Annotated in this window: 53 protein-coding genes, 2 tRNA genes, 1 pseudogene and 1 riboswitch (2 of these 57 cut by a window edge); of the genes and pseudogenes, 40 read left to right on the forward strand and 16 right to left on the reverse strand. The window is 63.9% G+C overall.

Going from position 1 to position 57671, the window contains the following annotated elements; translation table 11 throughout:
• Positions 1-327 (reverse strand): annotated as a pseudogene (locus U5S82_19650) (sodium/proton-translocating pyrophosphatase); it reaches 264 nt to the left of the window's first position.
• Between U5S82_19650 and U5S82_19655 the strand changes: the two are divergent.
• From U5S82_19655 to U5S82_19690, 8 genes are all read left to right on the forward strand, one after another.
• Positions 235-513 (forward strand): toxin, encoded by a 279-nt coding sequence (locus tag U5S82_19655; protein ID MDZ7753794.1) that lies wholly within the window; start codon positions 235-237, stop codon positions 511-513. The pseudogene U5S82_19650 and the gene U5S82_19655 sit on opposite strands and share 93 nt — an antisense overlap.
• Positions 510-824, forward strand: a complete 315-nt coding sequence (locus tag U5S82_19660) for a CopG family antitoxin (GenBank protein ID MDZ7753795.1) — start codon at positions 510-512, stop codon at positions 822-824. Before U5S82_19655 ends, U5S82_19660 begins: the two co-directional genes overlap by 4 nt.
• Positions 825-889: 65 nt before the next feature.
• Complete coding sequence (locus U5S82_19665) at positions 890-1171, forward strand: type II toxin-antitoxin system RelE/ParE family toxin (protein ID MDZ7753796.1); 282 nt, start codon at positions 890-892, stop codon at positions 1169-1171.
• A 14-nt stretch (positions 1172-1185) separates the two neighbouring features.
• Positions 1186-1500: a HigA family addiction module antitoxin gene (locus U5S82_19670; protein MDZ7753797.1), complete on the forward strand. Its 315-nt coding sequence runs from the start codon at positions 1186-1188 to the stop codon at positions 1498-1500.
• 201 nt (positions 1501-1701) lie between these two features.
• Complete coding sequence (locus tag U5S82_19675) at positions 1702-2148, forward strand: transposase (protein ID MDZ7753798.1); 447 nt, start codon at positions 1702-1704, stop codon at positions 2146-2148.
• A gap of 396 nt (positions 2149-2544) precedes the next feature.
• Complete coding sequence (tnpA, locus tag U5S82_19680) at positions 2545-2976, forward strand: IS200/IS605 family transposase (GenBank protein ID MDZ7753799.1); 432 nt, start codon at positions 2545-2547, stop codon at positions 2974-2976.
• Positions 2977-3102: 126 nt separating this feature from the next.
• The gene (locus U5S82_19685) at positions 3103-3459 is read left to right on the forward strand and encodes a hypothetical protein (protein MDZ7753800.1); all 357 of its coding nucleotides are present in this window, start codon (positions 3103-3105) and stop codon (positions 3457-3459) included.
• Between the two features lie 131 nt (positions 3460-3590).
• Positions 3591-3860 (forward strand): BrnT family toxin, encoded by a 270-nt coding sequence (locus tag U5S82_19690; GenBank protein MDZ7753801.1) that lies wholly within the window; start codon positions 3591-3593, stop codon positions 3858-3860.
• A 392-nt stretch (positions 3861-4252) separates the two neighbouring features.
• Here U5S82_19690 and U5S82_19695 read toward each other — a convergent pair whose 3' ends face one another.
• Positions 4253-5461 (reverse strand): ISKra4 family transposase, encoded by a 1209-nt coding sequence (locus U5S82_19695; protein MDZ7753802.1) that lies wholly within the window; start codon positions 5459-5461, stop codon positions 4253-4255.
• A gap of 338 nt (positions 5462-5799) precedes the next feature.
• On the opposite strand from U5S82_19695, the gene U5S82_19700 reads away from it, so the two are divergent.
• Complete coding sequence (locus U5S82_19700) at positions 5800-5958, forward strand: addiction module protein (protein MDZ7753803.1); 159 nt, start codon at positions 5800-5802, stop codon at positions 5956-5958.
• Between the two features lie 156 nt (positions 5959-6114).
• Positions 6115-8481: a carbamoyltransferase HypF gene (gene hypF, locus U5S82_19705; protein ID MDZ7753804.1), complete on the forward strand. Its 2367-nt coding sequence runs from the start codon at positions 6115-6117 to the stop codon at positions 8479-8481.
• An 8-nt stretch (positions 8482-8489) separates the two neighbouring features.
• Here the strand turns inward: hypF and asd are convergent, their stop codons facing one another.
• The 4 genes from asd to U5S82_19725 form a co-directional block, all read right to left on the reverse strand.
• On the reverse strand, positions 8490-9383 hold the full coding sequence (asd, locus tag U5S82_19710) for an archaetidylserine decarboxylase (GenBank protein ID MDZ7753805.1): 894 nt from the start codon (positions 9381-9383) through the stop codon (positions 8490-8492).
• The gene (locus tag U5S82_19715; GenBank protein ID MDZ7753806.1) at positions 9383-10045 is read right to left on the reverse strand and encodes an SCO family protein; all 663 of its coding nucleotides are present in this window, start codon (positions 10043-10045) and stop codon (positions 9383-9385) included. Before U5S82_19715 ends, asd begins: the two co-directional genes overlap by 1 nt.
• A 71-nt stretch (positions 10046-10116) precedes the next feature.
• On the reverse strand, positions 10117-10341 hold the full coding sequence (locus tag U5S82_19720) for a hypothetical protein (protein MDZ7753807.1): 225 nt from the start codon (positions 10339-10341) through the stop codon (positions 10117-10119).
• Positions 10342-10410: 69 nt separating this feature from the next.
• A tRNA-Arg gene (locus tag U5S82_19725) sits at positions 10411-10487 on the reverse strand.
• Positions 10488-10753: 266 nt separating this feature from the next.
• On the opposite strand from U5S82_19725, the gene csrA (U5S82_19730) reads away from it, so the two are divergent.
• On the forward strand, positions 10754-10939 hold the full coding sequence (gene csrA, locus U5S82_19730; GenBank protein MDZ7753808.1) for a carbon storage regulator CsrA: 186 nt from the start codon (positions 10754-10756) through the stop codon (positions 10937-10939).
• 120 nt (positions 10940-11059) lie between these two features.
• Here the strand turns inward: csrA (U5S82_19730) and U5S82_19735 are convergent, their stop codons facing one another.
• Complete coding sequence (locus tag U5S82_19735) at positions 11060-11878, reverse strand: alpha/beta hydrolase (GenBank protein MDZ7753809.1); 819 nt, start codon at positions 11876-11878, stop codon at positions 11060-11062.
• Positions 11879-12176: 298 nt separating this feature from the next.
• Between U5S82_19735 and U5S82_19740 the strand changes: the two genes are divergently transcribed.
• Complete coding sequence (locus U5S82_19740) at positions 12177-12710, forward strand: hypothetical protein (protein ID MDZ7753810.1); 534 nt, start codon at positions 12177-12179, stop codon at positions 12708-12710.
• Positions 12711-12882: 172 nt separating this feature from the next.
• Positions 12883-13266 carry a 4a-hydroxytetrahydrobiopterin dehydratase gene (locus tag U5S82_19745; protein ID MDZ7753811.1) on the forward strand — a complete coding sequence of 128 codons (384 nt, stop codon included), beginning with the start codon at positions 12883-12885 and terminating at the stop codon, positions 13264-13266.
• A 21-nt stretch (positions 13267-13287) separates the two neighbouring features.
• On the opposite strand, the gene U5S82_19750 is transcribed toward U5S82_19745, so the two are convergent.
• Positions 13288-13509, reverse strand: coding sequence for a hypothetical protein (locus U5S82_19750; GenBank protein ID MDZ7753812.1), 222 nt, complete (start codon positions 13507-13509; stop codon positions 13288-13290).
• A 144-nt stretch (positions 13510-13653) separates the two neighbouring features.
• Complete coding sequence (locus U5S82_19755) at positions 13654-15828, reverse strand: M1 family aminopeptidase (GenBank protein ID MDZ7753813.1); 2175 nt, start codon at positions 15826-15828, stop codon at positions 13654-13656.
• Here U5S82_19755 and U5S82_19760 point away from each other — a divergent pair.
• From U5S82_19760 to U5S82_19775, 4 genes are all read left to right on the forward strand, one after another.
• Entirely contained in the window at positions 15827-16984 is a 1158-nt protein-coding gene (locus tag U5S82_19760) for a ChaN family lipoprotein (GenBank protein MDZ7753814.1), read from the forward strand. The two genes, U5S82_19755 and U5S82_19760, sit on opposite strands and share 2 nt — an antisense overlap.
• A 12-nt stretch (positions 16985-16996) precedes the next feature.
• Positions 16997-18892 (forward strand): ATP-binding cassette domain-containing protein, encoded by a 1896-nt coding sequence (locus U5S82_19765; GenBank protein MDZ7753815.1) that lies wholly within the window; start codon positions 16997-16999, stop codon positions 18890-18892.
• 297 nt (positions 18893-19189) lie between these two features.
• Positions 19190-19792, forward strand: coding sequence for an FHA domain-containing protein (locus U5S82_19770; protein MDZ7753816.1), 603 nt, complete (start codon positions 19190-19192; stop codon positions 19790-19792).
• Positions 19793-19944: 152 nt separating this feature from the next.
• The gene (locus tag U5S82_19775) at positions 19945-20334 is read left to right on the forward strand and encodes an antitoxin Xre/MbcA/ParS toxin-binding domain-containing protein (GenBank protein MDZ7753817.1); all 390 of its coding nucleotides are present in this window, start codon (positions 19945-19947) and stop codon (positions 20332-20334) included.
• Between the two features lie 99 nt (positions 20335-20433).
• Here U5S82_19775 and U5S82_19780 read toward each other — a convergent pair whose 3' ends face one another.
• Both U5S82_19780 and U5S82_19785 read right to left on the reverse strand, forming a co-directional pair.
• Entirely contained in the window at positions 20434-22446 is a 2013-nt protein-coding gene (locus U5S82_19780; protein MDZ7753818.1) for a transglutaminase-like domain-containing protein, read from the reverse strand.
• Positions 22443-23816, reverse strand: coding sequence for a DUF58 domain-containing protein (locus U5S82_19785; protein MDZ7753819.1), 1374 nt, complete (start codon positions 23814-23816; stop codon positions 22443-22445). The genes U5S82_19780 and U5S82_19785 overlap by 4 nt, the downstream gene beginning before the upstream one ends.
• A gap of 200 nt (positions 23817-24016) precedes the next feature.
• Between U5S82_19785 and U5S82_19790 the strand changes: the two genes are divergently transcribed.
• The 6 genes from U5S82_19790 to U5S82_19815 are packed head-to-tail and all read left to right on the forward strand — an operon-like array spanning position 24017 to position 29910.
• The gene (locus U5S82_19790; protein MDZ7753820.1) at positions 24017-24337 is read left to right on the forward strand and encodes a chaperone NapD; all 321 of its coding nucleotides are present in this window, start codon (positions 24017-24019) and stop codon (positions 24335-24337) included.
• A gap of 54 nt (positions 24338-24391) precedes the next feature.
• Positions 24392-27115: a nitrate reductase catalytic subunit NapA gene (napA, locus tag U5S82_19795; protein MDZ7753821.1), complete on the forward strand. Its 2724-nt coding sequence runs from the start codon at positions 24392-24394 to the stop codon at positions 27113-27115.
• Between the two features lie 55 nt (positions 27116-27170).
• Complete coding sequence (napG, locus tag U5S82_19800) at positions 27171-27923, forward strand: ferredoxin-type protein NapG (GenBank protein MDZ7753822.1); 753 nt, start codon at positions 27171-27173, stop codon at positions 27921-27923.
• Positions 27920-28849, forward strand: a complete 930-nt coding sequence (gene napH, locus U5S82_19805; GenBank protein ID MDZ7753823.1) for a quinol dehydrogenase ferredoxin subunit NapH — start codon at positions 27920-27922, stop codon at positions 28847-28849. Before napG ends, napH begins: the two co-directional genes overlap by 4 nt.
• 15 nt (positions 28850-28864) lie before the next feature.
• Entirely contained in the window at positions 28865-29326 is a 462-nt protein-coding gene (locus U5S82_19810; protein ID MDZ7753824.1) for a nitrate reductase cytochrome c-type subunit, read from the forward strand.
• Positions 29327-29367: 41 nt separating this feature from the next.
• Complete coding sequence (locus U5S82_19815; protein ID MDZ7753825.1) at positions 29368-29910, forward strand: 4Fe-4S dicluster domain-containing protein; 543 nt, start codon at positions 29368-29370, stop codon at positions 29908-29910.
• Between the two features lie 154 nt (positions 29911-30064).
• On the opposite strand, the gene pntB is transcribed toward U5S82_19815, so the two are convergent.
• The 3 genes from pntB to U5S82_19830 all read right to left on the reverse strand — a co-directional run bounded on the left by pntB (position 30065) and on the right by U5S82_19830 (position 33875).
• The gene (pntB, locus tag U5S82_19820; GenBank protein ID MDZ7753826.1) at positions 30065-31453 is read right to left on the reverse strand and encodes a Re/Si-specific NAD(P)(+) transhydrogenase subunit beta; all 1389 of its coding nucleotides are present in this window, start codon (positions 31451-31453) and stop codon (positions 30065-30067) included.
• Positions 31454-31468: 15 nt separating this feature from the next.
• Positions 31469-33031, reverse strand: a complete 1563-nt coding sequence (locus U5S82_19825; GenBank protein MDZ7753827.1) for a Re/Si-specific NAD(P)(+) transhydrogenase subunit alpha — start codon at positions 33029-33031, stop codon at positions 31469-31471.
• A 172-nt stretch (positions 33032-33203) separates the two neighbouring features.
• Positions 33204-33875, reverse strand: a complete 672-nt coding sequence (locus U5S82_19830; protein ID MDZ7753828.1) for a Bax inhibitor-1/YccA family protein — start codon at positions 33873-33875, stop codon at positions 33204-33206.
• A gap of 268 nt (positions 33876-34143) precedes the next feature.
• On the opposite strand from U5S82_19830, the gene U5S82_19835 reads away from it, so the two are divergent.
• The 12 genes from U5S82_19835 (at position 34144) to U5S82_19890 (ending at position 43720) form a co-directional block, all read left to right on the forward strand.
• Positions 34144-34231 (forward strand) — tRNA-Ser (locus U5S82_19835).
• A 236-nt stretch (positions 34232-34467) separates the two neighbouring features.
• A complete protein-coding gene (locus U5S82_19840) occupies positions 34468-35022 on the forward strand; it encodes a hypothetical protein (GenBank protein MDZ7753829.1) in 555 nt (184 codons plus the stop codon).
• A 111-nt stretch (positions 35023-35133) separates the two neighbouring features.
• A complete protein-coding gene (locus U5S82_19845) occupies positions 35134-35361 on the forward strand; it encodes an AlpA family phage regulatory protein (protein MDZ7753830.1) in 228 nt (75 codons plus the stop codon).
• Positions 35362-35614: 253 nt separating this feature from the next.
• Positions 35615-39106 (forward strand): hypothetical protein, encoded by a 3492-nt coding sequence (locus U5S82_19850; protein ID MDZ7753831.1) that lies wholly within the window; start codon positions 35615-35617, stop codon positions 39104-39106.
• 88 nt (positions 39107-39194) lie between these two features.
• The gene (locus U5S82_19855) at positions 39195-39602 is read left to right on the forward strand and encodes a DUF5681 domain-containing protein (protein ID MDZ7753832.1); all 408 of its coding nucleotides are present in this window, start codon (positions 39195-39197) and stop codon (positions 39600-39602) included.
• Positions 39580-39801: a hypothetical protein gene (locus U5S82_19860; GenBank protein ID MDZ7753833.1), complete on the forward strand. Its 222-nt coding sequence runs from the start codon at positions 39580-39582 to the stop codon at positions 39799-39801. Before U5S82_19855 ends, U5S82_19860 begins: the two co-directional genes overlap by 23 nt.
• 151 nt (positions 39802-39952) lie before the next feature.
• Entirely contained in the window at positions 39953-40201 is a 249-nt protein-coding gene (locus U5S82_19865) for a hypothetical protein (GenBank protein ID MDZ7753834.1), read from the forward strand.
• 155 nt (positions 40202-40356) lie between these two features.
• Positions 40357-40743 carry a thermonuclease family protein gene (locus U5S82_19870; protein ID MDZ7753835.1) on the forward strand — a complete coding sequence of 129 codons (387 nt, stop codon included), beginning with the start codon at positions 40357-40359 and terminating at the stop codon, positions 40741-40743.
• 43 nt (positions 40744-40786) lie between these two features.
• The gene (gene csrA, locus U5S82_19875) at positions 40787-40996 is read left to right on the forward strand and encodes a carbon storage regulator CsrA (GenBank protein MDZ7753836.1); all 210 of its coding nucleotides are present in this window, start codon (positions 40787-40789) and stop codon (positions 40994-40996) included.
• A 306-nt stretch (positions 40997-41302) separates the two neighbouring features.
• Positions 41303-41752 carry a hypothetical protein gene (locus U5S82_19880; protein ID MDZ7753837.1) on the forward strand — a complete coding sequence of 150 codons (450 nt, stop codon included), beginning with the start codon at positions 41303-41305 and terminating at the stop codon, positions 41750-41752.
• A gap of 98 nt (positions 41753-41850) precedes the next feature.
• Positions 41851-42417 carry a LuxR C-terminal-related transcriptional regulator gene (locus U5S82_19885; protein MDZ7753838.1) on the forward strand — a complete coding sequence of 189 codons (567 nt, stop codon included), beginning with the start codon at positions 41851-41853 and terminating at the stop codon, positions 42415-42417.
• A gap of 499 nt (positions 42418-42916) precedes the next feature.
• Complete coding sequence (locus U5S82_19890; protein MDZ7753839.1) at positions 42917-43720, forward strand: PEP-CTERM sorting domain-containing protein; 804 nt, start codon at positions 42917-42919, stop codon at positions 43718-43720.
• 846 nt (positions 43721-44566) lie between these two features.
• On the opposite strand, the gene U5S82_19895 is transcribed toward U5S82_19890, so the two are convergent.
• Complete coding sequence (locus tag U5S82_19895; protein MDZ7753840.1) at positions 44567-45145, reverse strand: recombinase family protein; 579 nt, start codon at positions 45143-45145, stop codon at positions 44567-44569.
• 221 nt (positions 45146-45366) lie between these two features.
• Between U5S82_19895 and U5S82_19900 the strand changes: the two genes are divergently transcribed.
• A complete protein-coding gene (locus U5S82_19900; GenBank protein ID MDZ7753841.1) occupies positions 45367-45975 on the forward strand; it encodes a hypothetical protein in 609 nt (202 codons plus the stop codon).
• 42 nt (positions 45976-46017) lie between these two features.
• Here U5S82_19900 and U5S82_19905 read toward each other — a convergent pair whose 3' ends face one another.
• Entirely contained in the window at positions 46018-46314 is a 297-nt protein-coding gene (locus U5S82_19905) for a hypothetical protein (GenBank protein MDZ7753842.1), read from the reverse strand.
• 155 nt (positions 46315-46469) lie between these two features.
• Positions 46470-46548: riboswitch (SAM riboswitch) on the reverse strand.
• Between the two features lie 551 nt (positions 46549-47099).
• On the opposite strand from U5S82_19905, the gene U5S82_19910 reads away from it, so the two are divergent.
• The 4 genes in view from U5S82_19910 to U5S82_19925 are tightly spaced (at most 60 nt apart) and all read left to right on the forward strand, a layout consistent with a single transcriptional unit that may run on beyond the window.
• The gene (locus tag U5S82_19910) at positions 47100-49952 is read left to right on the forward strand and encodes a DEAD/DEAH box helicase (protein ID MDZ7753843.1); all 2853 of its coding nucleotides are present in this window, start codon (positions 47100-47102) and stop codon (positions 49950-49952) included.
• A complete protein-coding gene (locus tag U5S82_19915; GenBank protein ID MDZ7753844.1) occupies positions 49949-54856 on the forward strand; it encodes a hypothetical protein in 4908 nt (1635 codons plus the stop codon). Before U5S82_19910 ends, U5S82_19915 begins: the two co-directional genes overlap by 4 nt.
• 60 nt (positions 54857-54916) lie before the next feature.
• A complete protein-coding gene (locus U5S82_19920) occupies positions 54917-55330 on the forward strand; it encodes a hypothetical protein (GenBank protein MDZ7753845.1) in 414 nt (137 codons plus the stop codon).
• Positions 55327-57671, forward strand: partial view of a ParA family protein gene (locus U5S82_19925; GenBank protein MDZ7753846.1) — the 5' portion only. The gene runs 334 nt beyond the window's last position; only the first 2345 of its 2679 coding nucleotides appear in the window; it begins with the start codon at positions 55327-55329; the stop codon falls past the right edge of the window. The genes U5S82_19920 and U5S82_19925 overlap by 4 nt, the downstream gene beginning before the upstream one ends.

Below are 57671 nucleotides of genomic sequence, written 5' to 3' on the forward strand. Positions count from 1 at the left end.
CTGGGTCGAGATTGCCACGCACTGTTCATAGTTCGGATCCCCGGTGCCCCGAATGATGCCCGGAATCTCGCGGAACTGGCACCGCACTTCCTCGTTCATCCTGTAAGCCGCCGAGCCCACCGACTTCATCGTCATTGCAGAGAAGTGGGCGGGCAAGACCGTGCCGATGAACAGGGATGCGGAGAGCTGGCTGGATGATGACAAAGTGCACACATTTGTGCTACGTTTCGCTGAATGAAAATCTATAATTGGAACGCTGATAAGAATCAGGATCTTATCGTCGGGCGGGGCGTTTCTTTTGAAGAGGCGGTCTTTTACATTGAGAATGGTGGCCTATTAGATGACATTACTCATCCAAACGCCTCTGATTACCCCAACCAACGGATTTTTGTTATTTGTATTAAAGAATATGTTCACCTCATCCCGTATGTGGAAAGCGATGATGAGGTATTTCTGAAAACAATCATTCCCAGCAGAAAATTTACCAAGCTATACCTTGGAGGTGAATCATGACCAAAGGTAAGTTATCTAAAGAAGAGAGAGCTCTGCTTGATGCCGTCGAGACTGGAGAGTATGAATCAGTATTAACGGAATCCCGCAAAAAGGAATTAGAGGCAATTGCCAGCAACACATTTAAAAAAGACAAAAGGATAAATATTCGAATCTCAAACAGAGATTTAACTGCTATCCAGTCAAGAGCATCGGAAGAAGGTATTCCGTACCAAACTTTTGTGTCGAGCATTATTCACAAATACATTTCGGGCTCACTGCAAGATCTCACAGCTAACAAGCAAATGCAGCCGACGCAAAAAACGCGCGGCTGATTTGGGCGTTATGCGGTAACAAATCATCGAATGACACGCGTCACGTGACGGACTACACATGACGCATGTTCAAGACATTTTCGGATCGACGTACCCAGGAACTGTACGCCACAGGCAAGGCCAAACGGTTTCCGGCAGATGTTGCCAAACGGGCTGCGCGCAAGTTGGAGTACGTCGACTTGGCTACGCGGCTGGATGACCTGAAAGTTCCGCCTGGCAATCGCCTTCATGCACTGGAAGGTGACCGAAAGGGACAATACTCGATCTCGATCAATGACCAGTGGCGCATCTGCTTCCGGTTTGTGGACGGCGACGCCTATGATGTCGAAGTTTGTGATTACCACTGAACGAGGTGAGAAAGATGAGCATTCCGAACACAACCAGGAGCAAGCGACGGCCTACCCATCCGGGCGAGATGCTGCGTGAAGACTTTTTGCCGGATTATGGGCTGACTGTTTCCGGTTTGGCTGAAGCTGTGGGCGTCTCGCGACAGTCGATTAATGAGGTGCTGCGAGAGCGCCGGAGTGTCAGTCCGGAAATGGATCTCCGGCTGGGACGGCTGTTCGGTAATTCTCCAGAATTCTGGCTGAACGCCCAACGGGCTGTGGATCTGTGGGATGCCGCGCAGGCAATTAAGAAAGATATGGCGCGTATCAAGCCGCTAAATGCCGCATAACAAGCCCATCCAGCCGATGCCAAAAAACGGTGCGGCTGATGGGCGGCGTTGAACTAAACCGCTACGCGGTAGCTCCCCTTCGATAAACGCCGGCGGTTCTTCCGTCGCCAACACTCTCAGTTGACCCGATGTGGGTCTGACGGAGAGGAGAGACGACGATGACAGCCTTGCGTCAGCAGATGATTGATGCCATGCGCCAGCGTGGCTTTTGAGTGGGTGGTCTACACCAAACACTGTCTCGACCATACCGCCACCGTCGTCGACTACCTGGCCCGTTACACCCACCGCATCGCGATCACCCCAGCGCGGATCCTCGCGGTCGACGACGAACGGGTGACCATCCGGTACAAGGACTACCGCGACCGTGACCGACATAAGACATTGACCCTGGAGGGCGAAGAGTTCGTGCGCCGCTGCCTGATGCATGTCCTGCCGAAAGGGCTGATGCGCATTCGTCACTTCGGCTTCCTGGCCAACCGCGGCCGCCGGGAGAAGCTCGCCCGGATCCGTGAGGCACTGGCCGTCCCCGTCCCACCGGAGAAGGACGATGGCACCGCACACCACGACGGTGTCGACTATGCCTGCCCGCAGTGCCCGACCGGGCGGCTGTACGTAATCGCGCAGATTGCGCCCAGTCGAGCATCCTGAAGACCGCCCGACACGCGACACTGAGGCTGTAAAACAGGATAAAGGCCTGCGGTCTTAACCGAGGTGGGACGGCCCCGCAGCGGGGCCGCGGTTGCGCTCGTCCGGACATTGGATTTTGCCGAGAAATGGCGAGAGAATAACCACCCATCGCACATCGCAGGGACCGAAGACATGGACGAAGACGCCTCACCGGCCACGACCACCGCCCCGATCTGCGCCACCGCCGGCGCATCGCACCCACCCCGCGTAATACATTTCCCTATAGATCAGACCGCGCCGATCTGATGGGCGGTTTAGTCCAACAGACATTTATTGTCCATCAGAAGGTTAAAACCACCGGCTTTAGCCGGTCAGCTTTAGCTGAGAGAATGGGCCGCCATACGTAGAGTAGGCGGGATGGATTACAGATACGGCAGCCATACGGTTTACCAGATCGAGTACCACTTTGTGTGGGTGACGAAGTACCGCTACCACGTTCTGAGGGGGGATGTGGCGGAGCGAGTGCGAGAGCTTGTTCGTCAGACGTGTGAGGCGTTTGAGATCCGCATTGTACGGGGGGTGGTGAGCAAGGACCACGTGCACATATTGGTGAGTGCGCCGCCGAATTTGGCGCCGAGCGAGATTATGCGTCGGATCAAGGGGCGGACATCGAGCTACCTGTTTGAGGAATTCCCGCACCTCAAGAAGAGGTACTGGGGTCGGCATTTCTGGGCACGAGGGTACTTCTGCGCGACGGTTGGGCAGATGACCGAGGAGATGATCAAGGAGTATCTGGAGCATCACTTTGAGCCCAATCCAAACGATAATTTCAGAATGGAGCCGGATTAGACGCGTCGTTTAGCCGACGCGTATCCGGACTTTCAGTCCGTTACTCAAACCCACCGGCTTTAGCCGGTGGTTGTTTAGTCGCCATGCTGCGCACGGCGGATAAATGCTTATTAGTTAGCACTTCCTATGAAACCGAATAAGAACTGGATTGAAGATTGGCGTTATGGCGTAGATCCGAGACTTGAAAGGAGAGTGTCAGAGGACTTGCTTGAAATCTATAAAGACTTTTGGGTTTGGGCCGATCTCGACGCAAAAAGCAAGACTACGCAGCAACGATATTCTGCGGCGCTGCACGCGCTCGGCGGTTATATTGTCGAAAAAGCCGGTAATCAGGGCCGCGTTCCGGACACAAGTCAGGAATTCCTCCGAGAGCACATAGATTTCGGAGATGGACCCCTGATTCATCACGATAATGAAGCATGGCAGAGTGAACTCGATGCAGTGTGCCGTAAGCTCTACAAGTATATCCAGGCGCAGTGCTAACAAGGGCGATGGAGTCCGACGCGTGACTGCTCCCGCCCTTCGCTGCCGCTCCGATTGGTCGCCGTCAAGCGCGGCTCATCGCCGACGTTAGGTTGCGCTAGGCTCGTAACGGTCAGCCAACTGGGACAGCTATGGACTTTGAATGGGATTCGAACAAGGCTCGGAGGAACAAGGTCAAACACGGCGTCACCTTCGAGGAGGGTGCCGAAGTGTTTGGGGATCAGTACTCGTCAACGGTGGCCGATCCCGACCATTCTCACGATGAGGAACGATTCCTTATATTCGGGAGAACGCGGCAGGGCCGGTACGTCGTCGTTGCCTTCACAGACAGAGGTGATAGAATTCGTTTAATATCTGCGCGACAGATGGCACGCCGAGAGCGTGAAGCTTATGAGCAATAGCAAATCCGACGACTTACGCCCGGAATATCCGTCCGAACTGATCAAATCCGGGGTCCGGGGCAAGTATGCCAAGAGATACCGGGAAGAAGGAACAAACCTCGTATTAATCGACCCAGATCTCCACGAAATTTTCCCCGATTCGGAAGCCGTTAACAAAGCCCTCCGCGAATATCTTGAGAAGGGACACGGTTCCGCAACCTAACCAGGGGCTGCAGTCCGACGCTTGACAGCTTCCTCCTTTCGCTTCCGCTCCAGTCGGTCGCTGTCAAGCGCGGCTGAGCGCCAACGTTGAACTAAAGAGTTTAAGCTTGGGATTCGGTCTAAATTTTGGTTTGTTTTTCATAATGCATGCGATACTGTCGCAAGGTGTGATCTTCACCTGATACACAAATCTACGCCACGGCAGGCACTGCATATTGGCTGACCTTATCCCAGAATTGGCTCCAGCGGTTTTCGGTGAGGACCAGGGAGCGCAGGCTCAGCACGGCGCGGGCACCGCGGGTCTTCCAGCGCATGCCGGCCTGGCAGAGGCGCTGTTTGATGACGGTCTTGCAGGCCGCCTCGGTCACGCCGGAGCCGATGGACAGGTTCTCGGCCTGGTAACGGGCGTAGTCCATCTTGTCGTGGTGGTTGCGGAAGTAGGTGATGGACGATTTCAGTCCCTTTCGGGCGTCGTCGTGCAGGGGCTGGTCCGTGAGGGTCTGCAATTCGGCGAGGAGCTGTCGGGCGGCACCCTCTTCATGCTTGAGCCGATGGCATTGGGCCTCGGTCCATTCGCCGCGGCCCAGCGAGTCGGTGGGCCGGGCCGCGGCGGCGGCCTGGCCGACATAGCCGGCGGCATGGTAGAAGTCCAGGATGGTCTCGGAGACCTGCGCCTTCTCCTCCAGGAAGGACCAGTTGCCGTGGTCGCCGTCGGCGATGCCGACGTAGCGGGCCTCGGGGTAGGTTTCCCGGACGTGCGCGACCTCCCGCTCCAGGCTCCGGTAGAACGCCTCCTTGCCGTACTCCGGGGCGGCGCCCAGGTAGATGGTGTGCAGCCGCTTTCCCTGGGGGCTGTACAGGGAGACCGTGCCGGTCATGGCCTCCCGCCAGCCGTCCAGGCCCACCGCCACGTTGGCCACCGGTGCATCCAGCTCGGGGGTCTGGTAGGTCCAATCCTCCTCCTTTATCTGGGCCACCGCCGCCACCGTCTCCGCCACCCGGCTCAGGTACGAGCGGGCCACCTGGCGGCCGTGGTTGTCCGTCAAATGCGCCTGGACCTGGGCGGCCGGCCCGTTGGCGTACTTGTGGGCAATCATCCTGGCGAAGCGGGGCGTGGTGTCCCCCACCATGCGGGCATGGCCCTCCAGCGGGCAGTAAGTCTTGCCGCCGGCGGCCCGCTGGTAGACATAGCGGTCCACCGAGACCACCCCGTAGGGCGTCTGGTACTGCTTCGGTTGCTGCCCCTTGGGATACCAGCGCTCACCGCCGATCACCTGCTTGGCGCCGTCCGTATCGAACCACTCCAGCGCCGCCGTCGTCACCAGGCTACCCGCCTGGTTCAACGACTCCAGAATGGCTTCCTCCGAGGCCCGCATCGAATCGGACAGATCCACCGTCATCTCCAGGGTCCCCCCCGTGGACAGAATCACGAGAAAATTCCAACAGATTAGCGAGTTTCGATTGTCTGGTCGACGAGTGCCAGAGTATGAGCTTGATCAAATCAGGGAAGTGTTTTCCGGGCCATACCGAGCCATACAGATTCATCTATCACGTTATGGCGGAGCAAATTGATGTGGTGGCCGTGATACATGGAGCAATGAATGTGCGACAACGCGAACAAGAATAGGAAAGGCCGAACAAAGCGCTCAACTCGGACTGCCTCAGTCGCTGGCGCTCCTTCGGTATCCTGTTAGCGCTGGCGTTGGGCGTCTATTCGCAGCTGAGATATGCTTACCCCATGATTGACGCAGCACTCATCTCCAAGGTCAAGTCGCTGAGCCCGAAGGGCCGCCTGCAACTCATCGGGGCGATCTGGGAATCTCTCGACCAATCAGAGATTTCCGTCTCTGCTGCCGAGCGCGAGCTGCTTGACGCACGTCTGAAGGGTCTAGAGTAGAATCCTTCGTATGAAAGTCCCTGGCCCGAGGTCAAGGCTCGGCTGCGCAAGCTCGGCTCTTGAGCTATCGGGTCCATGTACGCCGAGCTGCAGAGCTTGACGTTGCTGAAGCCCTGGAATGGTACGAATCGCAGCAGACATTGACCTAGTATCTGGATGAAGACCTTAGAAGTGTCTCCCGTGTCTGGCCCCGGGGAGCCGGGGGGCGAGGAGATCCGGGTGCGGGGGATCGTCCAGGGGGTGGGGTTCCGGCCCACGGTGTGGCGGTTGGCCCATGAGATGGGGCTCGCGGGGGAGGTGCTGAACGATGGCGCCGGCGTGCTTATCCGCCTGTGGGGGGCGGCGGGGCGGCGGGATGCCTTCGTGGCGCGGCTGGCCGCCGAGGCGCCACCCCTGGCGCGCATCGATGCCGTGGAGCGGGCGTCGCTGGAGGGGCGCTGCGAGCATGATGACTTCCGCATCCTCGCCAGCGGCGGCGGCGCGGTGCAGACCCATGTGGCGCCGGACGCCGCCACCTGCCCGGCCTGTCGCCGCGAGACCCTGGATCCCGCCGACCGCCGTTATCGCTATCCCTTCACCAACTGCACCCACTGCGGCCCGCGACTGTCCATCGTGCGGGCCATCCCCTATGACCGCGCCAACACCAGCATGGACGCCTTCCCCCTGTGCCCCGCCTGCGGGGCGGAGTACGCCGATCCCGCGGACCGCCGTTTTCATGCCCAGCCCAACGCCTGTCCGGCATGCGGGCCGCGGGCGTGGCTCAGCGACGCCGAGGGCAAGGTGGTCACCGTGGAGGGCACGGCGGACGCGGTGGCGGGGGCGGCGCGGCTCATCGGGGAAGGACGGATCGTCGCCATCAAGGGCGTCGGCGGCTTCCATCTCGCCTGCGACGCGGCCAGCGAGGAGGCCGTCAATCTTCTGCGGGCACGCAAGCGGCGTTACGGCAAGGCCTTCGCCCTGATGGCCCGGGACGTGAGTGTGGTGCGCCGCTACGCCGTCCTCTCCGCCGTCGAGGAGGAGCTAATGGCCGGCCCGGCGGCCCCCATCGTGGTGCTGGACCAGGGCGGCGAGGCCCTGGCCACCGGCATCGCCCCGGGCCAGACGGGGCTGGGCTTCATGCTCCCCTATACGCCCCTGCACCACCTCTTCATGGCCGAGCTGGAGGCCCCCGTGGTGCTCACCTCGGGCAACCGCAGCGACGAGCCCCAGTGCACGGGCAACGCCGAGGCCCTGGAGCGCCTGGCGGGGATCGCCGACGCCTGGCTGCTCCACGATCGGGACATCGTCAACCGCCTGGATGACTCGGTGGCGCGGGTGGCGGCGGGGCGGCCCCGGCTGCTGCGCCGGGCCCGGGGCTATGTGCCGGCGCCCCTGACCCTGCCCGCCGGCCTCGCGGGCGGCCGGCCCATCCTCGCCATGGGCGGTGAGCTCAAGAACACCTTCTGTCTCAACCCCCAGGGCCGGGCGGTGGTGTCCCAGCACATGGGCGACCTGGAGGAGGCCACCACCCTGGCGGATTACCGCCGCAACCTGACTCTGTACCGGGAGCTGTTCCGCTTCACCCCGGAGGTGGTGGCGGTGGATGAGCACCCCGACTACCTGTCCACCCAGGAGGGGGTGGGGTTGGCGGCGGAGCTGGGCGCGGGTCTCACGCGGGTGCAGCACCACCACGCCCATTGCGCCGCGGTGATGGCGGAGGCGGGCCTGCCCGGGGAGGGCCCGGCGGTGCTGGGTGTAGCCCTCGACGGCCTCGGTTATGGCCGCGACGGCACCCTGTGGGGCGGGGAATTCCTGGTGTGCGACTACCGAGACTTCCGGCGCGTGGGGCGTTTCGCGCCCGTGGCCATGCCGGGGGGTACCCAGGCCATACGCGAGCCCTGGCGCAACACCTTCGCCCATCTCATGGCCGCCTTCGGGCCGCAGGCCCTGGCGGCGCGCTACGGCCATCTCGAGCCGGTGCGGGACCTCTACGCCCGCCCCGTGACCAATCTGCTGCGCATGGTGGAGCGGGGCCTCAACAGCCCGCGGGTCTCCTCGGCCGGGCGCCTGTGCGACGCCGTGGCGGCGGCCCTGGGGATCCAGCGCGAGCGGGTCCACCACGAGGGCCAGGCGGCCATGGAGCTGGAGGCCCTGGCGGCACCCCATTTCCGCCGCGAGGCCGCCATGGCCTACCCCTTCACGGCGGCACGGACGGAGGGCTTGATCACTCTCCAGTGGGCGCCTCTGTGGGAGGCCCTGCTGGGGGATCTGGAGCGAGGCGTCGCCACGGGGATCGTGGCGGCGCGGTTTCACCAGGGGATGGTGGCGGCGGTGGCCACGGTGGCGGGCGAGCTGTGTGAACACCAGGGTCTGGAGACGGTGGTGTTGGGGGGCGGTGTGTTCCAGAACCGGCTGTTGCTGGAGGGGGTGCACGGGGCCCTGGAGGCGAAGGGCCTCCGGGTGTTGTCGCCCCAGGCTCTGCCGGCCAACGACGGGGGGCTCTCCTGCGGCCAGCTCGCCGTCGCCGTGGCCCGCGGCGACTGAAACCGGCTTTATGGCTTCTCGGTTCTGGCGTTGCCCCGGGGCAGCAGGCCGAGGCCCTGGCCCATGCGTACATGGGTCTCCGGGGCGAGTCCCTCTTCCCAGTCCACGCTACCGGGCCATAGCAGGATGACCGTGGAGCCCATGTTGAAGCGGCCCATCTCGGCCCCCCGCTTGAGGGTCACCGCCTCGTCGCCGGTGTAGTCCCAGGCCTGCATCGCCTTGCCATAGAGCGGCGTCACCTTGCCGGCCCATACCGTCTCCATGCTGCCCACGAAGATGGCGCCCACCAGCACCAGGGCCATGGGGCCGTAGCGGGTGTCGAACAGGCACACCAGGCGCTCGTTGCGGGCGAACAGGCCGGGGATGTTGCGGGTGGTGGCGGCGTTGACGCTGAACAGCCTGCCGGGGATGTATACCATGCGGCGCAGGGTGCCACGCACGGGCATGTGCACGCGGTGGTAGTCGCCGGGGGACAGGTACACCGTAGCGTAGGCGCCGTTGATGTAGGGCCGGGCCGCTTCCACGTCGCCCCCCAGCAGGGCGTGGAGCGTATAGCTGTGGCCCTTGGCCTGGACCAGGCGGGCGGCATGGGCGGTGCCCAGGGCGCTCAGGGTGCCGTCCGCCGGGCACAGCAGGCGGCTGTTGTGGGCCAGGGGGCGGGCCTCGGCCTTGAGGGCGCGGGTGAAGAAGGCGTTGAAGTCCGGGTGGCGGCGGGTGTCGGGCTCCGCCGCTTCTTCCATGTCCACCTCGAACAGGCGCCGGAAGAGGTCGATCTGCAGATTCCGGATGCGCGGCTCGCGGATGGCCATGAAACGGTGCATGACCAGGGACAGACGGTGCTGCAGCAATAGGTACTGCAGCAGGGCAGCCAGGCGTTCCAGCCCGGCGACGAGGCGCTGCATCAGGATTGCTCGTCCAGAAAGCCGCGCATGGCCTCGAAGCGGGCCGTCATGTCCTCGGCCCGGTGGGGGGCGGAGAACACCCCCACCAGCCGGCCCTGGGGATCCGTGAGCAGGACGGCGGCACTGTGGTCTACCAGATAATTACCGTCCTGATCGGCCTCGTGGAGGTCATAGATGATGCCCAGTTGGCGGGTCATGCTCATGAGTTCTTCCGTGGCACCGGTGGCTCCCACGAAGTCCGGATTGAAATACTCCACGTAATTCTTCAGGTGCTCGGGGCTGTCGCGGGCCGGGTCAACGCTCACGAAAACGACCTGGGTATCCGCCCCGGTCTGGCGTTCCTCCAGCTTGTCGGCCACCCGTTTGAGGGTATCCATGGTCATGGGACAGATGTCCGGGCAGTGGGTATAGCCGAAGAACATGAAGCTCCACCGTCCCTTGAGCCGGTCCAGGTCGAAGGCCTGGCCATGGTGGTCGGTAAGCTCGAAGGGCGCCACCTGCTTGGGATTAGGCCACAGCAGGCCCTGGATGGCGGGGCCGTCGCGGTCCCGCACCAGGTCCAGAGACGTGGCCGTGGGTCTGAGGTAGAGGGCGGTGCCGGCCCCGACCACGGCGGCCATGAGGGCCACGACGAGCAGGGAGAGATGCTTTCTTGAGTTCATAGGTGTACCGAGAGGAGGCCCGCCGGCGCCTGGCGGCGGCGGGCAAGGCATGATGGGCAGGGTGTATCGCGTTATTTGCAGACGTATTCGAGGGTCAGCAGGTCCTGGCGCTCCAGATGGGCCTCGCCGCCGAAGCGACCGCAGTAGCGGTTGGCGTCCAGGGTCAGGCGCTCGATCTGACCGGGCCAGTGATAGTCGTAGATGATCCGCTCCGGCGAGCTGCGCTTGACGGATTCCGTGGGGCTGCAGGCCGTGACGGCCAGGGCGCACACGGCGATGAGAAAAGATCTGGTCATTTCATCTGTCCTCTTTTCATACGGACGGCGATGGTCGCCTGGGGCTGTGCCGCGCCTTCGATCGCGGTTTGGCGCCCTGAGCAGGATTCGAACCTGCGACCTGCCGCTTAGGAGGCGGCTGCTCTATCCTGCTGAGCTACCAGGGCCTGGATTACCCGTCTCCCGGACGGGCGTGCATTCTAACATCCCCGGCCGCTGGGGTTGCACTGGCCCCGAGCGGAGCATCTCGTCGCGGTAATCAAGGGCCCTGGCGGGGCAACTGGCGCGTGCTGATGAGGGCTACGGATGGTCAATGAGGGCCAATAATCGAGCATGTTTCGCAAATATGGAGTAACAACAGCAGATTCCGGTTTTTTGTCATGATGATTTCAATTAAAGTTAGGTAATAGACAACGTTCAGGAAGAAAAAGTCATGCTCATTCTTACCCGTCGCGTCGGCGAAACGCTGCGCATCAATGACGACATCACGGTCACCGTGCTGGGCGTCAAGGGCAACCAGGTCCGTATCGGCGTAGACGCTCCCCAGGAGGTGGCGGTGCATCGCGAGGAGATCTACGAGCGCATCCAGGCCGAGAAGAAGTCCACCTCCGCCGCTTGATCGCTTGATCGAGTACTGAGGAGGCGCTGAACCATTCAGCGTCTCCCGTGTTGCCACGGGCGGAGTTTTCCCCGTACCTCAGGCTTTGCGGTTCGAGGCACCAGCGAAAGGCCCCGGGGGTCAAGGCGGACCCGTCCCGGGGTTGGCCGTCGCGCGACCGACCAGGGAATGCAGTACGGTGGCGTAGGCCCGTGGCCTCTCCACCCATGGGAAATGCCCGCAATCGTCCAGGGTAACGTGGCGGGCCTGGGGCACCAGGCGCCGGTATTCCTCCCGGTTCTCGGGCATGAGCACATCTCCCCGACAATAGACCACGCCCGCCACCAGCGGCGCCAGGCGCGCCATGTCACCGTCCCCCAGGAGGCGGGCGCGATACTCCTCCCAGACCCGGATATTCAACCCGGCGTTCGTGTCCCCCAGGCCGAAGCCCTGGGCATAGCGCCAGCCCTTCTCACCATCCACGAAATAGCTCGCCAGTTTGCGCCGCAGGGCCAGCCTGCGCTCCCTGGCGGTGCCTATGTCCGCTAGGGCTGGATAGGCCCCCGGCAAGGCGTGGGCGTAGCGTTTGGCCTCGATGTGCTCGAGGCTGGCCAGCCCTGGATCCACCGGGTTGCTGAGCACCAGCCCCTTCACGCGCCCGGGATGGCGGTGCGCGAACAGCAGGGCCTGCAGCGCCCCCCAGGATTGTCCCCACAGCACCACCGGTTCGCGGGGGAGAATGGCCGCCATATCCTCCAGCCAGGTCTCCAGCACGCCCTCGCCGGTTGCAATGGGCAGGCCGGCATTGTCACCGACGCCGCGCATATCCCAGCGGCAGGCGCGATACCGTTGCTCCAGCATGCGCTGGACGGGTTCCAGGTTCCAGGTTGTGAAGGCGGGACCGCCGCCGATGAGAAAGGCGGGTGTGCCCTCTCCCCGGCAATGCACCTCAAGCGTCATTTCCTGCGCAGGGGTCGCGCCGGCGCTCGCCCACAACGCCGCGGCCAGAACGGTATGTCGCCTGATCGCGCCCGGGTGTAACGATGACCAAGCGTCGCGCTTGCGTTCCAGGCCCATGCCCTGCTGTGTGGCGGTGACAGGCAGTTGAAGATCCGGGGTTGAGTACCTCACACTGAGGGTGCCCGTAACCGGTTTGCCCGGGACGAGGGCACAAAGACGTTTAATGATTCCACTAGCAGAGGATGGCGATAACATGAACATGACGCGACTGAGTATTTTGTCTTGCCTGAGTATAGGCGTGTTGGTGTCTACCATGGCCGCGGCCCAACCCGGCCAAGGGGGATATGGCGGTGGTCCTTACGGTCAGGGGCCCGGCGGTTACGGTCCCGGCTATGGCGAGCCCCAGGGCTGGGGTGGTGGCCCGCCCATGAGTCAGGGTCAGGGGTGGGGCCAGCAACCCGGATACGGCGGGCCCCGGCCGGGTTATGGCCGCGCCCCCGGCCAGGGTGGCCCCGGTGGTTATCCCCCCGGCGGTTATGCCCCCGGTGGTTATCCCATGGGCCCGCAGGGTGACGGCCAGGGTCCGGGCGGTGGCAACTTCATGGACCGCATGACGCGCCCCATGCGCAACATGATGGGCGGCTCGCAGGATGATGGCCCGGGCTATGGCCCCGGTCCCGGCTATGGCCCCGGCTCCGGCGGGGGCTACGGTCCCGGTTATGGCCCGGGGGGCGGTTATGGTCCGGGCTATGGTCCCGACCAGGGTCGGGGTGGCGGCTCGCCCATGGGCGGGATGATGAACCCCATGCGCAACATGATGGGCGGTAACTGAGGGTAGTATCCCATCGGGCAGGCAGCGGCTGGTCTTGCGCTGCCTGCCCGTTCACCCGGGGCCGCAGGCCCCAGGAACAGGGTGTTTTAAAGACCGGACAGGATGACTAAGGTTGAGACAGTCCCCGCGATGGGGGCATACCTGCAACCGTCGAACGACCGGGAGGTGACCCATGAACTGGCGCCAACGTGAAACGGACGAGCCCTATACCGACGACGATATAGAGGCCCGACTGAAAGAGGAACTGCCCCACTGGTACCTGGAAAACGGCTGGATTCGGCGCAAGTACAAGACCAGCGGCTGGAAGTCCACCCTGATGGTGGTGAACACCGTGGGTCACTTGGCGGAGGCCGCCTTTCACCACCCCGACCTCACCGTGTCCTATGCCTTCGTCATCGTGAAGCTCATGAATCATGCGGCCAAGGGGGTGACGGAGAAGGACTTCGCCCTGGCGCACAAGATAGAAGAGGTGGTGACGTGGCAGCCGGGACGAGAGGAGGGGCCCCTGGACGGTACGCCTGACGACCCGCGTTTCAAGTACATCAAGTACGATTGAACGGCGAACCGCCGCAGGGATTCAGCGCGCGTCAGGGTTGATGATGAAGCGCCGCAGGTAGTCCGGCAGTTGGTCCACGTCTACTTCAGCCTCCAGATCCACCTGAATGGCCTCGGCGGTGCGTATGCGAAACATACCGGTGGTTTCGCCCTCTCGGTGAACCCGGCTGTTGCCGGAGCGCTGCGGCCTGCCGGTGGTGAGGTCGAGGGTGACGGCCTCGTTTTCCTGGCTACGGTCGATCATGGTGGTTTTCCTGTTCGCTGCTGACGCCCACCTTGGGGCCTGTATCTATTTAGAACGTTTCCCCCCGCGCCGGTGCCACCTCCCGAATGGGAAAATCGTTACTGGCGCACAGCCGTGACGGGCAGGGTTCACAGGATGCGACCATCACCGCGTGCCCGGCCCGACATAACTCGGTGCCTCCTCCTCTGGCGCGAAGGGGTTGGCCGCCAGGGGCGGCCGGTGGGGCAGTCGCAGGGGCACGGGGTCGGGTGACAGCTGGCGGGTGAAGGGCGGGTCCAGGGCCGCCATGCGCTCCTTGGCCAGGTTGGCGCCACCGCTCTCCTCGAACACCAGGCGCCCGTAGCCACCGTAGTGGGGGAGCTTGCGGGCCAGGGCGGCGATGGCCCCCGGGGACTCGGCGCCGATGAAACCCATGCGATGGCGGTGGATATCCGGTGCCAGCAGCACCACGGCCTTCGCTCCGGCCAGGTGGCGGGTATTCACCGCGCGGGCAGCATCGGGCTCCAGTCCCTGATCGGCCCCGGCGAAGGCATCGCGCCGCCCCTCGAGGGCGCGATTCTGCCATCCCAGGATCCACACCGCGGCGTCTTCCGGGGGCGCCAGGTCCCCGGCGTCGGTCTTCACCACCACGTTGCCGTAACGGCGCTGCCAGTGGGCCGCCAGGCCCTGCCAGGCCTCGCGTGTGGTGGCATCGGCGTGCTCAGGGATCACCAGCCATTGGGCGGGGGAGCCGAACAACAGCCCCAGGGACGGCGGTCTCTCCCGTGGGTCCAGCAGGCGCATGACGTCGTAGGCGGGATCCACGTCGAGCCGCGTTGGCCGTCGTTCCAGGGTCCAGGCCACGGTCGTCTCGCGGTCGGCGATGGGGACGTTGCGCAGCTCCGCGGCCCCATCGCCGTCGTAGCTCAGGGCCACGGGTAGCATGAATCCGAAGGGCGGCCCGTCCTGGGCCTGACGCACCGTGAGGGTCAACTCGAAGCCGTCCGGGGTTTCATCCAGAGTCACTTCGCCGAGGGTCAGGACGGGCGCGCCGGTGCGTGTCAGCCAGGGGGAATAATCCCGCTGGCGGCCATCGCCGGCGAGCAGGGACAAGGCTTCCTCGAAGCCCGTGGGCCGGAAGCGGCGCTCCCGCCACAGCCGCCGCAGGCCGGTGGTGAAGGCCTCGTCCCCGAGGTCCCGGCGCACCATATGGAACACCATCAGGCCCTTGCCGTAGCCCACGGCCTGGGAGGCGTCGTCGTGGCGGGAGACGAAGCGGATGAGGGGAAAATCCCGTCCCGCGGCGGCAAAGTTAGCGTAACGTTCGAGGGCGGCCAGGCGGTGGCGGGCACCCTCGCCGCGGAACTCCTTCATCAGGTGGTCGGACAGGTAGGCCGTGAGACCTTCGCTCCAGTTGCCGGCGGCGTAATCCACCCACACCCCGTTGCCCCACCAGTTATGAAGGATCTCGTGGGGCAGGGAGGTGTAGGGGATGAAGGGCAGGCGCATCACCCGCGACCCCAGCAGGGTGAAGGAGGGCATACCGAAACCGGTCTCCCAGCGGTTCTCCACCACGGCGAATTTCGGGTAAGGGTAGGGCCCGATGAGTTCACTATAGATGTCGATGTACCCACCCATCACCGCGAGATAACGGGCCGCCAGCCGCGGGTCGTCCTCCAGCAGCAGTACCTCCAGATCGATGTCGCCATGGGATTCGCGGTGGTGGTTAAAGGGACCGGCGATGAGATAGATGTCGTCCTGGGGCGTGGTGCTGTGCCACACGGAACGTCCGGCCTTGGCGTTCCGCCGGCCCTGGCTCACCGTTTGCCATCCGGCCGGCGCGTCTACCTCCAGGGTGAACGCCGTGATGGGGCCCTCGAAGCGCGGGTACCATGCCGACGAACCATCCAGATAGACCCCCTCCGGTTCCACCGTGGCTCGCGGCATGCCGCCCATGGTGCGCTCGGCGGCGACTCCGAGGCGGCCCTGGTAGCGGATCTCCACCTCGCGGGACGGCCGGTCGAAGGCGATGCGGTAATGGCGCAGCAGATCATCGCCGCTACGGCGCAGCTCGGTCACCCTGCCCCGGTTGGTGCGGGGACGGAAGGCCCGGTGCAGGGCGAAGGGCGGGGTCTTTCTGCTAAGGTTGCCGAGGGTGACCTGATCCACGACCGCGATGGAACCCGTAGCGGGATCGAGGGTCACTTGAAGGCGGTGGGCCACTTCAGGTGCGCTTTCCGCCGCCCCGACGGTGGCTGCCCACAGCAGCCAGCCTGCCAGCCACCAAACGCGGTGCGGTGTAGCCGCACCCCCCATCCCGTTGGAGTCTCTTTTCCCCATGTCCCGTCCCATCATCGTGATCCTGATGTGTGCCTTTGCCTGGAATACGGCCCTCACGGCCGCCACGGTTCAGATGGTCGATCCCCCCACGGTGGATCTCAAGGCCGCCGATTCCCTGTCTGCGGTGGTGGACTCCCTCGGCGACGACCGCGTGGTGTACGTGGGGGAGGTGCATACGGCCTATGCGGACCACCTGGTGCAGCTTGCCGTATTGCGTCGCCTCCACGACCGGGACCCGAAGCTGGCCATCGGCGTGGAATGGTTCCAGCAACCCTATCAGGAGCATCTGGATGCCTACATTCGGGGTGAAATCGGCGAGGGCGAGATGCTCGCCCGGACGGAGTACTTCTCCCGCTGGTCCTTCGACTATCGTCTTTATCGCCCCATTCTGCGCTTCGCCCGGGATCATGGCATACCGGTGGTGGCCCTCAACGCCCCGGCGGAGCTGACCCGGGCCGTGGGAGAGCTGGGACGGGCCGACGTGCCCGAGGAACTCCTGCACCACCTGCCCTCCGCCTACGGGCCCGTCGGCGCCGACTATCAGGAACGCTTGCGCGAGGTGTTCGACGCCCACCCCGAACGGGCAGATAATGGCGGTTTCGAGCGCTTCGTCGAGGTGCAGCTCACCTGGGACGAGAGCATGGCCGAGCGGGTAGCGGCCTATCTGGCCAGCCACCCCGTCCGGCGCATGGTGGTGTTCGCGGGTCGCGGCCACATCGGCCATGGCTCGGGGATCCCCAGCCGGGTGGCGCGGCGCAGCGGTATCGAGGGCAGGATCGTGCTGGTGGCCCATGGCGACGGCGAGGACCGCGAGGCGGCGGATTTCCTCGTGCTGGCGTCACCCCGGGAGTTGCCCGAGGCGGGCCTCATGGGGGTGATCCTGGATACCGATGACGAGGAGGGCGTCAGGGTCAAGGCCCTGAGTCCCGCGGGCGCCGCCGCAGGGGCAGGGGTGGAGAAGGACGACATCCTGGTGGCCATCGATGGCCGGCCGGTGCCATCCTATGCCGATGTCAAACTGGCCCTCCTGGACAAGGCGCCGGGCGAGCGCATCCGCCTGTCGGTCCGCCGCTCCGGCCTCATCACCGACCGCGAGGAGATCCTCGAACTCGAGCTCAAGGGCCGCGGCGCCATGGGCATGGCGCACCACCCCTGAGGCGGTGCGCTGATGCTGAGCTTTCGCAACGTCAATCTGCGCCGCGGTCCCCACCTGCTGTTCGAGAATGCCACCTTCACCCTCGCCGCGGGCTGGAAAGTGGGGGTGACGGGGGCCAACGGCAGCGGCAAGTCGAGTCTGTTCCAGCTGCTGCTCGGCACCCTGCACGCCGATGCCGGCGAGGTGGAGGTGCCGGCCGGAGCAGTCATTGCCCACGTGGCTCAGGAGATGCCGGCCAGCGACCGCAGTGCCCTGGACTTCATCATGGATGGCGACGGCGAGCTGCGGCGCCTGGAGCAGGGGCTGGCGGCGGCCGAGGCGGTGGATGACGGCCACGGCATCGCCGTGGCCCACGATCGTCTGGCCGCCGTCCACGGCTACGACGCCGCCCATCGCGCCGCGCGCCTGCTCCATGGCCTCGGCTTCGGCGATGACGACCACGACAGGCCTGTGGGCGAGTTCTCCGGAGGCTGGCGTATGCGCCTCAATCTGGGCCAGGCCCTGATGTGCCGCTCGGACATGCTGTTGCTGGACGAGCCCACCAATCATCTGGACCTGGACGCCGTGATCTGGCTCGAGCGCTGGCTCAGGGTCTACCCCGGCACGTTGTTGCTCATCTCCCATGACCGCGATTTCCTCGATGCCCTGGTGGACCACGTGGTCAACATCGAGCAGGGCGCGGTGCGCCTGTATACGGGCGACTATTCTCAGTTCGAGCACCAGCGGGCCGCGCGTCTGGCAGGCCAGCAGAGCGCCTACGAGAAGCAGCAGCGCGAGATGGCCCACATGCATCGCTTCGTGGAACGCTTCCGTGCCAAGGCCACCAAGGCCCGCCAGGCCCAGAGCCGCCTCAAGGCCCTGGCCCGCATGGAGACCATCGCCCCGGCCCACGTCGACGACCCCTTCAGCTTCAGCTTTCGCGCCCCCGAGCACCTGCCCCGGCCGTTGCTGGTGGCCCGGGACGTGGCCGTGGGTTACGACGGCGTGCCCCTGCTGGCGGGCATGGACTTCCAGTTGAGCAGTGGGGACAAGGTGGCCCTGGTGGGTGCCAACGGTGCCGGCAAGTCCACCCTGGTGCGTTTCATCGCCGGTGACCTGAAGGCCCTGACGGGCGAGTGTGAGCGTTCCCCGCGCCTCAACATCGGCTATTTCACCCAGCATGCCATGGAACGGTTGCGGGACGATCAGAGTCCGGCCTGGCATCTGGCGGAGCTGGAGCCGGGGTTGAGCGACCAGGAGGTGCGGAACTACCTCGGGGGCTTCGGCTTCGCCGGCGAGCGGGTGTTCGAGCCGGTGGCGGGCTTCTCCGGCGGCGAGCGGGCGCGGCTCATCCTCGCCCTCATCATCATCGGGCGTCCGAATCTGCTGCTGCTGGACGAGCCCACCAACCACCTGGACCTGGACATGCGCCACGCCCTCAACGTGGCCCTCCAGGAGTTCGAGGGCTGTGTGGTGCTGGTTTCCCATGATCGCCACCTGTTGCGCACCATGGCGGACGAACTGTGGTGGGTGAAGGATGGCCGGGTGGCGCCGTTCCAGGGGGACCTCGACGATTATCAGCGCGCCGTGCTGGCGGGCGATGGGGCGACGACCTCCGAGCCGGCGGTGGAAGAGGCGTCCCAGGGCAAGGATCGGCGCCGCCGCAAGGCGGCGCAACGGGACCGCCTGCGGCCGTTGCGGGATACCCTGACCAGGGCGGAGGCCAGGGTGAGCCGCCTCAGCGGGGAATTGACGGAACTGGAGGCGGTGCTGGGGGACGGCGGGCTCTATGAGCCGGAACGCAAGGACGAGTTGAAACGGCTGCTCGCCGAGCAGGGGCGCCTGCGGGGGGCCCTCGCCGAGGCCGAGGAGCAGTGGCTGGCGGCGGGAGAGGCCCTGGAGGGGGCCGAGGTTCATGACGACCCGTGATGGCGCTACGGGCCCGGCGTGTCCTCGCGACCCGGAGTGGTCGCTGATCCAGCCGTAAGGTTCTGAAAATACCCTTACCGCCGGCCGCCGGCCATGGTCTATACTGACACCACTCGCAAGGCCCCGCCGCCGCGCCCCGACGGAAGCCATGGTCTCGAGACACGTTGCGAAAAATCAAATGACTGAAGCATCATCGTGGAATCGAAAAGGGTGGCCCGACAAGGATGGTGCACTTGCTCTCGGTTGATGGAAATGCAGGACACAGACTCAGAAAGCAATTGGGAAAAAACGATGATCATGGCGCCGCCGGCATCCTCCTCGGATGGCGGGCCGCCCAAGGCGCGGTTGCTGTGCCTGAATGACGCCGATCTGCCCGATGCCAGTTGCCGCATCATCCCCATCGCCGGCGATGGTCTCACCATCGGTCGCGATGCGGCCAATACCTACAGCCTGCTGGCCCACGGTGTCTCCCGCAAGCATGCCAAGATATTCTCCGGTGGCGACATGTGGGGCATCAAGGACGTGGGTAGCACCAACGGCGTCATCGTCAACGGCGCGCGCATCACCGAGACCTGGCTCAGGCACGGCGATACCGTGGAGATCGGCAACATCCGCTACAAGTACCTGGACGAGGGCAAGGAGATGCCCGAACCCAAGGTAACGGCGGATGAAGGCGACGATTCCGAGAAGACCGTGATGATGCCGTCGCCGGTGGCCCCGGTCTCCCCTGGCGCCGTGACCCAGGAGATGGCCCCGTCCGCTGCCGGCCGCAAGCGCGGACCGCCGCCACGCTCCACGCGGCCGCGGGCCGCGGAGGATTCGGGGTCCAACGTCTTTCTGTGGATCCTCGGTGCTCTGGCCCTCATCCTGCTGGTGGCGGCGGCCTCTTTTTTCATCTGACAGGCCGTCGCCGGTAGCGCCACCGGCGGCACGGGCGGGGCCGTTACCCTCGGTCCCGGCGCCCCTGAACTCCCAATCCGCGGCCTTTACCGGTTGAAATCCCCCAGACTTTACGGCCTAAATAAGGTTTCAGGCCATACAGACCCATAACCATGCCCGAACGAAACCTCACCCTGGAGGATCGCGTCAATCTGTCACGCCTGCTCATGAGCGTGCTGGAGAAATGGGAAGTCGATGCCCGGCAGCAGCGCAGTCTGCTGGGTATGCCGGATTCCGCCAAGGGCTCGGACCTGCGCAAGCTGCAAGGGGGGAAACCCTTCCCCGAAGACGAACACATGCTGTCCCGCGCCGAGCATCTCCTGGCCATCGACGATTGCCTGCGTACCGCCTACCCCCGCAGTTCCCACATGGCCTCCTACTGGCTGCACCAGGCCAGCCGGCACTTCGGCCAACGCACGCCCCTGCGCGTGATGCTGGAGGGCGGTATGGACGGTCTGCGCCGGGTGCGTGGCCATCTGGACTGCACCCAGGGTTGGGTCTGAGCGCGATGGCATCGGAGGTCCGTGCGCCCGCATCAGGGGCGATGCCTCGGCCCGATCCGTCCTCGCGCTGGCCCGGCGCTGCGGTGCCCGAGTCGGGCCTCAATCGCCCGCACGCCTGGAAGATACGGTACCGAGACGGGGCGCCAGGTCCGCACAACGCCGGGCCAGGGCCTCTCGGGCCGTGGCTTCATCCCCGGTGCCGAAGCGCAACCGGTTATGCAACCGAACGACATCGCGCAACTCGCGGTAGGGCAGTGCCGTCCGCGGCTGGCGGCCCTCGGCCTGGCCCAACCACTGGATCAGGGTCTGACCCCTGGGGCGCGGTCCCAGATGCTCGGTGAGGGCGGGATACAGGGCCATCAGGGGGGTGTCGGGCAGCACGGCGGGGGCCTGTCCATGGTCGTCCCGCACCGCGGGCTCCCGGCGTACCCGGCGTTGCCTCGCCAGGCGCCACATCAGTAGGGCCACCAGGGGTGGCAGCAGCCACAATGTCCAGTTCTGGGTCCCGCTGTCCTCCCGCCACAGCCAGCGTTTGAACAGGAATTCCACCCGCGCCACGAGGTCGGCGGCCGGTTGCCACCAGGGCGCCGTTTGCGCCTCCTCCAGTTCGGGCCACACGGGGGGCGTAAAGTCCAGATCGCGCCACGCGGTCCCGTCCCATGCCTGGGCCCACGCATGGGCATGGCGGTGCCGCACCACATGATGACCCACCAGGGGGTTGAACTCCTCGACCGCGTAGCCCGTAGCATAGCGGGCCGGTATCCCCGCTGCCCGTAATAGCAGCACGGTGGCGGTGGCGAAGTATTCGCAGTGGCCGTGGCGCTCGGTGGTGAGGAATTTCACCAGGGGCGGGGCATCGGAACGCCTGCCCGACTGCCACAGGCTGTAGCTGAATCCGTCCTCGAAGAATGCCTCCAGTCGCCGGGCGGTTCGGGCCACGTCCAGGGCCCGCAGCCCGAGGTCGTCGACGATGCCCGTCATCACCGCGCCATAGGGGGTGGCCACCTGGAGATCCCCGTCCTGGGGTGGACGGTCGCGGCGCGCCTCGCCGCTGTGCAGGGCCTCGAAGAAGATGAAGCCGGGACTGCCTTCGGTCTTGACGGTGCCGAGGGCATTCTGCAGCACCTGCTCCGCCGCCAGCCCATGCAACCTGAAGGTCCCCGGCGGCAGGGCCAGCAGGGCCCGGCCCTTGCGTGGCCTCGCGCTGATGCGGGTGGAGAGGCTCTCCCCCGCGGGTCGCGCCATGAGGCGCCAATCGGCGCCGCTGCCACCCACCTTCACGGCCTCGAAGGGTCGCTGGGGCGCGGTCCATACGCCGTAGGCATAGCGCTGGTAAGAGGCCTGGCGCAGTAGCAGGGTGGGGGCATCCGCCGGCCGCCCCGTGACATGGAGTACGATACCATCGGACAGCTTGAGCTGGCCGATGTGGCCGATGGCGCTGACGGTGCGGTAGGGGTCCCGGTTCTCCCGCATGCGGCCGCCGATCCAGGCCAGCACCAGCTCTTCCATTTCCGTCTGCAGGGCACGCATGCCCATCTGTCCCATCCATCCCAGGCCGGCCGCCACCAGCAGGGCGACCACCCACACCAGGTGCCGCGAGCGGGGGGGGCGGATGCCCGCCAGGGTCCATACCGCCAGCATCAGCATCAGGGGATAGAAGTACGGGTCCCGCGGCACGCTCGCCGCCGCCGCCATGAGACACAGGGCCAGGTAGGGATAGCCGAGGTGGAGGGCCCGGGAGGCGCCGCTGCCGGGGCGCCGGCGCTGGCGCCTGAGGCTCAGAAACAGGGCGCCGGCGGGGATGGCGCCGCGGGCGCTGTAGGTCTGCACCAGCACCAGGGGAAACATCAGCATCGGCATCCAGCCCACCAGGGAGAAGATGCCATGGGCCCCGTCGCGGGAGAACAGGTAGACGGTGGCCACGATGAACAAGACGTTGGTGAGGTCCACGGTGCGATCGAAGTCCCAATCCCCGATCTGCCAGCGCCACCTGACCCAGCGCGCCGACTCCAATACGATGGCCAGACCGACGGCCACTACCGGCAGGGCGGCGTAGTAGCCCCATACCAACAGGTAGGCGGCGTAAAGCAGGGGCGGCGGGGTGCCGTTCATCCCGGGGCGGCCCCGGGCCCGCGGTCCAGGTCCTCCTGGATGCGGCCGGGTCGCAGATGCCACAGCCAGCGGGGGCCGTCCCCGTAGGGGCCGGCGTCGATGGACTTCTCGGGCGAGACCACGAACACCACGAGGTGGATGCCCACGGCCCGCAGCCGCTCCACGAGCCGGCGGCGCGGCGCGTCCCACTGCACCAACACCAGCACCATCCCCGTGACTCGGGACGCCTGACCGAGCAGCATGTCGGCCAGGGTCCGGAAACCGTCCTGCCCGGCGGGCCCGAGGCAGGCAAGGGCCTCCAGCAGGTGTTGTTCGCCACCCGTGCCGCGACCCGTGGTGAGGCGGTGGGGGCGATTGCCCACGAACACCAGATCCAGCAGGCTGTCGGTGCGGGGCAGGGTGACCACGTAGGAGGCGGCCAGGGAGATGGCCTCCTCGAAGGCGGGGGTGGCCGCGGCGCTGAAGGTATCGAGGGCCAGGGCATGGCGGACGAAGAACTCGTCCTGGTATTCCCGCACTACGGGGTGCCCCGTGCGTGCCCAGCCCCGCCAGTGGATGCGCCGGACGGGATCCCCGGGCCGGTAGTCGCGGGTGGCCACGAATTCCTCGGATTCACCCACATGCCCCGAGTAGGTCACCCCCCCGGGTTGCTCCTGGCGGCTGCCGGGGAGGGCCAGGCGGGGTACGGCGTAGCGCCGGGGCAGCACCAGCAGGCGGTCCGGGGCGGCGGCATGATGCAGCGATCGGGCGAGGCCCAGGGCCTCCGGGCGCGCCAGCCGGGTACCCGTGAAGTAGATGAAGCCACGACGCAACGGGGTCGCGGTGATCCGCACCTCCACCTCGGCAACGGCGGGGCCCGCCGGCAAGGTCTGCTCGGGGATCGACGCCCCCATGCCTTGGTGCACCAGGGCCACGAAGCGGGGATAGCCCACCTTGCGGTCAAACCAGTTGTGATGTCCGTCTGCCATCGCGTCGGCGCGGCGAAACGCGCGCGGGCTTGGATAGACGGTTTCCAGTTCCTCGACGACGCCATGGCCGCCCTCGAGAACCCCCGATTGCGCCCGCAGCTGCAGGCGGTAGGTGAAGGGTTGACCCATGGTGGCCAGGGGCGGCAGCTGGCGGGCGACGGTGTAGCGCCCGCGGTGCAGCACCAGAAGCAGGAAGGCGGTGAGCAACAAGGCCATGCCCAGGGCGAACAGCTGATGGGCGAGGCTTTGGCGCGTGTCCACCCCCAGGGCCCCGGCCGTCAGGGTGGTCCCCAGGAGTATCTGGCCCGCGGGCGTCAGGCGCCGCCGCAAACGCCGGCCGGCGCCGTAGATGACGCGGAACAATCGCAGGACCGCACCCCGGGGGGATAAGGAGGCTTTCAAGGGACCTCCGGGAATGGGGGCGGACAGGGGGCGGCCGTACGGCAAGTCATTGGTTATTTAATTAACTACTAACGCGTTGATTTCAGTCAATTTCGGCCTGCGAAGCTTGTTCTGGATCAAGGACACTGCGGTTTGCTGCATCTAGGGTGATTCGTGTCGCGGGCGGTTGTTCCGTCCTCATGCTGGCTGGAGGATAACGTATGAACCTATCGGGCATTCTCGTGGTTGCCACGCCCCCGCATATGGCCGCCGTGGTGGCGGAACTGGACGCCCTGCCGGGCGTCGAGGTCCACCATACCGACCCGCCGTCCGGACGCATCATCGTGGTTCAGGAGGCCGAGTCCATCGACGACGAGGTCGCCGGTCTCAAGCGTATCAAACAGTTGCCCCACGTGGTGATGGCCGAGATGGCCTATCACTATTTTGCCGAAGACCCCCAGAACTATCCGCCGGAGCGGGTGGAGGCCCTCGACCGGCCGGCCGTTCCCGACTATCTCACGGCCGACAATCTCACAGATTAACGGACCGGCTCCGCCGGTGTGGTCGTTCACGTTTTCAGGAGAACCATCATGGAGTTGACCCGCCGAAAGTTTCTCAAGAGCAGTGTCGCCGCCTCGGCGGCCGCCGCCGTCGGTATACCGGTGAGCAAGTCCTCTATCGCCCAGGCCGCCGAGGCCGAGAAGGACTGGCAATGGGACAAGAGCGTGTGCCGCTTCTGCGGCACCGGCTGCGGCATCATGGTGGCCACCCAGGGCGGCCGCATCATGGCCACCAAGGGTGACCCCGACGCCCCCGTGAACCGCGGCCTCAACTGCATCAAAGGCTACTTCAACGGCAAGATCATGTACGGCAAGGACCGCCTGACCCAACCCTTGATGCGCATGAAAGACGGCAAGTTCCACAAGGAGGGCAAGTTTTATCCGGTGACCTGGGATCAGGCCTTCGACGAGATGGAGAAGCAGTTCAGGAAGACCTACAAGGAGATGGGCCCCCACGGCGTGGCCATCTTCGGCTCGGGGCAGTACACCATCCCCGAGGGCTATGTGTCCGCCAAGCTCATGAAGGCGGGCTTTCGCAGCAACAACATCGACCCCAACGCCCGCCACTGCATGGCCTCGGCGGTGGTGGCTTTCATCCAGAGCTTCGGTATCGACGAGCCGGCGGGCAACTATGACGACATCGAGTACACCGACACCATCGTGACCTGGGGTGCCAACATGGCCGAGTGCCATCCCATCCTGTGGGCACGGGTGTCCGATCGCCGCCTCTCCAGCGACAACACCCGCATCGTCAATCTCACCACCTATGGCAACCAGACCTCGGACATCGCCGACGCGGAGATCGTATTCAAGCCGGGCACCGACCTGGCCATCTGGAACTACCTGGCCCGGGAGGCCATCGCCCGGGATGCCGTGAACCACGAATTCGTGGACAAGCACTGCGTCTTCGCCACCGGGCCCTATGACATCGGCTATGGCATGCGGGCCACGGACGAGTATGCCTTCGACGCCGAGAAGGACATCCAGGCCAAGGAACTGAAGGTGACCCTGGACAAGTACGAGGCCGTCGCCCAGCGCAAGGAGCCGGGCACCGTGGTGGAGCAGAAGAACACGGCGGCGCCGGTCAAGCATTGGCAGATCGGCTTCGACGACTTCAAGAAGGGGGTGGAGCCCTATACCCTCGACTTCGTGGCGGAACTCTCCAAGGGTGACCCGGACGAGTCCCTGGAGTCCCACAAGAAGAAGCTTGAGCAGCTGGCCGACCTGTACCTCGAGAAGGATCGCAAGGTGGTGAGCTTCTGGACCATGGGGTTCAACCAGCACTACCGCGGCAGCTGGGTGAACGAGCAGGCCTACATGCTGCATCTGCTGCTGGGCAAGCAGTCCATGCCGGGCAACGGCGCCTTCTCCCTCACGGGCCAGCCCTCCGCCTGCGGTACCGCCCGCGAGGTGGGCACCTTCGCCCATCGCCTGCCCGCGGATATGGTAGTGGGCAATCCCAAGCATCGCGAGCGCGCGGAGAAGATCTGGAAGCTGCCCGCCAATACTCTCAACCCCAAGACCGGCAGCCACATCAACAAGATCATGCGGGACCTCGAGGACGGCGGCGTCAAGTGGGCCTGGGTGCAGGTGAACAACCCCTTCCAGGCCACCGCCAATGCCAACCACTGGATCACCGCCGCGCGCAAGCAGGACAACTTCCTGGTGGTCTCGGAGGCCTATCCCACGGTGTCCGCCAAGGTGGCCGACCTCATCCTGCCCACCGCCATGATCTTCGAGAAGTGGGGCCTCTACGGCAACGCCGAGCGCCGTACCCAGGGCTGGCGCCAACAGGTGGCGCCCCCGGGCGAGGCCATGGGCGATGTATGGCAGGGCCTGGAGTTCGCCAAGCGGTTCACCCTGAAGGACGTGTGGGGTGAGCAGAAGGTGGCGGGTGCACCGGGTGACAAGCTGCCCGACGTGCTCACGGAGGCGGCGAAGATGGGCTATTCGCCCGACGACACCCTCTATGACGTGCTGTTCGCCAGCCCGGAGAACCGCAAGGTGGCATGGCCCGACCACGCGGTCGCCAAGGGCCATGACAACCACATCGCCGAGCGGCTGGGGGACGGCTGGTTCCCGGAGAAAGCCCTGTTCAACGAGTACCGCCAGTTCACCCTCAACTTCCAGCATGATCTGGCGGATTTCGACACCTATATGCGCGACGACGTACGGGGCCTCAAGTGGCCGGTCATCGACGGCAAGGAGACCGAGTGGCGCTTCAACGAAGAATACGACCCCTATGTGCCCAAGGGTGCCGGCTTCGCCTTCTACGGCAAGGCCCTCAAGGCGACGCCCACCGGAGATCTGGACGGTGTCACCAGCGCAGACAAGAAGCCCCTGCCGGACAAGGCCAAGATCTTCTTCCGCCCCTACGCGGCACCGCCGGAGCAGCCGGATGAGAACTACGACCTGTGGCTGGCCACCGGCCGGGTGCTGGAGCACTGGCACACGGGCACCATGACCCGCCGGGTGCCCGAACTCCACCGCGCGGTGCCCACGGCCCAGTTGTACATGCATCCCGAAGATGCCAAGGCACGGGGGCTCAAGCGCAACGATGTCGCCTGGATCGAATCCCGCCGCGGCAAGATCAAGGCGGTGGTGGAGACCCAGGGGCGTAACCGTGCCCCGCGGGGCTACACCTTCCTGCCCTTCTTCGACGAGGGGGTGTTCGCCAACAAGGTCTGCATCGACATGACCTGTCCCATGTCCAAGGAAACGGACTTCAAGAAGGCCGCGGTGAAGGTGTACAAGGCCTGAGGATCGACGAGGGGGGCCAGGGGACGGCCCCGAACCGATGCCGGAGATGGAGGTGATGAGCAGCACTCGCAGGGAGTTCCTGATCAAGTCCGCCCAGGGTGTCGCCCTGGCGGCCACCGGCGGGCTGGTGTGGGCCTACCTGCTGAAGCAGCAGGCCAACGCCGCGGCCTTCGCCATCCGCCCGCCCGGCGCCCGCGTGGCCGACGATTTCAATACCAAGTGCATCAAGTGCGGCCAATGTGTGCGGGCTTGCCCCTTCGATACCCTGAAACTCGCCCATACGGGCGATGCGGTGCCCATCGGCACCCCCTATTTCGTGCCCCGTGATATCCCCTGCTACATGTGCGAGGACATCCCGTGCATGAACGCCTGCCCCACCGGCGCCCTGGACCCGGGGCTTGCGGACATCGCCGATGCCCGCATGGGGCAGGCCGTCATCGATATCGAGAACTGCCTGTCCTGGCAGGGTCTGCGCTGCGAGATCTGCCACCGCGAGTGTCCCCTGACGGACAAGGCCATCACCGTGGAGCACAACCCGCGCCGCATCAGCAAGCACGCCATGTTCGTGCCCCTGGTGCACAGCGATGCCTGCACCGGCTGCGGGATCTGCGAGAAGGCCTGTCCCACCGACGAGGCCGCCATCCGGGTGGTGCAGCCTGAACTGGTACGGGGCCGCATCGGGGAGCATTACCGGCTCGGCTGGAAGAACGACGCCGGCATCACCGAGGATTTCGACCCCGGTCGCCCCGAGGCCGCGCCGCCGGCCGCGCCCACGGGCCTCGATTATCTCAACGAGGGGGGGCTGTGACCGACACCGGCCCGCCGCGCCTGGGGCCCAACGGCCGGCCGGTCCGGCATTTCGTCATGCCCGGCTCCCTCGGGGGCAGGCTGCGGGTGTGGCGCTTCATCATCTATCGGCGTCTGGTCCAGGTGGGTCTGCTGGTGCTCTTCTTCGGCACCGCCCACTGGGGCTGGAACGTCTTCGGACGGCCGCTGTTGCAGGGTAATCTGAGCGCCTCCGAGGTGTTGGGGATCATCCCCATGGCAGATCCCTTCGCGGTCCTGCAGATCACCCTCGGCGGCGTGGTCCTCAATCCGGAGGTGTGGCTGGGGGCCGCCATCGTCCTTGGTGCCTATGGGCTCATCGGCGGGCGCACCTGGTGTGCCTGGGTCTGCCCCATCAATATGGTGACCGACGGCGCGGCCTGGTTGCGGCGCCGCCTCGGGGTCTCGGACATATTCCATGTGAGCCGCAACCTGCGCTACAGCGTGCTGGTCTTGAGCCTGGTGCTGTCGGTGCTCATGGGTGTGGCCGCCTTCGAGTGGATCAGCCCCATCGCCATCTTGCACCGCGAGCTGCTCTACGGCATCGGCATGGGCTGGGTGGCGGTGCTGGGGATCCTGCTGTTCGACCTCCTGGTGCTGCGCCACGGCTGGTGCGGCCATCTTTGTCCCCTGGGGGCCTTCTACGCCCTGGTGGGGCGGGTGGCCCTGGTGCGGGTGGCCTTCGATACCCCCACCTGCACCCACTGCGGTGATTGCGCCCGGGTCTGCCCCGAACCCCAGGTGCTGAATCTCAGGCAGGCCTCGGAGGCGGGCATGATTGCCTCGGGGGAATGCACCAACTGTGGGCGCTGCATCACCGTATGCCCGGAGGACACCCTCGCCTTCGCCCTGCGTCCCCGTATCGACGCCCCCGCCGGGGGCACGAACCACCGTCAGGTCCACACCTAGGAGAGTGATATGAGAATGAGCCATCTGATGATAATGGGTGCCCTGCTGGCCTACGCCACGGCCGCCGCTACCGCCGAGCCCCTGGCGGCGGACGAGATGGGCCTCAGCAAGACCAGCGTCTTCGACACCCCGACCCCCGACGCCTTCGCCTATCCGGATGCCCAGCCGCGACAGAGCACCATGCTGCCGCGTGCCTACGGCGGTTTCGGGGGCGCGCCGCCCCAGATACCCCATGCCATCGACGCCTTCATGCCCATCACCGCCGGCAATAATGCATGCGCCGCCTGTCATGATCGCCCCCATCTCATCGGCCGTGCATACCGCAAGGGGGCGACCCCACCCATACCCCGCAGCCACTACGGCGGCTTCAAGGGTGAGGGTGACGAGAAGACCCTGTCCGGGGCCAACTATGTATGCTCCCAGTGCCATGTGCCCCAGTCCGGTGCCGAGCCTCTGGTGGTTAATACCCGTGACTAGGGTCGTGCGCCGGGGGGGTGGTCCTGGGCCGGGGACGCGGGATGTCCCGGACTTCTGACGCCGGCGCCCCGGACCCGGTACGGCGAGGGCTGCTGCGGGGCGAGTTCCTGACCCGGGAGGGGCGGCAGCGCGTGGAGCGGCGCGACAAGCGTTTGGGTCCCTGGCCACCCGGGCTGCAAGTGGTGGAGGAGGCCTGCAACGAGTGTAGCGGGCCGTGTGAGCCGGCTTGTCCCCAGGAAATCGTCCGCTTCCATCCCCTGGGCCATCGTCTCGCCGGCGAGCCCTACCTGGATTTCACCCTGGCGGGCTGTACTTTCTGCGGCGAGTGTCTCGAGGCCTGCCCGGAACGTCAGACGGTGGCTCCGGGCAGCACGGTGCGGGTGAGGGGTGAGGCGCGCCTCGCCCGTGACCGCTGCCTGGCGTGGAACGGCGTGCTGTGCATGTCCTGCCTGGGGCTCTGTGAAGCCCGGGCCCTGGCCATGGACCGCCGGCGTCGCCTGGTCATAGACGTTGAGCGCTGCACCGGTTGCGGCGCCTGCGTCGCCCCCTGTCCGGTGGGTGCGCTGGCCGTGGCGTGCGCCTGAACAGAACGAGACAGGAACCACGAAAGACACGAAATAGGCCAAAAGATGTAGGACGGGGATGAACGAGATCCCTCCCGATCCCGCGGCCGTGTGCGGTTTACCCTGGCTCCCCGGTTGGAAACCGGCCGCGCCGGCGGGATACCGACAGGGACCGCTATAAGGCTGCCTGGATGGCCTCGGTGGTGGCGCGGGCGTCGCCGAACAGCATGCGAGTGTTTTCTCGGAAAAACAGAGGGTTCTCCACCCCCGCGTAGCCCGTGGCCATGCTGCGTTTCATCACCACCACCGTCTTGGCATTCCACACCGCCAGCACCGGCATGCCGGCGATGGGGCTGCCGGGATTGGTCTGGGCGCTGGGATTGACGATGTCGTTGGCACCGATCACCAGCACCACGTCGGTGCTGGGAAAATCCGCATTGATCTCGTCCATCTCCAGCACGATGTCGTAGGGGACTCGGGCCTCCGCCAGCAACACGTTCATGTGGCCCGGCATGCGCCCGGCCACCGGATGGATGGCGAAGCGCACGTCCACGCCCTTGGCCTTCAGTTTACTGGTGATCTCCGCGATGGGATGCTGGGCATGGGCTACCGCCATGCCGTAGCCGGGTACGATCACCACACGGTCCGCGTCCAGCAGCAGCCGGGCCGTCTCCTCGGCGCTGATGGGGTCCACCTCGCCCTGCTCGTCATCGGATGCGCCCGCGACCGCGGCGGTGGCGCCGAAGCCGCCGGCGATCACCGACAGGAAGTGGCGGTTCATGGCCTGGCACATGATGTAGCTGAGAATGGCGCCACTGGAACCCACCAGGGCGCCGGTGATGATCAGCAGGTCGTTTGACAGCATGAATCCGGTGGCCGCCGCCGCCCAACCCGAGTAGCTGTTCAGCATGGATATCACTACCGGCATGTCCGCACCGCCGATGGCGAGCACCATGAGCACGCCGAAGGCCAGCGCCATTGCCATCATGGCCAGCAACATGGCGAGGCCGAGGCCCATCTCCGCCCCCACGAACCAGTAGCCGGCGAAGATGCTGGCCAGGAGCAGGCCCAAGTTCAGCCAGTGGCGGGCCGGCAGGAGCAAGGGTTTGCTGGTGATGACCCCCTGCAGCTTGCCGAAGGCGACCACCGAGCCGGTGAAGGTGAGGGCGCCGATGAGGACCCCCAGGTAGATCTCGATCTCATGGATGGTCCGCTCCACGCCGCTGTGGTGAACGGTCGGGTCCAGATAGGTGGCGAAACCCACCAGCACGGCGGCCAGTCCCACGAAGCTGTGGAGCATGGCCACGAGTTGCGGCATGGCGGTCATGACCACCCGGCGTGCCACCACCAGGCCGACGACGGCGCCGATGATCATGGCGGGGGCGATGAGGGCGTAGTTGGTGACCGCCGTCATGGATACCGTGGCCACGATGGCGATGAACATGCCGACCATGCCGTAGAGGTTGCCGCGGCGCGCCGACTCGGGATGGCTGAGGCCCGACAGCGAGAGGATGAAGAGGGCGCCGGCGGCCAGGTAGGCGGCGGTGGTGAGTCCTGATGACATGGGGTGAGTCGCTCCTTAGTCGTCCTGCTTCTTGAACATGCCCAGCATGCGCTGGGTCACCAGGAAACCGCCGGTGATGTTGACGGTGGAGATGAGCACGGCGATGAAGGCGAGGATGGTGACCAGGCTGCCTGGCGGACCCGAGATCTGCAGCAGGGCGCCCACCACGATGATGCCGCTGATGGCGTTGGTAACGCTGATGAGTGGGGTGTGGAGGGACGGTGTCACGCTCCACACCACCTTGTAGCCGATGAAACAGGACAACACGAACACGGTGAAGTGATTGAGGAACTCGGGCGGCGCCGTGGTCCCCACCCCTGCGAACACCAAGGCCAGCACGCCCATGATGGTGGCGGTGCGCCACGGGGACCCGTGCTTTCTGGCCTTCGGTGCCGGTGCGGGTGCAGGCTTCGGCCCCGCCGGCGGGGCGGCGGAGATGCGCGGCGGTGGTGGCGGCCAGGTGATCTCACCGTCATGGACCACGGTGCAGCCGCGGATCACCTCGTCGTCCATGTCGATGACCACATTGCCGTCCTTCGCGGGCGTCAGCTCGCCCAGCAGATGGCGGATGTTGGTGGCGTAGAGTCGGCTGGCCTGGGTGGCCAGTCGGCTCGCCAGATCCGTAAAGCCGATGATGGTGACGCCGTGCTTCACCGTCACCTCCCCCGGCACCGTGCATGCGCAGTTGCCGCCCTGTTCGGCCGCCAGGTCTACCACCACGCTGCCCAGGGCCATGGACTTCACCATGTCCTCGGTGATGAGCTTCGGCGCGGGCTTGCCGGGGATGAGGGCGGTGGTGATGATGATGTCCACCTCCCGGGCCTGGGCCGCGAACAGGGCCATCTCTGCCTCGATGAAGGCCTCGCTCATCACCTTGGCGTAACCGCCTTCGCCGCCGCCGTCCTCTTCCATCTCCACCTCGAGGAACTCGGCGCCCATGCTTTCCACCTGCTCCTTGACCTCGGGCCGGGTATCGAAGGCGCGCACGATGGCCCCCAGGCCGGCGGCGGTGCCGAGGGACGAGAGGCCGGCCACACCCGCGCCGATGACCAACACCTTGGCCGGTGGGATCTTGCCCGCGGCCGTGATCTGGCCGGTGAAAAAGCGGCCGAAGTGCTCGGCGGCCTCGATGACCGCCCGGTAGCCGGCGATGTTGGCCATGGAGGACAGGGCATCCAGCTTCTGGGCCCGGGAGATGCGGGGCACCGCGTCCATGGCCAGTACGTTCACGCCCCGGGCCGCCAGGCGTTTCATGAGTTCCTCATTGCGCGCCGGCCACACGAAACTGATGAGGGTGGCCCCTGCTTTCATGAGGTCCGCCTCATGGTCACCCGACGCGGTGACGGCGGGCGGCATGACCTTGATGATGACGTCGGATGCGGACCACAACTCGCGCGCGTCCTGGTAGACGTCGGCCCCGGCCTGGACGTAGGCGTCGTCATCGAAGTGGGCCTCGGTACCGGCCCCGCTCTCCACCGCGACGGTGAATCCCAGTTCGATTAGTTGTGCTACGGACTCGGTGCTGGCGGCGACGCGCCTCTCGCCGGGCTGGGTCTCTTTGGGAATGCCGATTCTCATGGACTGATGAACTCCCCGTGGAAATATCGGACAGGTGTGCGGTTTACGTTACAGCGGGTGTGTCGCAGACGGGACGGGATTATAACACCGGGCAGTTCTTGCGCCCCAATGAAAAAGGCCCCGCGGTTACGGGGCCTCTGGAAGGGACCGGGGAACGCCGCCCTGCGGGCGATTAGTCGTTGCCGCCGAACGCACCCAGCAGGTGCAACAGGCTGGTGAAGATGTTGTAGATGGCCACGTAGAGGCCGATGGTGGCCAGTATGTAGTTGGTCTCGCCGCCGTGGATGATCTCGCTGGTCTGGTACAGGATGTAGCCGGACATGAGCATGATGAACATGGCGGACACGCCGAGCGACAGCGCCGGAATGTTGAAGATCATGGCCGCGATGCCGGCGATGAAGGCCACCAGCACGCCGGTAAAGATGAAGCCGGCCATGAAGCTGAAGTCCTTGCGAGTGGTCAGGGCATAGCCCGACAGGCCCAGGAACACCACGCCGGTTCCGCCTAGTGCCGTCATCACCAGCTGGCCACCGTTGGGCAGGGCTGCATAGTGGTTCAGGATGGGCCCGAGGCCGAAGCCCAGCAGGCCGGTCACGAGAAACACCACCCAGATACCGGCGGCCGAGTTGGCGGTGCGCGGCACCACGAACCACAACAGACCCAGGGACACCAGGGAGGCGATCATGCTCACCCCGATGGGTGGGTTGATGGCCATGGAGACGCCCGCCGTCAAGCCACTGAACAGCAGGGTCATGGACAGCAGCATGTAGGTCTGGCGCAGGACCTTGTTGGTCGATAGCGCCGACTCCTGGCCTCGCGCGATAGCGAATTCGTTGTTTCTCATGGGGTTACGAGCCTCCGGTTAATATGGTTTATGCCGCACCTTGAGACTACGGCCGCTGGGAAAAGTTCTGACGAATCATAACCGACGGGGTCGAAATATCAACATTGCGGTCTTGGTGGTGGCCCAGACTTTCCGATATGCTCTCCCGCCGCTCACTTGCATCGCAGAATGGCGGCGGCGCGCGTCCTTTTCAAGGGCCGGCCGCGCGGCGTCCCGCGGCCCGAACGCCGCGGTCTGCCGGGTAGGGCGGTCAACGACAGGTTTAATCGGAGAGGTGGCTGAGTGGTCGAAAGCACCGGTCTTGAAAACCGGCGACGGGCGACCGTCCGTGGGTTCGAATCCCACCCTCTCCGCCATTTAGTTTCTAAGTAGTTGTTTAGAAAGCGTAAAAAACGTCGCACACAGACTGTCCCATCAAATCTACTGTAATAGCGTTTCTCCCTGCTGGCCTTGCCGGCTCCCTACGGGGGCCACCCTCCGTATTTCAGTCGCAACAACTGCTCCGCTAAAGTTCCTCAAGCAATGTCCACTCGGAACGATATCCGAAAGGGAGACGTAGTTTGTCACCGGACTGAGAGGACGAGACGGAGCCATGACGGACAAGGACTACAGATGTCTGAGGGATCTCATTTGCCATGAACGCATACCGGTAGCGGAAATCGCTACAGTCGTTGAGGAAGAAGGCGCCTTGTGGTTGGACGGCGTTGGTAGGTTCCGCTCAGCTCACGACTCCGAGAAAAAGGCAATCCTTGAGGAATTAAACACCGTATATAAGCATCAGCAGATGACTGGTGGGAGCCCCTCTGATAACTACGTTTCCGGTGCGTATTTCTTCGGGCTAGAAGAGATGGGTACTGATGCGGATGAGTATGGCCATCCCCTTCTGAGGGCGCGGCTCGTACTTGATGAGAACCGCAAACTCAGCGGCCCGAGAAAAAAACCGCTCGACAAGGATCTGCACCCCAAAGAACGCAAGTCCTTATTGAGGATCGTTGCGGCACTTTGTAAAAAACAAAACATAGATTGTCACAAGCGTGGCGCAGCCACAGAATTGGTACAGGTAACAGAAAGGCTCGGGCAGCCAGTCTCACACGGGACGATCGAAAAGTTTCTCAAAGAGATTCGTGATGACCTGGACCTAGAGTAGGCGTAGGACAAGCCAAATCTCAATTGGGATTTCAAAATCCCAATTATCCCGGCCTTCAGATTAACTCCCCTAACGTACGACCTGGTCCATCAAACGACGAGGTCGTACGAGATGTCACAGTTGCCGTCAGAGGGCTTTCTTCGAGAAGCCCAAATCCTGGGTGATCTAAAGGCAGATCCACCCATCCCACCGATAATTCCGGTCTCTCATTCGTCATGGTGGGCGGGTGTAAAAGCCGGTCGCTTCCCACAGCCCGTGAAGCTCGGGCCACGCATTACAGCGTGGCGAGTCGAGGACATTCGCGCGCTCGTTCAACGACTCGCGGAGGGCGCGCTGTGATCGATATCGAAAGGAGCGACAACAGCCGAAGCTTGCGAGGAGTGTTCGCCTGGCACACGCGCGGTCGAGTGCCGCCCGAGTGGCAAGAGCGAATCGAGGAGGTGCTGGGTAAGCGCGTTATGTTCGGGGGGCAGCGATGAAAACGGTCGGATTTCACCCGGAACAAATCCCCGCCCAACTCAAGCGCGATGGCCGATGGTGCGTCTGGCGCGCCTTCCCCAAGAAGGCCGGCCGCGGATGGGACAAGGTGCCCATGAAAAGCCCGCAGGCCGGGGTCTCGACCGCGGAGCCAGAGCAGTGGCTCACCTACGACGATGCCCTGACCCTCTACAAGCGCGGCGGGTTCAAAGGCCTGGGCCTACAGTGCGAGCAGGGTTACGTGTGCGTGGACCTGGACCACTGCGTGGCAGATGGCGTGCTCGAGCCCTGGGCCCAGGAGCTGGTGGACTACCTCCACAGTTACACCGAGCTGTCCCCGTCGGGCACCGGCGTGCGGGTGGTGCTCGAGGGCACCGCCCCACGAGACCTGGGCTGGTCCGAGGACCGCCAGGTGGAGTTGTACGCCGGGCACTCAGCGCGGTTCGTTACGGTCACCGGCAAGCAGCTGAACGGGGAGCTGACCGAGTTCACCCCCGAGAAGCAGGCCTGGCTATTCGACAAGTACGATAGCACGTCCCCGGAAGAGAGTGACGCCGAGGCCGAAAAGGCGAGCCTTGCGGCCTCACAGGGCGCTGTTCCGCTGGTGTTCGGCACAGGGCGAAAGCCTCGCACGAAGACGATAACCCCCGATGGCAAGTGTCTCGCGGAGATACACCCGGAGCGCTATTTCCAGTTCAGGCCAGGGTACTGCGACGGCATCGAGCCACTTTACCGACTGCTCGAAAGGGTAAGCCGTAAGGAACGTCTGTTCCTGATTCGAGGACGGCTTACTACCTACGGCGAGACCCTGGCGAGAGAAAAGCGTCCTGGACGCCGGTTGGCCCACCCCAAGCCTGATCACCCCGCGACGCTGGAGACAGCCGAGGACCGCCTCTTCGTCCTCGACATCGACGGGGCGCCCATCCCCGATTTCGATCCTCAGCATCCGGAACCGGGTATACGATGGCTATTGGCACAACTCGGACCAGAGTTCGAGACGGCCTCCGCTGTAGTGCAGTTAACGTCATCTCAACAAGTGCAGGTTGGCTCACCAGCGCGCCTTCGCCTCTACTTCATTCTCGATACCCCCATGCTGCTCGAGCATCAGAAATCCTGGCTGGCAGAGGCTGCAGCGGGCCATGCCGAGTTGAAGATCGACCCAGCAATTGCCCACGTCGCTCAGGTCATCTATACAGCCAGCCCGATGATACAGACCAAAGACGGAGGTACTGCGGCAGACCCGATGCCACAGAGGTGGCTTCTGGTGCGCGGCGAGACGGACACGCTCGGTCTGGAGTGGGACGCAACCGTAGCAGGCTCGGTATCTATTCCTGTAGGTAATGGAAGCTCTTCGCTTCGAGTGACCCTCGCGGTCGACGGCGAAGAGCTGAATCGAATCAATTCTCCTACAGGCCTTCATGAGCAGATTCTGAGCGCGACTCTCTCTTTGGTGAGGAACCGCCAGGGTGAACTTTCTGCCGACGAGATAGAAGATCTCGTCTACAAGAAAGTAAAGTCCTTGGAAAAGACAGTACTCGCGGCTCGCAAGAAGGAAGGCCGTCTGTCTAGCGGCCCGTTGCGCCAGGAGATTGAGCGAGCGGTCGAGGGCGCGGTTACCCTCTTGGGCCCGACGTTGTTCGGCAACACGCCACCTGTCGTAGAACTGCAATACGATGCCGAACAGGGCACGAACGCTCTAGGCAAAGCCATAAAAGAGATCCTGGAAGGTCCTCCGGGAAGGCACCTTATCGCGGGCGCGGCCGGCCTGGGGAAGACCACACAGGTGCTTCGACAGGTGATTGAACGAAACCTTCGAGTGGACCTATACGTTCCGGACCATGCGCATGCAGAGGAAGTGGCGGAAAAGATCCGACATCTTGGGGGCACAGTCCATGTCCTTCGAGGCCGAACGTACAAGCACGATGGACATACTTTTTGCCGCAAGTCGGCCGTCATCGAGAGTTTGGAGAAAAGGGGTGCGCCCACGCCCACGTACCAAGAGTTGTGTGGAACAGAGAAGTGTCCATGTCCATACCGCGATGGGTGCCCCTATATTAATCAGTTCGTCGACCCTCTTGCAGCACGCATTGTGATAAGAACCCACAGCCATCTCGCCACAAAGCCGAACGAGCTTGATAAGGCGCTGGAGGAGATTCTGGGCTCTCCGCAGTTCAACGTCGTCGATGAGAGCTTCATCGACAACCTGGTCGGGGAGGACGAGGTCAGATTGGCCGCGCTCAATGATGCAGATGCGTTCGATTTACGGGATCCGGAAGAGCTTCCGGTGTTGGGCGAGGAAGGGGGAGTAGAGTCGCCTGTCAACGGCACGATAAGCGATGCGATCCTGGAGGCCGCACGAGAAGGCAAGCCTGTCCTGGGAGTGTTACAAGACAATTTCGAAGAAGAGCTGGAGCTGAGGCTACGAGTGCCAAGTCTATCGGCGAGACACCAGTTACCCCTTCGTCCGGAGGATACGATGGAAGATGCATTGATGGCAGTGCGCGATATTGGCCACTCTGAGCGGGTTGCAATGGCTAGCGTACTCCAGATGCTCCGCGCGGCAGTACAATCCGAATACTGCAACAATGTCTGGATTGAGGATGAGCGCTTAAAAGTCTCCTGGGTGGCAAAGGCATCGAGGCTTAGGCGACGCGGCATAGGTTTGTTGATATTGGATGCGACGCCGCCAAGACAGGCATTAGACGCGCACTTCCCTCGACTCAACTATCATCCCATACCAGTAAGACGTAACGTCGAACTCATCCAGGTATATGACCACACCCTGTCGTATGGATGGCTGCAAAAGCACTCTGACCGTGTGCAGGACATCGCAGGCTTCGCCTGGTGTCTTGATGGCGGTGCTGTTGTACCAAAGGCCGTGACAAAGCAGTTCGAAGACCTGGGCGTACCACACCTGACGTTCGGCAAGCTGCGCGGACAAAACAAGCTCGAGGCATGTGAGGTAGGGATTATCGTGAGCCGGATTCTTACACCGGCGAAGGCTGTAGAGTCGACGGCACGGGCGATCTATTGGGACCGAAAGCTGGAGCTGCCAGGGGCGTACACCCAAAGGAGGGTGCCCTATGCAGGACGCAGGGATGGCCCCAGTACGGAGCCCTGGGGGCATGTCGACCCCCTTGTGCAGAGCATGCTAGAGAGCAAGCTCGATCACGAAGTTCTACAGGCTATTGATCGGTTTCGGCTGATTCACAACCGGGAGCCAAAGCGGATCTTTCTAATCACTGGCCAGCCTATCGCCGGTATTCGCCCTGACCGGATATGTACCCTGAAAGACCTGCTCGGACCGCCCGGGCTTATGACCCTTGTGGCCGAACAGCAGGGGCGATTGTCGCTAAGCCATAAAGCTGTAGAGGCCCTGCGCGGCGGAAAGGGGGCGAAAGCGTGGGCGATGCGCGTCCGGCAGTGGGCCGAGAAGGGGCGTGACGCTGTCGTGTTGAAGCGCGTGAGAAGGGCTAGGAAGGGGCGCCCTGGGTGGGAGTTGATCTCCGCGAATAGGGATCAATCCTCTATTAATACTAATAGGGATTTGATCCCTATTCCCGCCAAGCGCGCGAGCGAGGAGAGTTCCCACGTCACGGACTCCTGAGTAGAAAGTTCTAGGGCACAACCTAAACTAAAAAAGGAAGAATCGGGGTGTTATAATTTCAGCAATGATATATCAGGGTGGGTGCAATATGGTTTGGAAGAAAGGTCAATCGGGAAATCCAAAAGGCCGTACGCCGGGCACCGGAAAGGTCGCCCAGATGCGGAATCAGCTTGAAGGGCACCTGCCGGAAGTCCTCGAGACAATTGCCCTCAAGGCGGAGCTCGGCGACATGACGGCGGCGCGGCTCCTGCTGGATCGTGTCTTTCCGGCGCTGAGGCCGGTAGAGGTGCCAGTGACCTTTCCCACCGGCAACTCGTTGACGGACACCGGGGCGGCCGTCCTCAAGACGGCAGGAGAGGGGGAGATTCCGGCGAGCCAGGCGGCGCAGCTTCTGACGGCCCTGGGCGCGCTGGCACGCGTCAAGGAAATGGACGAGCTGGCCGAGCGGCTCGCGCGCCTCGAGGAGCAGGTGGGTGACGTTCAGAAAGCGGGTTGAGCTGCTCGAGGCGCGCGTCGGCGATAGGGACCGCAGCGAATACTTTCGAGGCCTCGCGAAGATCACCGGCGACGACCCGGAGGAACTAGCGGCGGCCTATCCTTCATACATCCGGTGTCACGACGACATGGTGCTCTACCTCTGCGCGCTGGAGGAGAACGAGAGGGCTGCTGACCTCGCAGACGGTGCAGAGCCCTGAGATCAGGAAAACATACCTCCACGGTGGGGCTGGCCGTGAGGTAGGCGCACCTTGTGACCCACCTCACGGTATCCCTATGCTCACCGTGCGATACTTCGCTTCGAATCAGACAACGCCACTTCAATCACGAGCAATGCTCGGGAGGTTGCGTATGTCTGATTTCAAGCCAGGTTCCCTGGTCGTCGTGACCAGTGCTGAAGGCCTCCACCTCGCTGTAGTTCTCAATCCTCCACGCCACACCGAGAGCTACCGTGAGGCGGAATATCAAACAAGAGACCCGATCGAGGTCTACAAGGTCCTCTTCCTCGACGATGAGGAGGAGTACTACGTAGAGGGGTGGCAGCTCCAGTCCTTCCCGAGACCAGAGGACGTAGTCCTGGTGGCCATGGAAGAGGACTAATTCCCTCCGCCCGGGAGCCTCGCTCCCGGGCCCTTCACCTCTGGGTCAACAGCCGCTACCCTTAGCGCCTCGTAAACCGGCAAGGAGGCTATCAGTGTTCTCCAGCCCTCGCGGCCAGCCCTCAGTGTGACCTACGCGGCCAGACCCAGCGGGTAGTGGACGGCGACACTCTGCGCCTGGCCGAATCCCCCCAGGCGCAGCCGGTGAAGATCCGACTCGCCGACATCGACACCCCTGAACGCGACCAGCCCTACGGCCGAGAGGCGACCAAGCTGCTGGCCCGGCTCGCTTATGGCCGCACCCTGTGCGCGACTACCATCACGGTGGACCGCTACGGTCGGACGGTGGCCCATCTCTACGACGGCGACGAGTGGATCAACCGGCAGCTCGTGGTGGCCGGCGCGGCATGGGTCTACCGCAAGTATGCCAAGCCCCCGTACCGCAAGCCGCTGCTGGAGGCCGAAGCGGCGGCCCAGAACGCCGACAGGGGGCTCTGGAAGGCCGCCAGCCCCGTCCCACCGTGGGAATGGCGCCGGAGGTAGCGGCCACCATCACCAGAGCAACGCAACAGCCAAGGAGGCAACCATGCTTATACTCACCCGCCGCGTAGGCGAAACCTTGCGCATCAACGACGACATCACCGTGACCGTGCTCGGAGTGAAGGCGAATCAGGTTCGGATTGGCATCGAGGCGCCTTCAGAAGTAGCGGTGCATCGGGAGGAGATTTATCAACGCATCCAGGCGGGCGGGCCGCGGCCAGTGCTTGAGGATGGTCCGCCAGCGCCCAATGAGTAAGTGGGAAGAACGGCGTTCCTGAAAGGTTTCGCTACTTTTAAAAGCGAAACTGTCGGAAAACTTTACACTTGGCGGAAACTGTGAGGGACCGGGGTTCTTAGAGTCCGCTCTTCTTTTCCTTGCAAAAAGGCATGAAGGGCACTTAGGTCGGAGCTACGGCATCGCTCGGGAACCCCCCGTCAACCGATGCTTCCTGAAAGGGATAAAGGCCCCCTTCTGCATAGGGCTCTACACGTAATTATGGAAACAAGCCCGATTCTTTGCTTAAGTTAAGAGGAACCCGACTCGCCGCAGTGACACTGTCACATGGACAAGGACCAGGCCTCTTTCATCGACCGGATATACGGCGCAGCGCTTGAGCCGCACCTGTGGCACGAGCTGCTTCCCGACATCATGGACTGGCTGGACTGCTTCGCGGCGGACATGTCCGTGATCCGGCACGGCCAAGGCATCGTGGCCAACGTCAGCGTCACCCCAGATCCCACCGTCCTTCCCGAATACATCGAGTATTACTGGGCCATCAATCCGCGGGTCGAATTCGGTGCGGCAGCGAGGGTAGGACAGATCCTGTCGGACCGGGACATTCCACTTGAGCGGCGGAAGCGCAGCGAGTATTACCAGGAGTACGTGCCCCGCCACCGCCTGGGTGACTACATGGGGGCGCTGATGCGTAACGACCGCGACGGCATGGCATACGTGGGCTTTCTCCTGCCCGCCGACGCGGGGCCCCAACGGATCTCCAGTTCGAGCGCCTGAGCACGCTGATACCGCATCTGATACGCGGGCACCAGATACAGGAACGCTTGGGGACGCTCCAGACCCAGACGAAAGCCCTAACGGCGATCACCGATCGCATGGCGGCTGCCGTGCTGGTGCTGGACAGGCAGGGCCGGGTGATTTTCATGAACCGGGCGGCCCGCCAGCTCGTCACCGACGGGGATGCACTGCAGCTGGAGGGCCTCGAGCCTGTGGCGGCGTTCCGGGGTGCCCGCAGGGGCCTCGCGGTCGCCATCAATCGCATCATCGTCGGTGAGGTCGATGGCGAACGGCCCCACGGCGGCGCTACCCTGCAGCTCCCGCGCCAGAGCGGTCGCCGACCACTTAATATAATGTTGACCCGCTTACCCGCGAGCCAGCCCTTCGCTCGCGGGGGCGTCGCCGCGATATTCATCACCGACCCGGAGCGCATCCCGCCGAGCACCGAGGACCTGCTCGCCGACCTCTACAATCTCACCCGCCGCGAGGCTGCGCTCGCTCGAGACTTGATGAACGGAATCACCGTGGAAGAGCATGCAAGGTCACGCCAAGTCTCCATCAACACCACCCGTACACACCTGCGCAATCTGTTGCGCAAGACCCACACACGGCGCCAGGGAGAACTGGCGGCGCTGCTGCTGCGCACGGGTAGCGGAATCGTGTAGCCCGGAGGACGCCGCGCGGGGATATTTCCAGAAAACCTTACACAAACTCGCCGCGTGACCCGCCGGCTAAACTCCCGAACTTCAACGATAATAGGCGCTTACGCCAATTTCTCATTCATATGAATGAGTCGGCAACTTTGCCGCGCCCCAAGCATTATCAGCTATAACCTTCTGTTTTCTATGCCACAACCAATTTGGCACGGTCCCTGCTTTTAGCTCAAATGTTCATCCTCAGCGCCCGGAGGGCGGCGTATTGGGAAGGCGAAGCGCTGCTTGGTCTGATCGGCGTTGCTTGCTGCAGATGCCGCAGGCACTGACTGGCCAGCCATCTACACCGGCTTGAATAGGCGGGAGAAGTGCGACGCCCACTTGAAGGGACATGATTCGGAGATGACGGAAAACCCAGCGACACGAAACTGGACCACCTTGATCAGCCTACGATGAAGCGGCGTCCATGGGCGGTGATATATCTGGATGGAAACGACAACGGATAAAGGAAATGAACATGAATATAGAGCGGATAGTGAAGGGATGGGGTATGGCGGCGGTGTTGATGCTGCCGGGTGCGGCAAGTGCGACGCTGATTGACCGGGGCGGCGGTCTCATCTACGACGACGTGCTGGACATCACCTGGCTGCGGGATGCGAACTATGCGTTCACGTCGGGTTTTGCCGCCGCAAATCTCGAATCGGACGGCGGTACCGACGACATCTCCGCCGACGGGCGCATGGGCTGGGACGCGGCGGTGGCCTGGGCGGACGACCTGGTCTTCGGCGGCTACGACGACTGGCGCCTGCCGACCCTGGGCCCCATCGACGGCAGCGCCTTCGACGCGTTCTTAAGCAACAACGCCACCACCGACTGGGGTTGGGCGAAGACCACTACCGACGGCACGGATGGCGGCTGGCGGGACGGGTCCGGCAACCCGGTCTCGGAGATGGGGCACATGTACTACGTGAACCTGGGCAACCTGGGCTTCTGCACGCCGAACGATGGAGACCCGACATCGTGCGTTGAACAGCCCGGCTTTGGCCTCGACAACACCGGCCTGTTCGACAATCTCCAGTCCGACGGCTACTGGTCCGGGTTGGAGTCTGGGACCAGTAACGCGTGGAACTTTCGCTTCAACCAAGGCGCGCAGGTCAGAAACTCCAGGCACGTCGGGTTCTTCGCGTGGGCTGTTCACCCCGACGATATCGCCGCGCAGAGTGTGCCGGAGCCCGGGACCCTGGTGCTGCTGGGGGCTGGGCTGGGGCTGCTGGGGCTGGGCCGGCGGGCGCGGCGGCATTCGGCGCTTCGGTGATTCGGGCGCTTTGGCCCTTTCCCCCTCCCCCGCTTGCGGGGGACAACCCCGCCGGGAGCGGGATTGAACACCGCGAAGCGGTGGCCCGGAAGGACGAAGGGCAGGATGCCCGGAGTATGGGTCGGGGAGGGGGGTGAGGGGGTGAGGGGGTGAGGGGGTGAGGGGTGCAAGGGGAGGCCTCCCCCTGCATCGCCCGCAGGGCGATTTGTCGGAAAAGTTGACAATGGCCCGCTACGAGCACCTGCCCATCTACAAGCAGGCCCTGGACGTGGCGGTGCACTTCGAGCCGGTCTTGGCTTGAGCCGGCGCAAGCTGAAGGCCTGAGACTCCCCCGGGAGCAACCGCACGAACCTCGCTCAGGGCAGGCAGGGTTTTTTCATGTCTAGCGGTTTCGCTTCTCCCAGAAGCGCAACCAAATAGGACGCTATTTCCTATGAAGTGAAGGCCCGGGGCCGGGCTGGGAAGGCGGTCTAAGGTTCCAGGGCTGCGCGTGATGAGATCTCCTCGCAAAACCACTCCTGAACAACAGCACTCCCGTTCGCGTGCTCGATACCCCGTAGCCGCAGGGAGGTAGGCCCGACGAGGACCAGGACGGGCTCGTAGAGCGGCGGGAGCAGCGCGTCGCCGGCGGGGGCAGTGGAGTCCCGCAGGGTCGCTACTCGCACGGGGACTCCGCTCTTCGATAACTGGACATGGGTCAGGAGTTCGCCGACCAAAGGCTTGGCGTTCGCCACGTCGCGCCAGCGGCGACGGCGGCCTCGATAGCGGAGGGGTTGAACGCGAAACTGCATGGCCAGGACCGTGAGCTGTATGGATATACAGTATCTCCGAACAGCGCTCCCAGGGCTACTTCGCCACCACCCGCTGGACCACGCTGACACCGACGCCCAGTTCCCGGGCGATACGCAGCATGCCCTTGCCCTCAGCCCTGGCGGCCCGTATGGCCGCTTCGACCTGTGGCTGGACCTGGGGTCTTCCCAACCGCTTGCCCTGGCTACGAGCACGCTCCAGGCCCGCCTTGACCCGCTCCTGGATCATCGCCCGCTCGAACTCCGCGAAGACGCCCAGCATCTGGAACATGGCCTTGCCGGCGGGGGTGGTGGTGTCGACGCCTTGCTGGTGAAGGAAAAGCTCCACCCCCATGGCGTGGAGTTCCGAGAGAAAGCCCACGAGGTCCTGCAGGCTCCTCCCGAGGCGGTCTACGGACCAGGCCGCCACCAGGTCGAACTCCCGCCGGGCGGCGGCCCTGAGCATGGCGTCGAACTGCTTGCGGAACTCCCGGCCCTTGGCCCCGCTGACCCCGTTGTCGTCGTAGATCTTGACGACCTCATGTCCGGCCCGCTCGGCCCAGCCCTCCAAGGCCTGGATCTGGTTCTGCGTGGTTTGGCCGTCGGTGGAGACGCGGGCGTAGATAGCGATGCGCATGCGAACACTCCGTGATTTCGATACGGCCAGACTATACCATAAACAACCGTTTAACGTATAGCTTGAGGCGGCTCGGCAAGCTGTTGAATTATCAAGAGCGAGGAGGCGCAAAATCGGGAGGGTTTTCCGTATACCTAGTTTTCCCGGCGCCCCGCGCCCGTGAGTGTCGGCGTCCTGCTACACTGAAAGTCAAAAGGTTCGCCACTCACTGCGACCTCAACATGAACGACTGGGAGGCAGATCCAGATGGCGAAAGTTATCGACAAAGGATTAGCGGGGCCGGACAGCCCGATCTACAACGGTGGGTTGAACGTGACCTCTATCCCCGGGTACTTGGGGTCAACGAGACGTTCAGCAAAAAGTACGGGTGGGGCGACCCCGGCCGACTCCGATTCTCGCGGCGGGGTGAGCCAGGAGATCCGCGACGAGATGCACCGGCGAGCCTCGGAAGGGATGCTGGCGCAAGTCTCCGACTCGACCGAGAAGGACGAGTCCCCCTCACCCACTGGGGGAAACAAGAAGGGCTGACGGCCCTCGACCCCAACTACTGGGGCACGGCGGCGGCTGGCCAAGAGCGGAGCCGCGCCGGCCCCGGATTCAAACCCCGCACCTACTACGGCCTGCCCGGCTACCGGGTGGAGTCCGTGGTCTCCGCCCGCGCGAAGAACCGCTACTTCACCACCCTGAACCCCGCCTCGCTGTACGATCATGGCGGAGATCCCGACGCCCTTGCGGCGCTGGTTCTTATGCTTGTGGGCCGCGAAGGCGAGTGCATTCATCAGGTGCGAAAGTTCCTCGTGTTTCATGGTACTCCTTCCGTTGTGGGGTAGACGGCGAAGACCGTGTTGTCGTCCACGTGGACTACGTATTCGTCAGCCATCCTGATTCCCTTTATCCGCAAGCCGGGCCATTCGCCTGGCGTCGCGGCGGGCGTTGCGGGCCCGACGACGCTCAATGAAGCGGTTGACTCGCCACGGCTCGTAGCTGCACTGGAGCACGAGGCCAAGTTCCATCTCTTCATGGATGGCGCGTAACATCTGCTGCCAGGACAGGTCCACCACCTCCGCCGCGGCATTCCCGGGGGCTTCGGAGGCAGGCTGTCGCGGGACGGGGGAGCGGGGAAAGGGGACGATGTGGCCACGGTGGCCACCGGGGGTATGTTTGCTCATGGTCGTTCCTGCGCTCCCCAGGGCCTCAGAGCGCGGGGTCCGGTGGGGAGCGTGAACGGACGACCAACGCTTTAGCCGGGATTTATAGGCCGCCCCGGCAAGTTGTTGCTTAAATCCGGCGGCTCGCGGGCATGAAAAAACCCACCTGGCGCAGCCAAAGCGGGTTCTCGCCCGCTTTAGCTGCATTTATAACGCGCCCAGCAAGCTGGTGCTCAAATCGGCGCAAAAGGTATTCTGATACCCTTAGTCCCTGAAATGCAAGGGTAAGGTACACCGCTCTGCGGTACGGGCCACTGGCGAGGTTTTAAAGAATGATTTCGTTGATGGCGTATGTTCGCCTCAACAGCCCAGGGGGGCTTCCTAGGAACATAATGGCGGGAATTTTCAAAGGGCGACTGAAAGCCAAGCTGCAGCTTGGTATCGCTGTTCAGGCTGCCGCGGACTCGTTAGGGATTGCGGTCGGCCAGGACATCCGCCTACCGCAGCATCAAGCGGCCAGCGAAGGTTCGCCTGGTCTATGAAATTGGTTTGCGCGATTGATGTCGTGGTCAAATAGGAGGCTCAAGCCCGGAACGCGATAGCCCCATAGCATGGCGTGGGCCGCTTGACCCAGATGTCCCCGTAGGCGCAGGATTCTGAAGATAATTAATCAAACAAAATAACGACCTGGACACGTAATGTTTGCGTTATCCAGGGCCGCTGTTAGGAAATTCTCTGTCGCCCAATAAGAGTGCCAGACACGGATGCGATAAGGAGCAGGGGTGGAGGCGCACTACTCGCCCGGGATGCGGGTCGAGATACGAGATGCCGAGTGGCGGGTCCGGCAGGTGGACCGGAGTTCCGACGGAGGTCATCTGCTCACTTGTGAGGGGCTGTCCGAACTCGTGCGCGGGCGGGAGGCGCGCTTTCTCACCAGGCTGGAGGGACAGGTCCGGGTGCTGGACCCTCGGGATACGGTCCTCGAGGACGACACCGCCAGCGGTTATCTCGCCAGCCTGCTCTATCTCGACACGGTTATCCGCAAGACCCCCGTCTCTGGGAAGCGGATTCACATGGGCCACCGGGCCGCTCTCGATCCCCTGCCGTTTCAGCTGGACCCGGCGGTGCAGGCCCTCAGCCAGCCCCGTTCCCGCATCCTTATCGCCGACGCCGTGGGTCTCGGCAAGACCCTGGAGGCCGGGATCCTGGTCTCCGAACTCATCGCCCGGGGGCGCGGCCGGCGCATTCTCGTGCTGGCGGTCAAATCCATGCTGGCCCAGTTCCAGCAGGAGTTCTGGAACCGATTCACCATCCCCCTGGTGCGCCTGGATTCCCTCGGTCTGCAGCGGGTGCGCAACCGCATTCCCGCCAACCACAATCCGTTCCACTACTTCGACCGCAGCATCATCTCCATCGACACCCTCAAGCAGGACATCGAGTACCGCCACTACCTGGAACAGGCCCACTGGGACATCATCATCATCGACGAGGCCCACAACGTGGCCGACCGGGGCAGCCGTTCTCAACGCGCCCGCCTGGCGCGGCTGCTGGCCACCCGCTCGGATACCCTGATCATGCTCTCGGCTACCCCCCACGATGGCAAGGCCCGGAGCTTTGCCAGCCTGGTGAACATGCTGGATCCTACGGCCATCGCCAACCCGGACGACTACCAACACGAGGATTTCCGGGACAAGGGCCTGGTCATCCGTCGCTTCAAGGCGGACGTCAAGGACGACCTCGGGGGCCACCTGCCGGAACGGCAGATAGCGGTGGTCAAGACGCCGGCTTCCTTGGAAGAAGAGGCCGCCTACGCCGAGTTGGAGGGCGTTACATTCCATACACTGGATGGCCGTCGGGGCGGGGGCGGAGCCCAACTCTTCCGCACCACCCTGAAGAAGGCCCTCTACTCCAGTCCCGCGGCCTGTCTCGGCACCCTGGAGAACCGGACACGACGCCTGGAGCAGCGGCAGCCCACGCCTGAGATCGCGGCTGATCTGGACAAGCTCCACGGGCTGCGCCTGGCCGTGGAGGCCATCGCACCGGCACGCTTCAGCAAGTACCAGCGCCTCCTCGCTCTCCTCGGCGATGGTGGCGAGGGCCTTGGCTGGACACCCAACGAACCCGGGGACCGCCTGGTGCTCTTCACCGAGAGCCTCAGGACCCTGGAGTTCCTGGAGGCACGGCTCCCCAAGGATCTCGGGCTCAAGAAGGGCCAACTCGACGTGCTCCGGGGCGATCGGCCGGACCGTGAGTTGATGGAGGTGGTGGAGGCCTTCGGACGCGGGGACAGTCCTGTCCGCCTGCTGCTGTGCTCGGACGTGGCGGCGGAGGGCATCAATCTCCATCACCTGTCCCACCGCCTCATCCATTTCGACGTCCCGTGGTCGCTGATGCTGTTCCAACAGCGCAACGGCCGCATCGACCGCTACGGCCAGCAGCACCGGCCCCAGATCCGTTACCTGATCACGGAATCCACCAACCCGCGCATCCAGGGCGAGCAGCGGGTGCTGGAGATCCTCATCGAGAAGGACGAGCAGGCCCAACACAATATCGGCGACCCTTCCGAGTTCCTCGGTCAGTACACGGTGGAAGGGGAAGAGGACAAGGTGGCGGAGATCATCGAGCAGCAAGACGATGACCTGGCGGCCCTGTTCGCCCGGATCCTCGATACCCAGCAGGCCGCGGCGGCTGCGCCGCTGAAACAGTTCACTCCGCCCGCCACCCCGAGCAGGACCCTGACGGAGGTGGCGGCAGAGGGTTTCAGTCTCTACGAGGACGACTTCCACTATGCGGCCGCCGCCCTGGAGTGGCTGCGGGCCTGCGGCGTGCTGCTCCAGGCCGAGGTGAACCAGGAAGCCCGCCGCGTGGCCCTCACCGCCCCGCCAGACCTCCAGCAGCGCCTGCGCCGCCTGCCGCCCGAGTCCCGCCCCGAGGGCGACCGCTTCATCCTCAGCGCCGACACCCGGCTCATCCAGGAGGAGTTGCGCCAGCGCCGGGACGAGGACAGCCTCTGGGCCCAGCGTCAGTATCTCTGGCCTTTGCACCCGGTGATGGAGTGGCTGGCCGACCGGGCCCTGAACGCCTTCGGCCGCCATACCGCTCCGGTCCTGCGTTTGCCGGGCCGGCTGGCCGCCAATGAGTCCGCTTTCCTCGTCCAGGGCGGCTTCCCCAATCGCCGCGGTTACCTGTTGGTCCAATCCTGGCTCGGCGTCCTTCTTCGCGACGGCGAGGTGGTGGAAGAGCTGGCGCTGGAACCCTTCATCGCGCGCCTCGGCTTGGCCCCCGGCCAGGTGCCCAACCGGGGCATCGCCGGTGATACCCGCTTCCTGCAGGAGCAGCTGCCCGGGGTCGTGGATCGGGCCGACGAGCGCCTGCGTGCCCACAAAAAAAGGGAAGAAGTGGGGATAAACGAGCAGCTCAATCGGCAGATGGAGGCCATGGACAGCCTCAAGCAACACCATGTTCAACAGCTCGATCTCGAGCTGGCCGCCAGCGACCAGCCCGATACCTTCAAGGCGCGGCGCCGTGATGAGCGCATGGCCCACATCGAGCGCATCTTCCAGGACTACGAAGACTGGCTGGAGGATACCCAGCTCACCGCCGACGAACCCTACCTCCAGGTCATCGCCGCCTTCACGGGGCAGGAGGCACAGCCGTGACCTGGGCGGGGATCATCAACGACAACGAGTTCTACTCCGAGCATTACCTCTCCGAGGTTTTTCTAGGCGACATCAAGGAGGCCATGGACCAGTGGCAGCAGGCCGAGACCGCGGCCCGCCAGACCGCCGAGGACTCCGGCAGGAAGGGCCAGCTCCCGGACCACGAGCTGGCGCCGTGGAACCGTCTCGGCCGCATGGGCCACGCCTACGTCCAGGGGCTCTCCATGCTGGAGCGCGAGCGCGACCCGCAGCGCCGCGTGGAGGCCCAGCGGGAGCTGGTGCGGGAGTTGCTGTCGGCCCTGGGCTACGACTGGTCGCCGCGCCGGGTCCCTGCCGGCGACGAGGCGGAGTTCCCGGTGCTGGCGGAGTACCAGGATGCCACCGGTGCGCCGTTCTTGTGGGCGGTCCAGGCGGTGCCCCTGGAGGAGCCGGACACGGATCCCCTGGCCGTGCCTCTCCAGGAGCAGCAGTTCCTCACCCTGGGCCCCACGCCGGTGCCCAAGGTGCTGGCCGACGGTAGCGGCCTGGTGGACTGGCAGGGGGCGCTCGCCCGTTTCATCTTCGCCCAGCCTCGCCCGCCGCGCTGGGTGCTGCTGGCGAGCCCCCGCCAGTGGCTGTTGGTGGACCGCGCCAAGCTCGCCCAGGGCAGGGTGCTGCGCTTCGACTGGGTGGAACTCTTCACCCGCCGCGAGACCGAGGCCCTCAAGGCCGCCAGCGCCCTGGTGCACCGGGATTCCCTGGTGGCGGGTGACGGCCAGAGCCTGCTGGACACCCTGGAGGAGAGCGCTCACAAGCATGCCTACGGGGTCTCCGAAGACCTCAAGTACGCCTTGCGCGAGTGCATCGAGCTGCTGGGCAACGAGGCCGCCGGCCAACTCATCGCCACCGCCCAGGCCCAGAAGAAGGGCATCTATTCGGGCCAGCTGGACCCGGGCCAGCTGAGCCTGGAATGCCTGCGCTACATGTACCGGCTGCTGTTCCTCTTCTACATCGAGGCCCGCCCGGAGCTGGGTTACGCCCCCATGGCCTCGGAGACCTACCTCACCGGCTACAGCCTGGACCACCTGCGGGAGCTGGAGCTGGTTTCCCTTACCCAATCTGCCGAGCAGCAGGGCCGCTACTTCCACGATTCCCTGCGGACCCTGTTCAGGCTGGTCCACGAAGGCTATCAGCAGGCCCAGGGGGACCTGCTGGCCCGTAACACCGGTGGCGACGCCTTCACCATGGCGCCCCTGCCCTCCCATCTCTTCGACCCGGAGCGCACACCCCTTCTCAACCGGGTGGTGTTCACCAACGTCACCCTGCAGCAGATCATCCGCCTCATGTCCCTGTCCCGGCCGGCCAGGGGGCGCCGGCGGCGCGGGCGGATCTCCTACGCCCGCCTCGGCATCAACCAGCTGGGGGCCGTCTACGAGGCTCTGCTCTCCTACCGGGGGTTCTTTGCCACGGAAGACCTCTACGAGGTCAAGCGTGCGGGCGACCCCAACCCGGATGCCCTGGACACCGGTTACTTCGTCAAGGCCGAAGAGATCGAGCGTTACAAGGACGGCGAGCGGGTCTACGACCGCGACGAGGCCGGCCACCGCGTGTTGCGCCGTCACCCCAAAGGGCGGTTCCTGTACCGCCTGGCGGGGCGGGACCGCCAGAAGTCGGCGTCCTACTATACCCCCGAGGTCCTCACCCGCAGCCTGGTGAAGTACGCCCTGGCCGAACTCTACAAGGAGCAGTTGGACCCGTTGCCCGATGATGCCGCCCGCGCCGAGCGGGTGCTCGGGCTCAAGATCTGCGAGCCGGCCATGGGCTCCGCGGCCTTCCTCAACGAGGCCATAGACCAACTCGCCGACAAGTACCTGGCCCTGGCCCAGAGCGCCCGGGATGAACGTATCAGCCAGGCCGACTATGCCCGCGAGAAACAACGGGTGAAGATGTTCATCGCCGACAACAATGTCTTCGGCGTGGACCTCAACCCTGTGGCAGTGGAGTTGGCCGAGGTGTCCCTGTGGCTGAACGCCCTGTCCGCGGACCGCTTCGTGCCCTGGTTCGGCCTCCAGCTGGTGAACGGCGATTCCCTCATCGGCGCCCGCCGCGAGACCTACCCGTCGTCGAGTCTCGCCAGGCGCGCGAGCGACCCCGAGTCCTGGCTCAAGTGCCCCCCGGAGCGCACCCCCCTGGGCCAGCCGCGGCCGGACGGCCGCGTATGGCATTTCCTCGTGCCCAACACCGGCATGGCCCGCTACACCGACAAGGTGGCGAAGGCCCTGCATCGCGAGGAGATCAAGGCCATGGACCGCTGGCGCCGGGAGTTCACCCGGCCGTTCTCCCGGGAGGAGCGGGAGCGCCTGGAGATCCTGTCCGCCCGCATCGACGCCCTGTGGGACGAGCACGCCGCGAGCCTGGGCCGCCTGCGCGCGCGCACCACCGATCCTTACGGCGTCTACGGCCATGAGGCCAGTGGCACCCGGACCAGCCTTTCCTTCAAGGACGAGGCCCTGGCCGGCGAACTCTATGCCCTGTACCAGAAGAACGCTACGGCCTATCGCCGCCTCAAGCTCGCCATGGACTACTGGTGCGCCCTGTGGTTCTGGCCCCTCGAGCGCCACGAGGACCTGCCGGACCGCGAGGAGTTCCTGTTCGACCTGGAGAACCTGCTGCTGGGTGACACCGTGGCCGCCGGCCCGAAGTACGAGGTGCGGGACCTGTTCCCGCCCACCCAGGACCAGGAGGAGGGCAGGCGCTTCATCAATCGCTTCGGGGTGGTGAACCTGGAGGCCCTGTTCAAGGCTTTCCCGCGCCTCCGGCAGGCCCACGAAATGGCCGGCAGGCGCCGCTTCCTCCACTGGGAGCTGGAGTTCGCGGATATCTTCGCCGGGCACGGCGGCTTCGACCTGGTGCTGGGGAATCCGCCGTGGATCAAGGTGGAGTGGGAGGAGAGCGGGGTGCTCGGCGACCACGAGCCCCTGTTCGTGCTGCGCAAGTTCACGGCCAGCAGGCTCAACGAGCTGCGGGAGGAAACCTTCCACCGCCTGCCAGAACTCGCCGCCGCCTGGCGGACCGAGTACGAGGAGGCGGAGGGGGCGCAGAACTTTTTAAACGCTCAGGTGAACTATCCCGAGCTGCGGGGAGTGCAGACTAACCTGTATAAGTGCTTCCTGCCACGCGCGTGGCATATTGGCAACGACCAGAGTATCGCGGGTTTTCTCCACCCGGAAGGGATTTACGACGATCCGAGAGGTGGCTCTTTTCGAACGGAGGTCTACTCACGCCTGAAGGCACATTTTCAGTTCCAAAATGAAAGAAAGCTGTTCCCCATCGGTAATCGAAACACGTTCAGTATCAATCTTTATGGTTGTGATGCGCGTGATATCCCAGACTTCATTACTTTGGCGAACCTATTTGCAGCTCGCACCATTGACTTCTGCATGAACCACGATGGCAGTGGTATCCCAGGCGGAATTAAGACCGAGGACGGGTCTGATTGGAATGAGGAAGGCCATAGGGACCGGATCGTTCCTGTAAGCAAGAAAGAATTGGACCTTTTCGCACGCCTCTATGACGAGGAAGGCACTCCCGCCATGGAAGCACGACTGCCTACCCTGCATACCCGTCAGCTTCTTTCAGTGCTGGAGAAATTCGCCGCCCAGCCACGCCGGCTGGGGGACCTCAAGGGCGAGTACTTCTCCACGGTCATGTTCGACGAAACCTATGCGCAGCGAGACGGCACCATTCGCCGCGAGACTCGCTTCCCCAAGGATGCAAAGGAGTGGGTCCTCTCCGGTCCCCACTTCTTCGTCGGCAATCCCTTCTTCCAGACTCCAAAACGCGTATGTGAGACGCATCGAGCGTATGAGAGGCTAGACTTGGAGACTCTGCCCGACGACTACCTGCCTCGCACCAACTACGTCCCCGCCTGCTCGCCGGACGAGTATGCCGCGCGAACGCCGAAAGTGCCGTGGATCGAGCCGGGGGAGAGCGAGCCAAGGCGCGCAACGGAATGCTTCCGTGTCAACGTTAGTCGCGGACTAAGTCAATCTGGCGAGCGTACTCTTCAAGGCTCGCTGATGCCTAAGCAGACGGCACACATAGACGGCGTGTTCAGTGTCGCGTTGAAGAGTTTGACCCTCGTTCCAATTCTAGCTTCACTTTGGGCTTCTCTACCCTTTGATTTCTTTGTAAAGACGACGGGGAAGAGTGATTTCAGAGGTGATCTTGCAAAATGGCTTGCTATTCCCTCTGAGGCGGAGGATTCAATCCCCCTTCTAGCGAGAATTTTGGTTCTCACGTGTCTGACCAAGCACTTCGCTGAGTTGTGGAAAGGTTCTTGGCGAGATGAATTTCGGAGTTCGTCCTGGGCGGTCGCATCTACGTCGGATGCAGCTATCCGCTTACCTGTCGAATTTTTTAGCGAACTCAGACCTGATTGGAACCGCCACTGCGCCCTCCGCACCGACTACTCCCGCCGCCAGGCCCTGTTGGAGATCGACGTCCTGGTAGCCCAGGCCCTGGGGCTCACCCTCGAAGAGTTGCTCACTGTCTACCGTGTCCAGTTCCCTGTCATGCGACAGAACGAAGCCGATACCAGGTACGACATGAAGGGCCGCATCGTCTTCACCCCCAGCAAGGGCCTGGTGAACGTGGGGCTGCCGCGTAAGGCGCGGAAGAAGGACCCGGGGGATGGCATCCACTACGGCATCCAGGCCCCGGGCCGCACCGAGCAGGGCATCGCCCTCGGCTGGGAGGACGTGCGCGACATGAAGGAAGGCGTGGTCACGAAGATCTTCATGGACGATACCCTGCCCGGCGGACCGTTCGAGCGCACCGTGGAATACCACGCCCCCTTTTACCGCCCGGACCGGGAGCAGGACTACCGGGTGGCCTGGGATTTTTTTCGGGACAATCGCCAATAGCGCCGAAACGGCGGGCGGCGATGCATGAGCAGGAAACCAAAGAATAGGACGAGATGACAGATGGACCCCAAGAGCGTTGATGAGTGGATGGCCGTGGCAAAGGAGCGACTTGAAGATGCTAGGGCGGTGAACCAAGGAGTGCCGAATTCCGTCGGCGCCGCTTATCTGGCAGGGTACGGTGTAGAGTGTGGTCTCAAGGCCTATTTAGATTTTCAAGAAACAGCGATCCCGAAAGGCCGAGATGGACATGACTTGCTGAATCTGATGCGTATGGCCGGGTTGCAACTGAGCAGAGCCGCCCCGGCACAAGATCAATCGTGGTTGATCGAGAATTGGAGCGTGGATTGGCGCTACCGTCGAATGGCCGACCCACCAATCACAAGCTCGAAGAAATGCGTGGAGGCGGCTGGAAAGCTTCAAGCCTATGTCAGTAAGTTGATCGCCCGCCAACGCAGTTCTAGGACTAGACGATGATGACCCCAACAGAGATCGAGCAGCGAATTCGCAGGGCCCTAGAAAGTGAAGGAGTGGATCCCGATACTTTGAGGGTTGCAGCAGATCCATATGGCGGTTGGCAGGTTCGCATCGTAGCAGCGGGTTTCGAGGGGATGGCGGAAGGCGAACGACGCGGGCTGTTGCGGAACGCGATGGAGGGTGAGCCCCTGAGTTGGCGGCAGTTGTTAGCACCCGCAGAAGAGGCGGATGCCGAGTCGTTCCCGAGATCCGAGAACAAGTCCTTACCGCTCTGGCCGGAGAGCCTGGCGCGGGGCGCAGAACGCCGGTCGGAATCTCAGCTCGCGGTCTTTCTGAGTGACTGCCCCGAGGAACTCTCACGCCCTGTGACCGCTACTTTCTATTCACTCCGTGGTGGTGTCGGGCGATCGACTGCCTTGGCAATTACCGCTCGGTTGCTTGCGGAGCAGGACCTGAAGGTCGTATGCCTGGACATGGACCTCGAGGCGCCCGGTCTGGCCTCCCTGTTCGGCGTCGAGGGGCAGCTCGGTGACCACCAAGGTATTGTTGAGCTGCTGCTGGCACTCGATCAGGGGCTTCAGCCGGACTTCCCGGACCATTTGTTGCCGGTGGATGAGAACGGCCGGTTGTTCTTGCTCCCGGCAGGCCTTCCCGGCGCCGCCTATGCGCGAAATCTGCGCCTATTGGACCCGGCGGCCTGGTACACAGAGGATGAGAACCCGCTGCGCGACTTGCTAGATGGCGTACGAACGAAGCTGCCTTTCGTGCCGGATGTAGTGTTGATCGACTCACGCACGGGTATTAGTGCGATCAGTGCGCCGCTCCTCTTCGAACAGGCGGATCTGGCAATGGTGTCGCTGTTCCCAAACGCGCAGGCCAAACGAGGTACCGCAGCGCTCGTGGAAGGCCTATTGGCGGCGAGCAACCGCCGTGGCATGGAGTTTTACGGCCAAGCGGTTGGACCGGAAATCCGTTTTATCGTTGGCCCGTTACCGACCGGTTCGCCAGAGGTTCAAAAACGCCTATGGCACCGGGCCCTTGAATGGGTATCGGAGTGGATTGAGCCGGTACAGAAACCGCGGGTGTCAGCCGGCTTGCTGGAACTGGACGAAGCAGAAATGACCACTGCCGTCCCTTATCGGGAGGTAATAGCCGCGAGTGACGTGATCAACGAGTGGTCGACTGACGTGGTCGACGAGGGGTCGACAACCGGTGGACCCTACGGGCGGGTCGCCGGCTGGATCAACGGCTTTCTGATGCCAAGTGTAGAGACAACGGAAGCACCGTCAGATGCGACGACCAAAACGGATATTCTCGACGATCTGCAAGTAGAGACCGGTGCGGCCGAAGACCAAGAGGAGCTGCTGTCGGTATTCATCGAAACTGATGTGGTGCGGCGGGCTCTCAAACCCGACTATCCGGTTATATTAGGGCGCAAGGGGACTGGCAAGACGGCGTTGTTCCGCAAACTGTCGGAGCTACCCCCGAAAGGCACTGACTCCTCCATTGTGCATCCTCCACATGGCAGTGCAAAAAGAGAATGGCACTTGACTACTTCTGGGTTTCGCCGCGTTGACCAGGAGTTTGTCCAGACCGGCCGAATGACTTGGCAATCGTTCTGGGCAGCCTATCTCATTGTCGGTATCGTCAACTCAATGGATGAGGCCGAGCTGCCAAGCTCGCTTGAGCGGCCAAATGCGAGCCCGATAGGCGATGCCACGGCCTTACTGGACTGGCTAAAGTCCTTGTTGACTGATCCGAAGGCGGACCTGCTATTGGAGGAGGCGCTGCAATGGATCGATAAGCGTCTGGAACGTCCCCTTTACCTGGTTTGGGACGGCCTGGATGTTGGGTTCGGCAATGAGAGGGAGGACCGCGAACGGCGCGAGCGAGCCCTCGTTGGCCTGCTAGCGCTCATAATCGAGTGGGAAAAGCAGCTTCAAAACATCCGTTTCAAAATCATGCTTCGGGAGGATATCTGGCGTGATCTACGTTTTGAGAACAAAAGCCATCTCTACGGCCGATCTGTGGCCTTGCGCTGGAGCGATAAGATCACTTTCCTTAAGGTCTTGCTCAAACAGCTCTGGCGCTCAGACAAGCTCCGGGAGTATGTAGAGAGGAACATTCCGAAATCCAAACGGGTGGAGGATGTACCGGTGGAGGACTGGGGGGATCAGGACACGGTTAACGTCTGGGAGCTTGTGGTCGGTGCCCGGATGAGCGGCGGCAACACTGCCTTCACCAGAAATTGGGTCTGGAAGCGTCTCGGCGATGCTAACGACGACCACGCTCCCCGCCACCTGCTTCAGCTGTTCTCCAAGGCTATCGACTGGGAGAAGAA

It is taken from the genome of Gammaproteobacteria bacterium, assembly GCA_034522055.1.
Taxonomy (GTDB): domain Bacteria; phylum Pseudomonadota; class Gammaproteobacteria; order JAABTG01; family JAABTG01; genus JAABTG01.

Bases quoted from the DNA above. Each gene is read 5' to 3' on its own strand.
- U5S82_19655 (MDZ7753794.1), top strand. From the start codon at position 235: ATGAAAATCTATAATTGGAACGCTGATAAGAATCAGGATCTTATCGTC.
- U5S82_19660 (MDZ7753795.1), top strand. From the start codon at position 510: ATGACCAAAGGTAAGTTATCTAAAGAAGAGAGAGCTCTGCTTGATGCC.
- U5S82_19665 (MDZ7753796.1), top strand. From the start codon at position 890: ATGTTCAAGACATTTTCGGATCGACGTACCCAGGAACTGTACGCCACA.
- U5S82_19670 (MDZ7753797.1), top strand. From the start codon at position 1,186: ATGAGCATTCCGAACACAACCAGGAGCAAGCGACGGCCTACCCATCCG.
- tnpA (MDZ7753799.1), top strand. From the start codon at position 2,545: ATGGATTACAGATACGGCAGCCATACGGTTTACCAGATCGAGTACCAC.
- U5S82_19685 (MDZ7753800.1), top strand. From the start codon at position 3,103: ATGAAACCGAATAAGAACTGGATTGAAGATTGGCGTTATGGCGTAGAT.
- U5S82_19690 (MDZ7753801.1), top strand. From the start codon at position 3,591: ATGGACTTTGAATGGGATTCGAACAAGGCTCGGAGGAACAAGGTCAAA.
- U5S82_19695 (MDZ7753802.1), bottom strand. From the start codon at position 5,461: ATGACGGTGGATCTGTCCGATTCGATGCGGGCCTCGGAGGAAGCCATT.
- U5S82_19700 (MDZ7753803.1), top strand. From the start codon at position 5,800: ATGATTGACGCAGCACTCATCTCCAAGGTCAAGTCGCTGAGCCCGAAG.
- hypF (MDZ7753804.1), top strand. From the start codon at position 6,115: ATGAAGACCTTAGAAGTGTCTCCCGTGTCTGGCCCCGGGGAGCCGGGG.
- asd (MDZ7753805.1), bottom strand. From the start codon at position 9,383: ATGCAGCGCCTCGTCGCCGGGCTGGAACGCCTGGCTGCCCTGCTGCAG.
- U5S82_19715 (MDZ7753806.1), bottom strand. From the start codon at position 10,045: ATGAACTCAAGAAAGCATCTCTCCCTGCTCGTCGTGGCCCTCATGGCC.
- U5S82_19720 (MDZ7753807.1), bottom strand. From the start codon at position 10,341: ATGACCAGATCTTTTCTCATCGCCGTGTGCGCCCTGGCCGTCACGGCC.
- csrA (MDZ7753808.1), top strand. From the start codon at position 10,754: ATGCTCATTCTTACCCGTCGCGTCGGCGAAACGCTGCGCATCAATGAC.
- U5S82_19735 (MDZ7753809.1), bottom strand. From the start codon at position 11,878: ATGACGCTTGAGGTGCATTGCCGGGGAGAGGGCACACCCGCCTTTCTC.
- U5S82_19745 (MDZ7753811.1), top strand. From the start codon at position 12,883: ATGAACTGGCGCCAACGTGAAACGGACGAGCCCTATACCGACGACGAT.
- U5S82_19750 (MDZ7753812.1), bottom strand. From the start codon at position 13,509: ATGATCGACCGTAGCCAGGAAAACGAGGCCGTCACCCTCGACCTCACC.
- U5S82_19760 (MDZ7753814.1), top strand. From the start codon at position 15,827: ATGTCCCGTCCCATCATCGTGATCCTGATGTGTGCCTTTGCCTGGAAT.
- U5S82_19755 (MDZ7753813.1), bottom strand. From the start codon at position 15,828: ATGGGGAAAAGAGACTCCAACGGGATGGGGGGTGCGGCTACACCGCAC.
- U5S82_19765 (MDZ7753815.1), top strand. From the start codon at position 16,997: ATGCTGAGCTTTCGCAACGTCAATCTGCGCCGCGGTCCCCACCTGCTG.
- U5S82_19770 (MDZ7753816.1), top strand. From the start codon at position 19,190: ATGGCGCCGCCGGCATCCTCCTCGGATGGCGGGCCGCCCAAGGCGCGG.
- U5S82_19775 (MDZ7753817.1), top strand. From the start codon at position 19,945: ATGCCCGAACGAAACCTCACCCTGGAGGATCGCGTCAATCTGTCACGC.
- U5S82_19780 (MDZ7753818.1), bottom strand. From the start codon at position 22,446: ATGAACGGCACCCCGCCGCCCCTGCTTTACGCCGCCTACCTGTTGGTA.
- U5S82_19790 (MDZ7753820.1), top strand. From the start codon at position 24,017: ATGAACCTATCGGGCATTCTCGTGGTTGCCACGCCCCCGCATATGGCC.
- napG (MDZ7753822.1), top strand. From the start codon at position 27,171: ATGAGCAGCACTCGCAGGGAGTTCCTGATCAAGTCCGCCCAGGGTGTC.
- U5S82_19810 (MDZ7753824.1), top strand. From the start codon at position 28,865: ATGAGCCATCTGATGATAATGGGTGCCCTGCTGGCCTACGCCACGGCC.
- U5S82_19815 (MDZ7753825.1), top strand. From the start codon at position 29,368: ATGTCCCGGACTTCTGACGCCGGCGCCCCGGACCCGGTACGGCGAGGG.
- pntB (MDZ7753826.1), bottom strand. From the start codon at position 31,453: ATGTCATCAGGACTCACCACCGCCGCCTACCTGGCCGCCGGCGCCCTC.
- U5S82_19825 (MDZ7753827.1), bottom strand. From the start codon at position 33,031: ATGAGAATCGGCATTCCCAAAGAGACCCAGCCCGGCGAGAGGCGCGTC.
- U5S82_19830 (MDZ7753828.1), bottom strand. From the start codon at position 33,875: ATGAGAAACAACGAATTCGCTATCGCGCGAGGCCAGGAGTCGGCGCTA.
- U5S82_19840 (MDZ7753829.1), top strand. From the start codon at position 34,468: ATGACGGACAAGGACTACAGATGTCTGAGGGATCTCATTTGCCATGAA.
- U5S82_19845 (MDZ7753830.1), top strand. From the start codon at position 35,134: ATGTCACAGTTGCCGTCAGAGGGCTTTCTTCGAGAAGCCCAAATCCTG.
- U5S82_19850 (MDZ7753831.1), top strand. From the start codon at position 35,615: ATGAAAAGCCCGCAGGCCGGGGTCTCGACCGCGGAGCCAGAGCAGTGG.
- U5S82_19855 (MDZ7753832.1), top strand. From the start codon at position 39,195: ATGGTTTGGAAGAAAGGTCAATCGGGAAATCCAAAAGGCCGTACGCCG.
- U5S82_19865 (MDZ7753834.1), top strand. From the start codon at position 39,953: ATGTCTGATTTCAAGCCAGGTTCCCTGGTCGTCGTGACCAGTGCTGAA.
- csrA (MDZ7753836.1), top strand. From the start codon at position 40,787: ATGCTTATACTCACCCGCCGCGTAGGCGAAACCTTGCGCATCAACGAC.
- U5S82_19880 (MDZ7753837.1), top strand. From the start codon at position 41,303: ATGGACAAGGACCAGGCCTCTTTCATCGACCGGATATACGGCGCAGCG.
- U5S82_19885 (MDZ7753838.1), top strand. From the start codon at position 41,851: ATGGCGGCTGCCGTGCTGGTGCTGGACAGGCAGGGCCGGGTGATTTTC.
- U5S82_19890 (MDZ7753839.1), top strand. From the start codon at position 42,917: ATGAACATGAATATAGAGCGGATAGTGAAGGGATGGGGTATGGCGGCG.
- U5S82_19895 (MDZ7753840.1), bottom strand. From the start codon at position 45,145: ATGCGCATCGCTATCTACGCCCGCGTCTCCACCGACGGCCAAACCACG.
- U5S82_19900 (MDZ7753841.1), top strand. From the start codon at position 45,367: ATGAACGACTGGGAGGCAGATCCAGATGGCGAAAGTTATCGACAAAGG.
- U5S82_19905 (MDZ7753842.1), bottom strand. From the start codon at position 46,314: ATGAGCAAACATACCCCCGGTGGCCACCGTGGCCACATCGTCCCCTTT.
- U5S82_19910 (MDZ7753843.1), top strand. From the start codon at position 47,100: ATGCGGGTCGAGATACGAGATGCCGAGTGGCGGGTCCGGCAGGTGGAC.
- U5S82_19920 (MDZ7753845.1), top strand. From the start codon at position 54,917: ATGGACCCCAAGAGCGTTGATGAGTGGATGGCCGTGGCAAAGGAGCGA.